Source organism: Salininema proteolyticum (genome assembly GCF_042685645.1).
GTDB lineage: Bacteria > Actinomycetota > Actinomycetes > Mycobacteriales > Micromonosporaceae > Salininema > Salininema proteolyticum.
This window is the reverse complement of the sequence record NZ_JBHUNX010000001.1, coordinates 3228903-3286573: the sequence shown is the minus strand read 5'-3', so window position 1 is coordinate 3286573 and position 57671 is coordinate 3228903. Positions and strand designations below refer to the sequence as shown.

At 68.6% G+C, this 57671-nt stretch carries 44 protein-coding genes and 1 pseudogene (2 of these 45 cut by a window edge); 18 read left to right on the top strand and 27 right to left on the bottom strand.

Annotation, left to right across the window (positions count from 1 at the left end):
• Window positions 1-318: the start of an anthranilate synthase component I gene (locus tag ACFTE1_RS15200; protein WP_380621043.1), read on the bottom strand. The gene continues 1809 nt to the left of window position 1, outside the view; 318 of the gene's 2127 nt are visible here — the first part of the coding sequence; its start codon is at window positions 316-318; its stop codon lies off the left edge, out of view.
• Between the two features lie 1024 nt (window positions 319-1342).
• Here ACFTE1_RS15200 and ileS point away from each other — a divergent pair.
• Window positions 1343-4522, top strand: coding sequence for an isoleucine--tRNA ligase (ileS, locus tag ACFTE1_RS15195; protein WP_380621041.1), 3180 nt, complete (start codon window positions 1343-1345; stop codon window positions 4520-4522).
• 70 nt (window positions 4523-4592) lie between these two features.
• On the opposite strand, the gene ACFTE1_RS15190 is transcribed toward ileS, so the two are convergent.
• The 17 genes from ACFTE1_RS15190 to ACFTE1_RS15110 form a co-directional block, all read right to left on the bottom strand.
• Window positions 4593-5849, bottom strand: coding sequence for a hypothetical protein (locus ACFTE1_RS15190; RefSeq protein ID WP_380621039.1), 1257 nt, complete (start codon window positions 5847-5849; stop codon window positions 4593-4595).
• Window positions 5846-6379: an RNA polymerase sigma factor gene (locus ACFTE1_RS15185; RefSeq protein WP_380621037.1), complete on the bottom strand. Its 534-nt coding sequence runs from the start codon at window positions 6377-6379 to the stop codon at window positions 5846-5848. The genes ACFTE1_RS15190 and ACFTE1_RS15185 overlap by 4 nt, the downstream gene beginning before the upstream one ends.
• 51 nt (window positions 6380-6430) lie before the next feature.
• Complete coding sequence (locus ACFTE1_RS15180) at window positions 6431-7657, bottom strand: hypothetical protein (RefSeq protein ID WP_380621035.1); 1227 nt, start codon at window positions 7655-7657, stop codon at window positions 6431-6433.
• A gap of 139 nt (window positions 7658-7796) precedes the next feature.
• Entirely contained in the window at window positions 7797-8537 is a 741-nt protein-coding gene (locus tag ACFTE1_RS15175) for a sulfite exporter TauE/SafE family protein (RefSeq protein ID WP_380621033.1), read from the bottom strand.
• 165 nt (window positions 8538-8702) lie between these two features.
• Complete coding sequence (locus tag ACFTE1_RS15170) at window positions 8703-9401, bottom strand: TetR/AcrR family transcriptional regulator (protein ID WP_380621031.1); 699 nt, start codon at window positions 9399-9401, stop codon at window positions 8703-8705.
• Window positions 9402-9443: 42 nt separating this feature from the next.
• Window positions 9444-9821 (bottom strand): hypothetical protein, encoded by a 378-nt coding sequence (locus tag ACFTE1_RS15165; RefSeq protein ID WP_380621029.1) that lies wholly within the window; start codon window positions 9819-9821, stop codon window positions 9444-9446.
• Window positions 9818-9949, bottom strand: a complete 132-nt coding sequence (locus tag ACFTE1_RS15160) for a hypothetical protein (RefSeq protein ID WP_380621027.1) — start codon at window positions 9947-9949, stop codon at window positions 9818-9820. The genes ACFTE1_RS15165 and ACFTE1_RS15160 overlap by 4 nt, the downstream gene beginning before the upstream one ends.
• Before the next feature lie 447 nt (window positions 9950-10396).
• Window positions 10397-10837: a hypothetical protein gene (locus ACFTE1_RS15155; protein WP_380621025.1), complete on the bottom strand. Its 441-nt coding sequence runs from the start codon at window positions 10835-10837 to the stop codon at window positions 10397-10399.
• A 551-nt stretch (window positions 10838-11388) separates the two neighbouring features.
• On the bottom strand, window positions 11389-11862 hold the full coding sequence (locus ACFTE1_RS15150) for a hypothetical protein (protein WP_380621023.1): 474 nt from the start codon (window positions 11860-11862) through the stop codon (window positions 11389-11391).
• Window positions 11863-12015: 153 nt separating this feature from the next.
• The gene (locus tag ACFTE1_RS15145) at window positions 12016-12564 is read right to left on the bottom strand and encodes a hypothetical protein (protein WP_380621021.1); all 549 of its coding nucleotides are present in this window, start codon (window positions 12562-12564) and stop codon (window positions 12016-12018) included.
• A 348-nt stretch (window positions 12565-12912) separates the two neighbouring features.
• Window positions 12913-13524, bottom strand: coding sequence for a DUF4865 family protein (locus ACFTE1_RS15140; protein ID WP_380621019.1), 612 nt, complete (start codon window positions 13522-13524; stop codon window positions 12913-12915).
• 311 nt (window positions 13525-13835) lie between these two features.
• Window positions 13836-14528, bottom strand: coding sequence for a hypothetical protein (locus ACFTE1_RS15135; protein ID WP_380621017.1), 693 nt, complete (start codon window positions 14526-14528; stop codon window positions 13836-13838).
• 227 nt (window positions 14529-14755) lie between these two features.
• On the bottom strand, window positions 14756-17911 hold the full coding sequence (locus ACFTE1_RS15130; protein WP_380621015.1) for an ATP-dependent helicase: 3156 nt from the start codon (window positions 17909-17911) through the stop codon (window positions 14756-14758).
• Between the two features lie 65 nt (window positions 17912-17976).
• Window positions 17977-21159 carry a PD-(D/E)XK nuclease family protein gene (locus ACFTE1_RS15125; RefSeq protein WP_380621013.1) on the bottom strand — a complete coding sequence of 1061 codons (3183 nt, stop codon included), beginning with the start codon at window positions 21157-21159 and terminating at the stop codon, window positions 17977-17979.
• A 114-nt stretch (window positions 21160-21273) separates the two neighbouring features.
• Window positions 21274-23082, bottom strand: a complete 1809-nt coding sequence (locus ACFTE1_RS15120) for a glycerophosphoryl diester phosphodiesterase membrane domain-containing protein (protein WP_380621011.1) — start codon at window positions 23080-23082, stop codon at window positions 21274-21276.
• Between the two features lie 93 nt (window positions 23083-23175).
• Window positions 23176-24807 carry an ABC transporter permease gene (locus tag ACFTE1_RS15115; protein ID WP_380621009.1) on the bottom strand — a complete coding sequence of 544 codons (1632 nt, stop codon included), beginning with the start codon at window positions 24805-24807 and terminating at the stop codon, window positions 23176-23178.
• Window positions 24804-25730 (bottom strand): ABC transporter ATP-binding protein, encoded by a 927-nt coding sequence (locus ACFTE1_RS15110; protein ID WP_380621007.1) that lies wholly within the window; start codon window positions 25728-25730, stop codon window positions 24804-24806. The genes ACFTE1_RS15115 and ACFTE1_RS15110 overlap by 4 nt, the downstream gene beginning before the upstream one ends.
• A 61-nt stretch (window positions 25731-25791) precedes the next feature.
• Between ACFTE1_RS15110 and ACFTE1_RS15105 the strand changes: the two genes are divergently transcribed.
• From ACFTE1_RS15105 to tuf, 15 genes and pseudogenes are all read left to right on the top strand, one after another.
• Window positions 25792-26325, top strand: coding sequence for a GbsR/MarR family transcriptional regulator (locus ACFTE1_RS15105; protein ID WP_380621004.1), 534 nt, complete (start codon window positions 25792-25794; stop codon window positions 26323-26325).
• Window positions 26326-26422: 97 nt separating this feature from the next.
• Window positions 26423-26671, top strand: a complete 249-nt coding sequence (gene secE, locus ACFTE1_RS15100; RefSeq protein WP_380621002.1) for a preprotein translocase subunit SecE — start codon at window positions 26423-26425, stop codon at window positions 26669-26671.
• Between the two features lie 442 nt (window positions 26672-27113).
• Complete coding sequence (gene nusG / locus ACFTE1_RS15095) at window positions 27114-27842, top strand: transcription termination/antitermination protein NusG (RefSeq protein ID WP_380621000.1); 729 nt, start codon at window positions 27114-27116, stop codon at window positions 27840-27842.
• Window positions 27843-28123: 281 nt separating this feature from the next.
• The gene (gene rplK / locus ACFTE1_RS15090; RefSeq protein WP_380620998.1) at window positions 28124-28552 is read left to right on the top strand and encodes a 50S ribosomal protein L11; all 429 of its coding nucleotides are present in this window, start codon (window positions 28124-28126) and stop codon (window positions 28550-28552) included.
• Between the two features lie 70 nt (window positions 28553-28622).
• Window positions 28623-29315, top strand: coding sequence for a 50S ribosomal protein L1 (gene rplA, locus ACFTE1_RS15085; RefSeq protein ID WP_380620996.1), 693 nt, complete (start codon window positions 28623-28625; stop codon window positions 29313-29315).
• A gap of 322 nt (window positions 29316-29637) precedes the next feature.
• Window positions 29638-30174, top strand: coding sequence for a 50S ribosomal protein L10 (gene rplJ / locus ACFTE1_RS15080; RefSeq protein ID WP_380620994.1), 537 nt, complete (start codon window positions 29638-29640; stop codon window positions 30172-30174).
• Window positions 30175-30199: 25 nt separating this feature from the next.
• The gene (gene rplL, locus ACFTE1_RS15075; protein ID WP_380620992.1) at window positions 30200-30583 is read left to right on the top strand and encodes a 50S ribosomal protein L7/L12; all 384 of its coding nucleotides are present in this window, start codon (window positions 30200-30202) and stop codon (window positions 30581-30583) included.
• Between the two features lie 794 nt (window positions 30584-31377).
• A pseudogene (rpoB, locus tag ACFTE1_RS15070) lies at window positions 31378-34791 on the top strand (DNA-directed RNA polymerase subunit beta); the annotation flags it as partial.
• 207 nt (window positions 34792-34998) lie between these two features.
• Window positions 34999-38886, top strand: a complete 3888-nt coding sequence (locus ACFTE1_RS15065; RefSeq protein ID WP_380620990.1) for a DNA-directed RNA polymerase subunit beta' — start codon at window positions 34999-35001, stop codon at window positions 38884-38886.
• 89 nt (window positions 38887-38975) lie between these two features.
• On the top strand, window positions 38976-42980 hold the full coding sequence (locus ACFTE1_RS15060; protein WP_380620988.1) for a hypothetical protein: 4005 nt from the start codon (window positions 38976-38978) through the stop codon (window positions 42978-42980).
• A 140-nt stretch (window positions 42981-43120) separates the two neighbouring features.
• Window positions 43121-43531, top strand: a complete 411-nt coding sequence (locus tag ACFTE1_RS15055; RefSeq protein WP_380620986.1) for a hypothetical protein — start codon at window positions 43121-43123, stop codon at window positions 43529-43531.
• A gap of 600 nt (window positions 43532-44131) precedes the next feature.
• A complete protein-coding gene (rpsL, locus tag ACFTE1_RS15050) occupies window positions 44132-44506 on the top strand; it encodes a 30S ribosomal protein S12 (protein WP_380620984.1) in 375 nt (124 codons plus the stop codon).
• A gap of 3 nt (window positions 44507-44509) precedes the next feature.
• Window positions 44510-44980: a 30S ribosomal protein S7 gene (rpsG, locus tag ACFTE1_RS15045; protein WP_380620982.1), complete on the top strand. Its 471-nt coding sequence runs from the start codon at window positions 44510-44512 to the stop codon at window positions 44978-44980.
• A 69-nt stretch (window positions 44981-45049) separates the two neighbouring features.
• Complete coding sequence (fusA, locus tag ACFTE1_RS15040; RefSeq protein ID WP_380621695.1) at window positions 45050-47107, top strand: elongation factor G; 2058 nt, start codon at window positions 45050-45052, stop codon at window positions 47105-47107.
• A 179-nt stretch (window positions 47108-47286) separates the two neighbouring features.
• Window positions 47287-48480, top strand: a complete 1194-nt coding sequence (gene tuf, locus ACFTE1_RS15035; protein ID WP_380620981.1) for an elongation factor Tu — start codon at window positions 47287-47289, stop codon at window positions 48478-48480.
• Window positions 48481-48560: 80 nt separating this feature from the next.
• Here tuf and ACFTE1_RS15030 read toward each other — a convergent pair whose 3' ends face one another.
• A complete protein-coding gene (locus tag ACFTE1_RS15030) occupies window positions 48561-49880 on the bottom strand; it encodes a DUF2254 domain-containing protein (RefSeq protein WP_380620980.1) in 1320 nt (439 codons plus the stop codon).
• Window positions 49881-50053: 173 nt separating this feature from the next.
• Between ACFTE1_RS15030 and ACFTE1_RS15025 the strand changes: the two genes are divergently transcribed.
• Window positions 50054-50410 carry a hypothetical protein gene (locus tag ACFTE1_RS15025; RefSeq protein ID WP_380620978.1) on the top strand — a complete coding sequence of 119 codons (357 nt, stop codon included), beginning with the start codon at window positions 50054-50056 and terminating at the stop codon, window positions 50408-50410.
• A 56-nt stretch (window positions 50411-50466) separates the two neighbouring features.
• On the opposite strand, the gene ACFTE1_RS15020 is transcribed toward ACFTE1_RS15025, so the two are convergent.
• From ACFTE1_RS15020 to ACFTE1_RS15005, 4 genes are read right to left on the bottom strand one after another with little or no spacing between them, the layout of a single operon-like run.
• Window positions 50467-50967 carry a GNAT family N-acetyltransferase gene (locus ACFTE1_RS15020; protein ID WP_380620976.1) on the bottom strand — a complete coding sequence of 167 codons (501 nt, stop codon included), beginning with the start codon at window positions 50965-50967 and terminating at the stop codon, window positions 50467-50469.
• Between the two features lie 9 nt (window positions 50968-50976).
• On the bottom strand, window positions 50977-51969 hold the full coding sequence (locus ACFTE1_RS15015; protein WP_380620974.1) for a hypothetical protein: 993 nt from the start codon (window positions 51967-51969) through the stop codon (window positions 50977-50979).
• Window positions 51966-52316: a GntR family transcriptional regulator gene (locus ACFTE1_RS15010; RefSeq protein ID WP_380620972.1), complete on the bottom strand. Its 351-nt coding sequence runs from the start codon at window positions 52314-52316 to the stop codon at window positions 51966-51968. The genes ACFTE1_RS15015 and ACFTE1_RS15010 overlap by 4 nt, the downstream gene beginning before the upstream one ends.
• A gap of 36 nt (window positions 52317-52352) precedes the next feature.
• Entirely contained in the window at window positions 52353-52898 is a 546-nt protein-coding gene (locus ACFTE1_RS15005) for an ArsR/SmtB family transcription factor (RefSeq protein ID WP_380620970.1), read from the bottom strand.
• Window positions 52899-52988: 90 nt separating this feature from the next.
• On the opposite strand from ACFTE1_RS15005, the gene ACFTE1_RS15000 reads away from it, so the two are divergent.
• Complete coding sequence (locus ACFTE1_RS15000; RefSeq protein ID WP_380620968.1) at window positions 52989-54260, top strand: MFS transporter; 1272 nt, start codon at window positions 52989-52991, stop codon at window positions 54258-54260.
• A gap of 202 nt (window positions 54261-54462) precedes the next feature.
• Here ACFTE1_RS15000 and ACFTE1_RS14995 read toward each other — a convergent pair whose 3' ends face one another.
• The 4 genes from ACFTE1_RS14995 to ACFTE1_RS14980 all read right to left on the bottom strand — a co-directional run.
• On the bottom strand, window positions 54463-55176 hold the full coding sequence (locus ACFTE1_RS14995; protein WP_380620966.1) for an SDR family NAD(P)-dependent oxidoreductase: 714 nt from the start codon (window positions 55174-55176) through the stop codon (window positions 54463-54465).
• 68 nt (window positions 55177-55244) lie between these two features.
• Entirely contained in the window at window positions 55245-55883 is a 639-nt protein-coding gene (locus ACFTE1_RS14990; RefSeq protein ID WP_380620964.1) for a response regulator transcription factor, read from the bottom strand.
• Window positions 55874-57139 carry a sensor histidine kinase gene (locus ACFTE1_RS14985; RefSeq protein ID WP_380620962.1) on the bottom strand — a complete coding sequence of 422 codons (1266 nt, stop codon included), beginning with the start codon at window positions 57137-57139 and terminating at the stop codon, window positions 55874-55876. Before ACFTE1_RS14985 ends, ACFTE1_RS14990 begins: the two co-directional genes overlap by 10 nt.
• A 147-nt stretch (window positions 57140-57286) precedes the next feature.
• On the bottom strand, window positions 57287-57671 hold the final stretch of the coding sequence (locus tag ACFTE1_RS14980) for an alkaline phosphatase PhoX (RefSeq protein ID WP_380620960.1). Its footprint extends 1031 nt past the window's final position; the window shows 385 of its 1416 coding nt (coding positions 1032-1416); the start codon falls outside the window, past its right edge — the gene reads right to left on this strand; it ends in the stop codon at window positions 57287-57289.

The following is a 57671-nucleotide window of genomic DNA, read 5'->3' as shown; positions in this document are numbered from 1 at the left end:
GGTGACGGAGACGGAGCCCTCGGCCGCCTCGGTCGGGGCGACGGCGGCCATGGCCCGTTCGAAGACCGGCAGCAGCACCTCGCCGCGCCCGTTCAACGCGGTGGCGGTGACGCGGCGGCCTTCGACCGACACCTCGATGGCGGGATCGACATAGGCCAGGTGGAAGCGGGAGTAGCGTCCCGGGAACTCCATGCCGGAGGAGAGCACTCCGCCGCGGCGGTTCTCGACCAGGTGGGAGATGTGGGTCAGGTCGTCGTTCTCCAGCGAGGTGGTGGTTCGCGCGACCTGCGCACCGCCCGGAGTGGTGTAGATGGTCATGGCTTCCTTATCGACAGTCGGGTCCTGTACGACCCCCGGGAAGCCGCTCCGGATACGGAGAGAGCGACCGCCCCCGGGCGGTCGCTCTTCACTCTCACGTTCGCACAATGGAGCAGCGCCGCCTCAGCAACGCCACCACCAGCTCGCGAACTTCTTCATGGCGTCGATAGTACACGGTCCGCATCCTGGGAGCGAGTTGCCGTGCGCCGTGTCGCAGCCGAGACGGCGAGGGCGAGCGGGGGAGGACCAGGGGCGGACGACGGGACCGTCGCGGGGCGGCGTCCGCAGCGCGCCGCCGCGCTGGACGGATCGAGGGCGGGGCGGATCCGCCCGGCGAGTCGCGGGCCCCCTCGGTCAAGGCCCGGGCCTATCATGATCGAGGACGGGGGTGGTTCCCCCGTCCTCGTGAACGCCCGTGTTGCCGGCCGAACGGCTTGACAGCCGCCCGGCCGACCGATAATGTGGCGTTGGGTTTATTTTGGGCTCGTTGACTTGAGTATCCGCATGGCGGCCTCGACGTCAACGGGCCTTTTCTCTGTTCTCCCGGCGCACTCGCCGGCGCGCTCCTCCACCCAGTCCAACCGGTCGGGGCGGAGCCGCACCGGGATCTTCACGCCGTCCAAGGCCGCGGACAAGGCGGGAGCCCAGTCGGGACCCTCCATCACATCACCTCCTCTCCATCAAGAGAAGGCGCCGCCCCACGGGTCGCGAGAGCGGTACGGAGAGTATAGGAAAGACCCTCGTTCAAACGGCCGTCGGAAGCGCGCCGCGACCGCGCGGAAAGCCGATTTCGCTCCGGAGCCGGAACGCGCTAGACTCGGAGGAGCACGACGAAGACCCGGCCATCACCGGCGAGTCTCCGGAAGAACGGGCGCGAGCCCCAGTAGACCCGGACGGGACGGCCCGTCACAGCCGGCGAACGAAGCGGACGCGCGTCTGAGCGCGTCAAGCGAGGTGGTACCGCGGGCCGAGGCTCGTCCTCGTGAAGGTGTCGACTAAACACTCACGAGGAGCCACTGGAGAGATGACCTACCCTCATGACGAGTCCGGCAAGGACGCGCGCCCCGAGAACGGCGTGCCCTCCGTGCCCGCGAGCCCGAACCTCCCCGAGGTCGAGAAACGCATCCTCGACTTCTGGAAGAAGGACGACACCTTCCAGGCCTCCATCGACAACCGCGAGGCCGGAGAGCGCGGCGCCAACGAGTTCGTCTTCTACGACGGCCCGCCCTTCGCCAACGGCCTCCCGCACTACGGCCACCTCCTGACCGGGTACGTAAAGGACATCGTCCCCCGCTACCAGACCATGCGCGGCCGCCGCGTCGAGCGCCGCTTCGGCTGGGACACCCACGGGCTGCCCGCCGAGGTCGAGGCCGAGAAGGAGCTGGGCCTCAACTCCAAGGCCGAGATCGAAGAGTACGGCATGGAGAAGTTCAACGAGGTCACCCGCGCCTCGGTCATGAAGTACTCCGGCGAGTGGGTCGACTACGTGACCCGCACCGCCCGCTGGGTCGACTTCGACAACGACTACAAGACCCTCGACCTCCCCTACATGGAGAGCGTCATGTGGGCCTTCAAGTCCCTCTTCGACAAGGGCCTGGTCTACGAGGGCTACAAGGTCCTCTGGTACTGCTGGCGCTGCGAGACCCCGCTGTCGGCCACCGAGACCAAGATGGACGACACCTACCGCCCCCGCCAGGACCCCGCCGTCACCGTCGGCCTGGAGGTCACCACCGAGGGCGAGTTCAAGGACGCCAAACTGCTGGTCTGGACGACCACGCCCTGGACCCTGCCGTCCAACCTCGCCGCCGCCGTCGGCGCCGACATCGACTACGCCCTCGTCGAGTCCGAGGGACTGCGCTACCTCCTGGCCGAAGCCCGACTCGGCGCGTACGCCAAGGAGATCGGCGAGGACCCGACCGTGCTGGGCCGCTACAAGGGATCCGACCTCGTCGGCCTCACCTACCAGCCCCCGTTCAACTTCTTCGAGGGCCGCGAGAACGCCTTCCAGGTGCTGAGCGCGGACTACGTCTCCACCGAGGACGGCACCGGCATCGTCCACATCGCCCCGGCCTTCGGTGAAGAGGACAAGCTCGTCACCGACGCCGCCGGCATCGAACCGGTCGTCCCGGTCGACTCGCAGGGCCGCTTCACCACAGAGGTCCCCGACTACTCCGGACAGCACGTCTTCGACGCCAACAAGGAGATCATCAAGTGGCTCAAGACCACTGAGAAACTCCTCAAACACGACACCTACCAGCACAACTACCCGCACTGCTGGCGCTGCGACTCGCCGCTGATCCAGCGCGCCCTCTCCAGCTGGTTCGTCAACGTCGTCAAGTTCCGCGACCGCATGGTCGAGCTGAACCAGGAGATCGACTGGACCCCCGCGCACGTCCGCGACGGCCAGTTCGGCAAATGGCTCGAAGGCGCCCGCGACTGGAACATCAGCCGCAACCGCTTCTGGGGCTCGCCGATCCCGGTGTGGCGCTCGGACGACCCCGAGTACCCGCGCATCGACGTCTACGGCTCCCTCGAGGAACTCCAACGCGACTTCGGCGTGAAGGTCGACGACCTGCACCGCCCCGGCATCGACAAGCTGACGCGCCCCAACCCGGACGACCCCACGGGCAAGTCCACCATGCGGCGCGTCCCCGAGGTCCTCGACTGCTGGTTCGAGTCCGGATCCATGCCCTTCGCGCAGGTCCACTACCCGTTCGAGAACACCGACTGGTTCGAGAACCACTACCCGGGCGACTTCATCGTCGAGTACACCGCCCAGACGCGCGGCTGGTTCTACACCATGCACGTCCTGGCCACGGCGCTGTTCGACCGCCCGGCGTTCCGCACCGCCATCGTCCACGGCACGCTCCTGGGCGACGACGGACAGAAGATGTCCAAGTCGCTCAAGAACTACCCCGACGTTCGCGAGTCCTTCGAGAAGTACGGCTCCGACGCGGTGCGCTGGTTCCTCGTCTCGTCCCCGGTGCTGCGAGGCGGCGACATGCCCGTCGTCGAACAGGGCTTCCGCGACACCACGCGGCACATCATCCTGCCGCTGTGGAACGTGTGGTACTTCTACACGCTCTACGCCGGAGCCTCGGGCTACGACAAGACGATCGAGCAGTCGCGCGAGATCGCGCTCGCCAGCGAGAACCGGCTGGACCGCTACCTGCTGGCCAAGACCCGCGAACTGGTCGAGGGCATGACCGCCGCGCTCGACGCCTACGACCTCTCCGGAGCGGCCGAGACCTTCCGCCTCTACTTGGAGAGCCTCACCAACTGGTACGTGCGCCGCTCGCGCGACCGGTTCTGGGAGGGCGACGAGGCCGGCTTCGCCACCCTGGCGACCGCCCTCAAGACCGCGCTCGAGGTCGTCTCGCCGATGCTGCCGATGATCGCCGAGGACATCTGGCAGGGCCTGACCGGCGGCCGCTCGGTCCACCTCGTGGACTGGCCGGACGCCTCCGACCTGCCCGCCGACCACGGCCTGGTCGAGGCCATGGACCTCGTCCGCGACGTCGCCTCGGCCGGACTGTCGCTGCGCAAGGCCCGCAAGCTGCGCGTGCGCCTGCCGCTGGCGAAGCTGACCGTCGCCACCAAGGACGCCGACAAGCTCCAACCCTTCACCGACCTGGTCAAGGACGAGGTCAACGTCAAGCTCGTCGAGCTGGACACGAACCTGGAGGACTACTCGACCAAGGACCTCAAGCTCGTCCCGCGGGTCCTCGGGCCGCGCCTGGGCAAGGACGTGCAGCGGGTCATCAAGGCCTCCAAGACCGGCAACTGGACCGCCGAGGGCGGCACGGTCGTCTGCGACGGCGTAGAACTCCAGGAGGGCGAGTACGAGCTCACCCTCGCACCTGTCGCCGCCGACCGGACCCAGTCTCTGGCCGACGGTTCCGGAGTCGTCGTGCTCGACACCGAGCTGACTCCCGAACTGCGGGCCGAGGGCCTCGCCCGCGACGTCGTCCGCGTCGTCCAGCAGGCCCGCAAGGACGCCGACCTGGACGTCACCGACCGCGTCAGCGTCGTGCTCGACGCCCCCGAGCCGGTGCGGGCCGCCATCGAGGCCCACCGCGACTTCGTGCAGGGCGAGACGCTCGCGCTGCAGCTGGAGTACGGCGAGCCGGCCGGGGACGCGACCTCCGGCGAGGCCGGCGACGGCGACGCCGTCCGCGTCTCGGTCGAGAAGGTGGCAGTCTGAACCTGAGAACGCGATAAAGGGGCCCGGCCGAGCCGGGCCCCTTTTCCTATTCCGGGGAGTGAACAGGGGTCTAGTAGTTCTCGTCGGCCTCCAGGACGACCTCTTTCCGGATATTGTTCCCGGTGTCGGGGTCCCAGCCCAGCGAATTGGACCTCTGGGCGCGCATGACCAGATAGGCCGTCGCCGTCCGCTCCCCGACCTCTCCGCCGGGTTCGAGGTCCATGACGTCGCTCGTGTACACCGCGCCGCCCTCCATCTGGAAGACCGAGGCGACCAGGAGCGGCTCGTTGAGGCAGTTGGGCGCCTCCTCCCAGCCGAGCAGTGCCAGACTCTCGCAGGACAGGTAGACGTCGAAGGGCACCGACGGATTGTCCGACAGGTTCTCCGCCTCGACCACGGCCTCCCAACCGTCGAACGACGTGCGCTCCACGGAGATGTCCACCTTCACATCCGCGATGTCGTTGAAGGGGAGTTCGGACGTGTCGACGAGCTCGTCCTCCTCGCCGGGCCGGTACTCCATCACGCGCGTCGACTCCTCGAGCGGGGCGCCGCCGCAACAGCCCTCGGACTCATCGAACGCCAGTCCGAGGCGCTTGTAGCTGCCGCCCAAGGCCCCGATGTCGAAGAGGTCGCCGTAGCCGTCGAGGGAGCCGGCGACCCTCTTCTCAACGGTCCAGCCGTTCTCGGCGTCGCCCTCCACGAGCAGCGCCTGCCGGATGAACTCGGCGTTGTACTCGCAGCCCACCAGAACGGCTTGGGCAGTCTCCGCGCCGGCGGCGAAGACGGTCTTGCTGACCCACACCGACCCCTCGGGGGCGCGGTCGTGGTCGTAGGGGCCTACTCCCGCGGGCGTCCCGTCCTCGAGGACCACGTCCTCCGTCGAGCAGACCGCGTCCACCTCCTCCTGCCGGTCCGTACCCTCCGCGAACGAGGGCAGGTCGATCGTGGTACCGATGAAGTCGTCCACCGTGGGGAGCATGGATCCGGCGTCGGTCTCCGACTCGAGGACGACGCCCTCCTGGGCCGTCTCCGGCACGGTCACGTCTTGGGGCTGCTCCTCGCCGGTGTCGTCTTGGGCCGACTCCGTGGGTTGGACACTGCCGTTGGCCGCATCGCCGGACCCACCGAGCTGCGCCCCGACGCCCCACAGCCCCACCGGGACCGCGGTCGCCACGACGGCCAGCGCCGTCACCGCAGACCGGCGTACCGCCTTGCGGCGCTTGGCCTTACGGCGAACGAGGCGCACCGGCATCGGGTCGGCGTCCATGTCGGCCTCCGTGGCGAGTCGGGAGAACCTCTGCCGCAGTTCGTCTTCGGCGCCACTCATACTTCCTCCTCGGTGATGCGGAGCTTGTCCTGGAGCGCGGCCCGGCCGCGGCTCAGCCACGACCGCACGGTCGACTCGGACACTCCCTCCTGGCGGGCTATCTCAGTGGTCGTCATCTGCGCCAGGTAGTAGAGGATGACGGCCTTCCTGTGCTGCTGGCGGAGGCCCCGGAGGGCGTCGCGAAGGTCGAGCCGGTCGGGCTGGGGCCCTTCCGAGTGCTCGTCCCTCGTCCGGCGCAGGAAACGGCGGATCACCGTCTGCCTGCGATGATGGGAAGTGGCGAGGTTCCAGGCGACGCGCCGCACCCAGGCCAGGGGGTTCTCGTAGTAGCCGACCGTCCGCCATCGGGCGTAGGCGCGGCAAAAGGCCTCGGCGACCAGGTCCTCGGCTTCGGGCAGGTCGCCCACGTAAGCGTAGATCTGACCGATGAGGGAGTGGGCGTGGGCCGTGTAGAACTCGTCGAAGTCCCTCTCTGGCGAGGTGGACGAGCCGGCCGTGGCGGAAGACCGCCGAGCGGTTGAGGTGGACACCGGAATCTCCTTGCGGAACGGGGGGGTCGAGGACGTCGGGCGGGAGCATCGCTAGGAGGCGGCCTCCTCGGCCGTCTCGATCGCATCGAGGATCGCGTCCTGATAATCGAGGTATTCCCTGGTACGGCCCTTGTAATAGTCTATGTCGAACTGCGTGTAGGCCTCGACCATGGCCTCCTTCAGACCCGCCCGGTCATTGCAGTCGGCCCAGGCCGTCGCCATGGCGATCTCCGCCTCCACGACCTCGTCCAGGTTCGACGGAAGGTGCTCCGGCGGCTCGGGATAACTGATCTCGCCCACGTACTCCTCGAAGACGTCCGTGCGGTCGGCGTACACCGCCTCCAGCCAGTACGCCTTGGGGTACAGCTGGGCTCCGTTCACGAACTCCCAGCCCGGGTAGCCCTTTTCGCCCACGCACGAGAAGAACTGCCCGGCCTCGGCGTCCACGGCCTCCGCGACCACCGATTCGCGCTGATCCTGGGCCTCGGAGCTGACACCGTGCTCGAAAACGATGCCGTAGACCTTGCCGCTGCCGAACGTCCAGGCGTTGACCTCTTCCGGTGCGTCGTCGCCGTAGACCGCGTCCAGCATGTCCGCGGTGCAACCGCCCGGCGCGAACGTGTCCGGGTGTTCGGGACCGACGGGCCCGTCCTGCACCATCCAGCCGTACAGGGCCTCGGCGGCCTCCTCACCGTAAAAGCCGGAGTACCAGTCGTACTGGTCCTCGTCGGGCAGGAGCTGGAACTCTTCATTGTCCTGAGGGGCGCTCTCCTCGCCGCCTCCCTCGGACTCCTCTTCGCCCACGTCCTCGAAGCCCCAGGACTTGTACTGTCCGGCCAGGTCCGACCACCGAGGACGGTCGGCGATCCCGGTGTTGACCCAGGCGCCGAACCCGAAGGTCTCGGCCTTCTCCATGGACTGGAAGAACTCGGTCTCATAGTCGCCGTCGGCGATGGTGTCCCGCTCGTGTACACGCGGTTCGGCCAGCTGCCACTCGTCGTGGACGGTGTACCCCTCGCCTTCCATGCAGTCGCGGAGGATCCGCCGCTCCAAAGCCCCCAACTCAACCTCCAAACGGTCGGTCTCGTTGACCATGTCCACGGGGTCGATGTCGGGGACCGGCTCGGACTCGGACTGCTCCGCCGAGTCGTCTCCCACGGGGCCGGCCGCCTCTGACGTCCGGAAATCGCAGCCGGCGACCGCGAGCAGGCCCACCGATAGGCCCGCCACCGCGAGGCGACGAGCCGAAGCGGGACGCGACGCTCCTGTGAATGCCATGCCAAACCCTTTCTGTCGGTAAGCTCGGGCTACACAGGCTTGACGCGGGAAAAGCCCGCGGCGTCTCAGGCGTTTCCGATAATTTCCGCATTGTGGCCGTCATCGCGGTCGGCGTGGAGGACGGGGCGGCCGACGGGACTCAGGTCGAAAAAACACTGGTCAGAATCGATACGGAACTGACGATCAAGAGCCCGAGGACGACCTGGCGGAACCGCGTCGCGTCGAAGCGCTTGAAGAGGCGCTCGCCGACGACGATGCCCGTCGCGAACGCGGGGATGCCTATCAGGAGCGCCTTGCCGACCTCCATGGTCAGGTGCCCCGTCGTCCCGAATCCGACCAGTGAGCCGAGGCTGGTGCAGGAGAAGACGACGGCGAGCGTCGCCCTCTGGACGCGCGGTTCGAGGCCCACGCCCTGCATCGCGGCGACCATGGGCGGGCCGTCGATACCGGTGGAGGCGAAGGAGGCGCCGGAGAAGAGGCTCACGCCCGCGATGACGGGCAGGCCGCCCCTGATCTTGACCTTCGACCAGACCAGCGCGGTGCACGCCAGGACGACCGCCGCGATGGCGATCGTCAGGGTCCGTTCGTTGAGGAGCGTGAGGACCGCGATGCCGATGGGAACGCCGGCCGCAGCGCACAGCACGGCCGTCAAGGTGATCCTGCGGTCGATGTGGCGCCAGTCCTTGGCGGCGATCCAGATGCTCAGCGGAGCCGCCATGATGACGGCCGTCGTCACGGCCGTGACCGGGTCGAGGATGAGCGCCAGCGGCGGCACCGACACGAGCGAGAATCCGAACCCGGCCGACGTCCGGATCACGGAGGCGAGGGCGAGGACCAGGAAGATGAGGACGATCTCCAGCACCGGTGAACTCGTTTCCATAGGGGGAGGCGGAACTCTGAAGACTAGTGGCGCTCGGGGTGACCGTCCAATCACATGTTCATGGACATCCCTCATTACCAGGGGGAACATTAAATATGACAAGTGTCATGTTAGAAATGGAGGTGCGGAACGGGATCCCGAGGCGGTCGCGGTCGGCCGTGCCGGCTAGGGCACCGGGCGGCGGAACAGGAAGTCCCGCATGACGCCCTCGGCCTGTTTCACCAACGGCCGCAGGATCTTGTACTTCGACAACTGCACCGCCCTGGCGACCATGGGGGCCGTCCTCCTGATGAGCCGCACCGTGTCCTCCTGGTCGGGGGAGCGGTCGTGGACCCAGTAGAGGACGATGGCCATCTGGTGCATCCACATGGCGTCCGGGATAACGTCCGCCAACTCGTCGGGCAGCTTGACCTTCGACTCGGCGAGGATGCCGCGCCAGATGCCGATGGCCCGCTCGCGGCTCTCGCGCGACTCGTCGGAGAACGGGCTGAGCGGGCTGTTGGGGTCGGCGGCGAAGCGGAAGAACTGGCCGCCGAACCGGTGGTAGGGCCGGGCGACCTCGACCCAGGCCTTCAGGGCCGCCTCGATCCGCCCGGAGAGGTTCTTCTCCTTCCTGGCGGCCGCTTCGGCCGCCTCGGCGTGGCGGTAGGTGGCCTGTTCGTAGAACCCCTGGATGAGGTGTTCCTTGGAGCTGAAGTAGTAGTAGGCGTTGCCCACCGACACCCCGGCCTCGGAGGCGATGGCGCGCATGGTCGTGCCGTCGTATCCGCGCTCGACGAACAGGTCCAGGGCGGTGGACAGGATGTGCTGCCTGGTGCGCTCGCCTTTGGACGGGGGCGCCTGATCGCTGTCGGAGGACGTCACGGTTCTCGATTCTACTGGGGTGCCGAGGCGCTCCGGTCTTCGTCAGCGGTGTTGGCGGCGAAGGGCGCGGCATAGGAGCTCAACCAGGAGGACGAGCAGGGCGAAAGCTCCCACGAGGACGGCGATGAACGCGGGGAGGGCGAAGACGAGAATGAAGAGTGGCGAGTACGCTCCGGCCGTCAATCCGAAGACCGCGATGACGAAGGCCGTGACGGCGATGGTGAGTGTGAGGAACCACCAGGGAGCGGAGGTCTTGCCCGCTTTGAAGGCCCGGCGGACACGTGTTCCGGCCCGTTCGAAAAGGCCCAGGACGAGGATGTACAGGAGCACCGGCCAGGATTCGAGCGCCGCTCTGGGGAACACCGCCGCGTCGACCGTGAGGACCAGGGCGAACAGGAGGCCTATGAGGACGAAGGTCACGCAGAACCACAGGCGGAGCCGTAGAGGTAGAAGAGGGCGAGTGCTGCGGAGAAGCGGTGAGCGGTGAGGGGCTGGGTGCGGTCAGGAGTGAGGGGCGGGGCGTCGAGCGGGGCGTTGTCGGGTTCCATGGTGTCCTTTCCAGTGCGGGAGTGGAGGCCCGGTCGGAAGGTCCGGGCCTCCACCGCCACTCAGGGGGTGGTGGGGAGAGTGAGGAGGGGGAGGGGTAATGGGTGCCGGTGCTAAGGGCTGGAGGGCTGGAGGGCTGGAGGGCTGGAGGGCTGGAGGGCTGGAGGGCTTGAGGGTCTTTGAGTCTTCGCGTATAAGGGCTAAGAACGTCAGGGCCTTAGGAATTCAGGGGTTCGAGGGTTCCCGGCCTCTCTGCTTCGGAAGTCCGGGGTTCAGGGCGGTCAGAGATGGTCAGAGCTGGTTCAGGACCGGTCAAGGGTCGTGTGGCAATGAGAGGAAGCGGCGCAGGGGTCTCTACCCGCCTCGGGTGCCGGCTCCTCTAATACCCGCCTCGGGCGCCGGCGCCTCTGGCCGGCGCCCGAGGCCCTTCGACCGGGAAGGCTGTCGGCCTATGGCGATTCGTCAGTCTCGACCGCGTTCGTCCTCTGAGGCATCGGCCGGGGCGTGGCGGGCTCCAGGGTCGACAGGCTTCTCGCGTCGACGTGCCCCCGCTTGCGGATGCTGTTGAGAACCCAGACGTTCACGATGTGGAGGACGCCGATCACGAGGAGGACGGCGCCGATCTTTACGGCGACAGTCTCGAAGACGCCGCGCAGCGTCTCCGCCGGGGTGTCGGTCTTGAGCCAGAGCGCGATGAACCCGAGGTTCAGTAGGTAGAAGCCGACTTGGAGAAGTTTGTTGACGGCCGCCGCGAGTTCGTCATTGCCCGCGTACACGTCCTTGATGAAGTGCAGTCCATTGTTGCCCAGGGTGCGGGCTACCCAGATGGTCAGGGGGACGGCGACGAGGAGGTAGGCACTGTATCCGATGACTTGCATATCCGGTGACATGGGCTTTTCCTAGCCTTGTGTGGAAAGTTGAACGTGTTCAACTCTTAGGGAAGACTCTACACCAGTTTTTTGAACGTGTTCAACTATGGTGGGCGGGGCAACAGGGAACCCGGGATGACCGCGAGCCCGGGCAGGAGGGAGAGACCCGGGCGATAAGTGGCCCGGGACAGCAGAAAGGCGGTGGACCGAACGCCTCTCTCAGGAGGCCGTCGGTCCACCGCCGGCGCGGTAGAGTGCAGGTTTTCGGGGGAGTAGGCGACCGTCTGGACAGCGGCGACCTTGTCGCGACGTTCCTGTCACGGCATTCGGGCCGGCGCGTCGGCCACCGTGTTCCTGCGGCGGCATTCTTGCCGCAGTGCCGCCACGGTGACGCCCCTGTCGTGGTTTTCCGGTCGGTAGCTCTCCCGAGGCGATGCTCCGACCGCAGCATTCCGGCCGCTAGCGTTCCGCGCGGTCCTCCGACCGCGCCATTCCGGTCGTTCGCGCTCCAGCGGCGGTGCTTCGGTCGCAGCCCTACGGCCGCAGCCCTTTGGCCGCAGTGGTCCGGGCCGTCACTCCTCCTCGGAGCCGGTGAACGGGCACGACTTCCAGTCGTCGCCCTCCTTGACGAAGGTGATCGTCGCGCCCCCGTCGTCGAGTTTCTTGCGGGTCAGAGGGTCGGTGCCCGATCCCTCGATGGTGACCTCCGCCGTGTCGCCGTCGACGGTCACCTCGGCCACCTTGATGTCGGCCGGGTCGTACTCGGCGCCGCCGCCCTTGCCTTCCAGGTCCTCGGGGGAGAGCTCCTCGTAGCCTTCGAAGCTCTTCTTGAAGGAGTCGACGGCGTCGGCGCAGAGGTGCTCGTCGGCGAAGGAGTGGATGGCGTCGACGTCGGCCTCGGCGATGGCGGCGTCGAGGTTCTCCATGTCGGCGATGATGTCCTCGGCGGCCTCTTGCGCGTCATCCTCGGCGGACGAGCACGCGGCGAGCGCGAGGAGGGCTGCGGCGGCGGTGGCGGCGACGGGGGTGAACCTGGTGGGCTTCATGCGGAGTCCTCGATGGTCTGGGGTGGAACATACGTGCGCAGAATATACCAACGGTCACCGAGGGTGTAAAGGGTTCCGGCGCCGTCCCGGACCGCTCCGCGGTGCGGCCGCTCGCGGGTTGCGGCCGTCGGCCCCGCTCCGGGGCCGGTCGCCCTAGCTGAACATGCCGCAGATCTTCCAACTGCCGTCCTCTTGTTCGAGGACGCCGACGTCGTAGGTCCTGTCGGCGCGCTTTCCGTCCTTCACGGGGTCGTTGTAGAGGATGTGGGTCTCCACGTTGCCCGCTCCGGCGTACGCGTAGGCGTCGAGGATGTGGACCTCCAGTTCGTAGTCGCCGAGTTCGGGGACGCTCTCCAGCGCCTTCTCGCGTTCGGAGTCGGGCATGCCCTCGAACTGGGAGGTGATCTTGTCGACGTCGGCCTGGCACAGGTACGGTTCGGCCGTCGCGGCGGCGGCTTCGGAGTCGTACCGCAGGAGCGAGTTGTTGACGGTTTCGAAGGCCTCGTTGTAGTAGCCCTCGACCAGTTCGGTGGCCTCCTCGGAGTAGTCCTCCCCCTCCTCGGCGGCCTGTTCTTTCTTGTCGCCCTTGTCGTCTCCCGAATCGTCGGAGCTCTTCTCTCCGCAGCCGGCCAGGCCCGCGATTCCGAGGGCGCCGACGGCGGCGAGCCCGATGAGACGGTGGGAAATGTCCGTTTTGTTCATGATGACGAGAACGCTCCAATTTACGAAGGTTTCTTATCGGATTCGGATCATAATCCAGGCCTAGATCACCGCCGCGCGCGGGTCGCCCCTATTCATTGCGTGACAAGGGGACGGCGTGTTGGATAACGCGTCGATATATCGAATAGGAACGATGCGATCACCGTTGGGCGGCGGGTCCCAACTGCGATGACGCATGCGCGCCGGGCTTCACAAAACGACCATTTCGGACTCCCGGGTCCCCGGTCGGCGCGGCCCGGAACCGAATCGCCGTCCCGCAACGCGAGACGGCGCCATCCACATCGAGCCGGACGAGCCCGTCCGAAACCGGGGAGGCTCGCCTCGACCCGCCTACCAGGCCCTGCCTTCCGGCAGACCGTCCAGCCCAGGCTCGGACACGTGCAGTACCTCGTAGCGCTCCGCCGCGGGGTCCTCCGGCGCGTGGGCGTTCCACAGCACGAACTCCACAGCCTCCCACCGGTGCGGATCGACCGCGAGCGCGGCGGTGTGAACCCCCTCGGTCTCGGACAGGCCCTTCAAGTCCCCGCAGGCCAGGCCGATCCAGGCCGACAGGCCCATACCCGTGCCCCGGCGGTCGGAGTCGACGGGAACCTGTCGGACGCGCCGCGTCGCCACCTTCGGGACCTCCGAACGGCTCGGGCCCGCGTGACAGGCCACGCCCGTCCACTGCCGCACCTCGGGACGCCCGAAGTCGCGGATGATGTTCTGGAAACCGCCGCCCCCGAACAGGAACTCGCCCATCGCTCCCGCGTCGTTCCACAGATAGAACGGCGCGTACTGGTTGACCGGCGAACCGCCCTCCCCGCGCTCGCGGATCAGGTAGGCCTTCAATCCGAGGCCGGCCCGGTCGTCCAGGACGTGGCCTCCGGCGGCGACTCTCTCGCGGATGACGCCCATATCGTAGTCGGCGGGCAGCGTCATCTCGTATTGTTTGGCGTACACGGTTGTCGGGCCTCTCTTCGCGAATGCGCCGTCAGCGGGGAGAATGGCCCGGTGACGGCATGGTCGGACGGATCGGTCGAGTCGGCGGTGCGAGCGGGGGAGTACCCGCCCGGGAGGGTCGCCACGATCGCCGAAGCCGCGGTTTCGGGGTCGACGGAGGGAGTCAGGCGACTGCGGTCGACGCCCTCGGCGAGGATAACGGTCAGACGGACGGTCGGCCAACGGGACGTCCTGCCCAGCGGTGCGCGGACACCGGCCTCGGGGACGGAGCGCGTCAGAAGCCCGACTCCGTCAGCGGCCCCCCGCGCCCGTCAGTCCGCTGTGCCGCCGGGGATCAAGGGCACGATCTCGAACAGCTGGGACTCCACTTCTGCGCGGTCTTCTACCTGGCCCGAGACGACCACCTCGTTCACCACATGGTCCTCGGCTGCGAACAGGGCGCGGCAGTACATCAGGCCGTTGGGCTTCAGTTCGGCGCAATCCCCGATCCACTCCTCCGCGGTGAGGCCTTCCGGAGGGTCGAGGGCGGAGATCCGTTCCATGGTGAGGGTCTCGCCCGTGGCGGTGTCCTCGAACTCGTAGGACCCGCATTCCTCCCAGAGGGCCTTGACGTCTTCCAACGCCTTGGCAGGGTCGCCCCGGTAGACGTGGGCCATCTGCCGTACCTGAGTCTTCTCGCGGAAGGCCTGTACGACGGTGCCGACGCGCGCGGAGTCGGTTTCCTCGTCGTACCGGCATTTGTAGAAGGGAGCGTTGGCCTTCTCCCCGAGCATGGGTTCGTAGACGACCTCGTAGCCCTGCAACGGCCCCGAACCCGGCGGGAGCATGTGGCGCTCGCCGATCGCCACGGCGTCGTCCAGGGGCAGTTCCGTCGGCGTCGCAGCCGGCGACGGGGAGGACTCGGAGGGAACGGGATCGGTGGGCGGGTCGTCGGGCTGCCCTTGGCAGGCGGCGAGTGCGAACAGCGACAGGAGGGCGGTCGCCGTCAGAGCCCGGATCCGCATAGAGTTCGTCCTTTCCGCCGGATTGGAGCCATCGTATCCCCGAAGGTCAAGGAACCGGCGGGGCTGAGGGCCGGGCTCGCCGGAGTACAAGCCCTGTGAAGCCTGCGAAACCGGGCTCTCCCGAAAGGCGGATGCCGCGTTTCTTGCGAACCGTGGTCGTCACAGGACGGAGCCTGCGAGGCGGAAGGCGTCCGCCCGATCGGCGAAAAGAAGCACGGTACTACGGCCTAGTCGAAGTCCAACTCCGGCAGAGTCTCCGGACGCACGGTCCGATCGGCCCCCACGTAATAGAATGCCGTGGACACCGAGTCCGGATCCACGCCCTGCAACTTGGCCCAGGCGTGGCGATAGACGGCCAACTGCACGGCCGCACGTGAAGCCTGATCCCCCGACGGCGGCCGCCCCGTCTTCCAGTCCACCACGTCCCAACCGCCGTCGGCGCGCTCGAAGACCGCGTCGATACGACCCCGGACCGGCACCCCGCCGACCGAGACGACGAAGGGCACTTCTTGGGCCGCCAGCTTTCTCGACGCCCACTCGGAGCGCTCGAAGGTCTCCTTGAACCGCTCCAGCTCGGTGTCGGACTCGATGAGGTCGGCGTCCGACGCCCCAGGCAGGTCGAGCGGGTCGAAGAGGCCCTGTTGGCCGTAGAACTCCTCGACCCAGGCGTGGAAGTCCGTGCCGCGCGCCGTCGCCCGACGCTGGATCTGCGGCAGCGGACGGCGCCGGGCGAGGGCGAAACCCCGCTCGTCGGCCCACAGGCCCATCAGCTGCGACGTCGACAGGCGCGTGGGCCGGTCGACCCTGACCAGGCCGGACTCCTGCTCGTCGCGCTCCCGCAACAGGATCTCGGCCTCCTCGGCCCACTGGCGCCCCGGCCCCTCCCCGGGAGGGGAGTCCTCGACCGAGGCGACGAGGAGCGCGCCCTCAGCCACGGCGTCCTGCCGGTCCCCGAGCGGGTCGCGAACCGGCCACGACATCGACCAGGACCGGCCCTCGAAGGGATTCTCCGACGGCTCCTCCGCCCACCGGTCCTCGACGGCCCCGGCCGCCAACGCCTGCGCGAGATACGGAGCGGGCGGGCGCGCCTCCTTGCGGCCCCGCTCGAAGTAATAGCCGCTCATGAAGAGCGTGTGCCGGGCGCGAGTGAGCGCGACGTAGGCGAGGCGGCACTCCTCGTCCTGGCCGGCCTCCTTGTCGCCCTTCTTATAGGCGGCGACGGCCTTCTTGAGGTCGGACGCCGAGCCCGCGTCGTCGATGAAGAGGGCGGGCAGGTAGCCCTCGTCGCCCCGGAGCGGATAGGGCAGCCGGGCGGGATCGGTGGGCCAGTTGTCCGACCGCGGCTTGCCGGGGAAGAGGTCGCGGGAGAGCCCTGGAACGGCCACCACGTCCCACTCCAGCCCCTTGGCGGCGTGGACGGTGAGAATCTGGACCGCGCCCTTCTCCGTCTCGGCGCTCTCCACCGCGTAACCCCGCTCCTTCTCGTTGAGAGCGTCCAAGTACGACACGAACCCGGGCAGGGAGGCGGTCTCATTGCGGTAGTCGTACTCGGCGGCCAGGGCCGTGAACTCGTCGAGGTGCTCGAGCGTCCCGCGGTGCAGGAGGGTCTCCACCTCGAGCCCGGTGACCGCGATCGCGTCCGAGACGAGGTCGGGAAGCGACTGGTGCAGGCGCTTGCGCAGCCACTCGAGCTCGTACTGGAACCGCGCCAGACGCTCGAGGAACGCCGGAGAATACCGCTCGGGGCCGCCCGGGTCGGCGACCGCGTCGGCCAGGAGGGGATCGAGCTCCTCCGCACCGCCGAACCGCGCCGCCTGGGGCTCGTAGCCCTGCACCTCCCGGTGGATCTCCCGCGCCCTGTCCCACAGCGCCTTGACGTCACGGGCCCCCACCCGCCACCGCGGTCCCGTCAGCAGGCGGAGGAGCGAGGGCCCGTCGGCCGGATTCGCCACCACCCGAAGCAGCGACGTCGCCTCCAACACCTCGGGGTAGTGGAGAAGCCCGAGCGACCCGATCACCTTGACCGGCAGCCGCGCGGCCTCCAGCGCCTCCTGCAGGGCCGGGATCTGCTTGCGCGCGCGGACCAGAACGGCGGCCGTCGCCTCGGGCGTCCAGACGGCCTTGAGCCGCTCGGCGGTCCACGCGGCCTCGTCCTCGGCCGTGGCGTGGTACGACGCCCGCACGGAACCGGAACCCCCGACCCCTGCGTGCAGCGGGGGAATCCGCGGAACCGACTCGCGCCCGTGGGACTTCCCCTCCCGCAGCTCGCGGGACACCTCGTTGGCCACCGCCAGGACCTCGGCCCTGTTGCGCCACGAGGCCGTCAGGTGAACGGTGGGGGCGGGAGAACCGTCGGCCGCCGGGAACCGGGCCGGGAACTGCGAGAGCGCACCCGCCGAGGCACCGCGCCACGAGTAGATCGACTGGATCGGATCGCCCACCGCCGTGACGGGATGGCCGCCCCCGAACAACCGGTTGAGCAGAGTCGTCTGCGACACCGACGTGTCCTGGTACTCGTCCAGCAGCACCACGTGCCAGCGGTCCCGCTCGGCCGCGACCACATCGGGGAAAGCCGCGACCAGCTCGTTGGCGTACGCCAGCTGGTCGGCGAAGTCGATGACGCCGTGCTCCCGCTTGACCCCCGACCAGGCCTCGACCAGGCCCAGCAGCTGCCGGCGCCGCTCCGCCAGAGCCTCCATCGACCGCGAGACCTCATTGCCGCGCTTGCCGACCCGCTCGGCGACGTCCTCGTGGAAGGAGTCGTCCCAGCGGCGCAGCGCCTCTGGCGAAGCGAGGTGCTCGGACATCTCCCCGGCCAACTGGAGGAATTTCTCCGTGACGCCGGAAACGGTCAGGTCGAAGGAGGAGAGGCTCTCCGTCCAGTTCTGGACGAGGTCGTAGGCCAGCTGCCACCGCGCGGCGTCGGTGACCACCCGCGGCGACGACTCCAACCCCAGCCGCATGCCGTGCTCGGCGACCAGGTTCCCCGCGTAGGCGTTGTAAGTGGACACGACCGGCTCGCCCTTGAGCTTCTGCAGCTCCGGAATGGACTCGGTCAGACGGGAGAGACGGGTGCGGATCTTGCGGGAGAGCTCGGAGGCGGCCTTGCGGGTGAACGTCAGACCCAGGATGTTCTCCGGCCGGACGACCCCGTTGGCCACCAGCCAGACGACCCGGTCGGACATGGTCGTCGTCTTGCCCGAGCCGGCCCCCGCCACGACGAGCATCGGCGCCGGGGCCGCCTCGATGACGCTGCGCTGCTCCTCGGTAGGGGAGACCGCGTCCTCCTTGTCGAGGCGATTGGCGATGCCCAGGGCCGAGTAGCGCGGGGCCGCCGCGGCGTCCGCGTCCGGCCCGCCGTTCGAGTCCGCCCTGCGCTCCACCTTCGCCCTGCCTTCCATCCTCGCGCCGACCGGCGCGCTCGCCCGGTCCTCCGTGCTCTCCCCGGTCAATCCGTCACCCGCTTCCCCTCGCCCCACAAAGGGCAGCAGTTCTTCACCGAACAGGTCCGGCACTGCCCGCCGTCGTCCCGCCGAGCCTCGAACTCGGTGCCCGCCATGCGGTCGGCACTCTCGTCGAGCAGGTTCCGCGCCCAGTCGGGATCGGCGGCCTCTGACAGGGGATTCTGCAGCACGACCTTGGCGCCCTTGTTCTTCGACGTCGGATAGACGAGCTCCGCCCCGCCGGGAACGGAGCCCTCCGCCATATCGGCCGAGGCGATGGCGAACTGATAGGAGGCCATCTGGGGATTCGCCTGGGCCTCCTCGGCCGTCGGAGCGTGCTTGCCGGTCTTGATGTCGACGACGATGAGACGCCCCTCCCCGTCGCGCTCCAGCCGGTCGATCGAACCCCGGAGGACCACCTCGACCTCGCTCGGGCCCAAAGGAACGGCGAGCTCGAAGCCGCGCTCGACGCCGACGAGCTCGCGCTTGTCCCTCGCCCACCAGTCGACGAACTTCTCCGCCGCCCCGTCCATCGCGGCGCGGTCCTGCTCCCGCTTCCACTCCGCCTCGTGCGGCAGCTCGTCGAAGTGCTCGGCGATGACCCCGCGCATGGCCTCCAGACGCTCGCCGGCGGGAACGTCCGCGGCCCGCTCGGCGGCGGCGTGGAAGAGCGTCCCCACGAAGCGGTGGATCGGGTCGCCGAACTCCCCGCCATGAGACTGAAGCACCCACTTCAACGGGCACTGCTGGATCTGCTCGACCTTCGACGGCGAGACGTTCAGCCTGTCGCCGGCCTGGTAGAGGGCGTCGGTAGTGGTCAGATCGGCCGTGCCCCACCAGGAACCGGGATCGGCGCCCACCACCTCCCGCTCGGCCAGGCGGCGCAGGACGGCGGCGGCATCGCGCCTGTGCGGGCTCTCGGGATCGGTGACGGCACGCCGCAAAGACGCGGTCAGGCCGGGAAGCGTGAGGCGCCGCTCGCCCCCGCGCGCGGGAACAGGCTCCACGCCCATCTCGTCGAGGAAGCGGCTCGGCTGCTCGTCCTCGGAGTCCACGGCGGAGAGCAGGAGAGTCGTCCGGGCCCGCGAGGCGGCCACGAGGAACAGGCGGCGCTCCTCGGCCAACAGCTCCGAGAGCGTGTCCACGTCCTCCCGGCCGTCCAGCAGCTCCACCAGAGACTCGGCGCCCAGAAGCGAACCGCGCGGACGCAGATTGGGCCACTCGCCCTCCTGGAGCCGCACGACGGCCACGACGTCCCAGAACCGGCCGTGAGAGCCGTGGACCGTCGTCAGCGTGACCGCCTCCGACAACTCGGCGCGCTGCGACAGCGAGTCGCCGGGAATCTGCTGGGAGAGAATGTGGTCGGCGAAGATGTCCACCCCGACCCCCGGCTGCTTCTCCTCGAAGTCCGCCGCCAGGTCCATCAGCGCGATCGCCGCGTCCAGCTCCGCGTCGGCGCGCGGCGCCCGCCTGTCGCCCGAGAGCGCACGCGAGGCCAACCGGTCGGCCAGCCCCGACTCCTCCCAGACCCGCCACAGCGTCGCGGCCACACCCGTCTCCTCGGACGCGGCCACCAGCAGGCGAGCCACCCGCTCCGCCGGGGCGTGCCACGGCTCGTCGGGCGGATCCACCACCACCGCACGCGGATCGGACAGATAGGCCGCCAAAAGGTCCCGCTTGGCGCGGAACTCCTCCGAACCGGCGAACGACCGCCGGATGTGGCGCTTGAGGCGCCGGATCCCGTACGGGTCGCCCGAACCGAAGGGGGACAGCAGGAGCGCTTGAGCCTCGTCCTCGCCGAGCCAGTCCGCCCCGCCCGACTCCCACCGGGAGGACAGCGCCGCCAGGCGCAGCAGGTCGCGAACGGTCGCATAGGACGCCAGCGGAAGGTCGTCCGAGGCCTGCCGGGTGGGAATCCCGTTGTGCTGCAGGACGCGGCGCAGCTCGGGCAGGTCCGAGGCCGACTTGGCGACCACGGCCATCTCCTCCCACGGCACCCCGTCCAAGAGGTGCGCCCGCCGCAGGCGCCCGGCCAGGTGCCCCGCCTCGCGCGTCCGGCCCGCGGCGGTGACCGCCTCGACGACGCCCTTGCCCTCGCGCACCGGAACGCGGTGCCGCAGGCGGTGCGAGCCCGCCATGTGCGTCCGGGCGAAGCGGTCGACGGCGTACGTCAGCTCCACGTCGGAGGAGTACGAGGCCTCGAGTCTCCGCTCGCGCACGCCGCCCAGGCGGCCCAAGAACTCCTCGACCCGGCGCATCGCCTCGGCCAGGCCGCCCTGGAAGCCGAAGACCGCCTCGTCGGCGTTGCCCGCCACGACCGCCCGGCAGCCCGGACGGGCCAGCTCGCGCAGCAGCGCCGCGCCGGTCGCGGTGAAGTCCTGGAAGTCATCCACCAGCACCAGCTCGAAGGGGTCGGTCTCCACCGCCCCGGCGCGCAACAGGTGCAGCGCCACCCGGCCCAGCTCGGCCGAGTCGTACACCTCCAGCACCGACGCCGACTGCACGGCGAGAGTGTCGCGGTAACGCTCGACGACCCGGGAGGCGGACGTCCACAAGGGCCTGTCATACCGGCGCCCCAACTCCGCCAGCCGGGGCCCGGACACGCCCCGCTCGACGCACCGCAGGATGAGGTCGCGCAACTGCGCGGTGAAGGCATACGTGCCCGCCGCCTCCGCGACCTCCGCCGGCCAACCGAAATCCTCATGGGACAGCAGCGACCGGATCAGCGAGTCCGACTCCGGACCCGTCAGCAGGCGCGGTACCGGACGGCCCTCGTCGGCCGCCCGCCGCTTCACCACCGCGTGGGCGAGAGCGGGAACCGTGAAGACCTGGACCTCCCCGGCCGTCAGCGGAGCGGTGCCGGCGTTGATCCGCTCCCGGAGCCGGCCGGTGTCGCGCCGGTTGAGGCCCAGCACGAGGATCCGGCTCGGGTCCGTGCCGGAGGCGACGGCCTCGACGGCACAGCGCACCAGGGTCTCCGTCTTGCCCGTCCCCGCGCCGCCGGAGAGCGCGAGCACGGCGGGGCGCTCGCCCTCGGAAGAGTCCGCGCGGGCACGCGAACAGTGGTCCAGGGCCTCCGCCTGGACCGCGTCCGGGCGGAAGGACGCCTCGCCTCCGCGCGGGACCAGTTCCGCGCGCGGCGGGTGCGCCCCGGCTCCGGTGGTTCTGCTCCGCGGCTCGTTCGACACGACTATATGAGAACACAGGGGTGGGACAATGCGGTCCACTGTGCGCGCGAATGGTGCCCTCGCGGTCCCGGGAGCGCACTCCGAAATTGCGTCCGATAAAGCGCTCCGCCGCGATCACAGGAGTCTGGCCAGGCGGAACGCGCGGTATCCGTAGTCCGTGAGGGCATTTCCCTCTTCGTCCGAACTCCGGATGGAAACGGCGCCCTCCACCGAGTCGGTGATGATCCCGTCCACATTCCGGTCCAGGTAGTCGCGAGCGGTCCCCAGGTCGTTCACCGTCCAGACGAAGAGCCGCTGCGACTTCTCGTGGGCGAGCACGAGCATGGAGTCGTCGTAGGACCAGTCCTCGACGGCGATCGCGTCGGTGTCGGCCCGGGGCAGGCTGCCGAGCTGGAATCCGACGACGAAGGCGGTGTCGCGGTCCGGATCGAGGGACTCGATCTCCTCGATGAGGGGCTGGTCCAGGGACTGGACCCAGTGGCGGCGGGCGGGGTCGAGGCGCTCCAGCTCGGCGGTCACCCTCTCGGTGAACCCCGGGGACTCGTGCCCGTTGGGTTTGACCTCGATCAGCAGCGTCGTCCCGAGCTCGTCGGCGCGCGCGACGAACTCCTCCAGGGTCGGGATCCGCGCGGTATAGCCGTTCTGCCGCAGGGTCAGGTCCCGCAACCGGGGAGTCGTCATCTCGTAGACCTTCGCGTCGACGCCGGCCAGCCGCTTGAGGTCGGTGTCGTGCATGACCACCAGACCGCCGTCGGCGGCCTCCTGGATGTCCAGCTCCACCATGTCGGCCCCGGCCCCGGCGGCGGCCTCCAGCGCCTCGACGCTGTTCTCCACGGCCTCCCGCGTGTAGCCGCGGTGGGCGATGATCTCCGTGTCCCCGGGCCCGGCGCTGATCTGGGCCGCCCCGACCGCCCCGGCGGCCCGCGGCAGCTGGAAGGCCACCGCCAGCACGGCGATGGTCACGGCGCCGGCCCGGGTCGTCCTGCGGGCCTGTTCTCTGGGGCGCAGCCTGATCGGCATGCGGGTGAGCACGCGGTGGAACGCGGTGACGAAGAGCGTCACCGCGACGGCCAGCAGTCCGGCCACGACGAAGCGCGCGGCCTGGAGGAAGGTGAGGGTCAGCCCGGTGGCGGTGGAGGCCCCGCCCGTGACCGCCTGCTCCAGCCCGACGGGGACGAAACCTCCGACGGCCACGACCGCCAGCACCGTGCTCGCCGCCAGTCCGGCTCCGACGAGCGCCAGCATGACCCACCCCTGTATCGTGCGCCGGGTCAGGCGCACGCTGTCGCGCATGGACCCGTAGACGGTGTCCGGGGTGGCGGCCAGGAAGCTGAAGGTGAAGACCAGCCGCAGCGCGAGGTAGGCGATGAGGGCCATCGTGCCCCAGTACAGGACGGTGCCGCCGGCGGTCTTCTGCAGCTCGTCGCTGACGAAGCGGGGCACCGTGATCGACGAGGTGAGGTCCGAGGCGACCCCGATGTGGGAGAGGGGCAGGACGAGGACCATGTACAGCAGCAGCAGCGGGCCCTGGCGGCCGTAGAGTTTCGGCAGGCGCCCCCACACGGCGCGCAGGACGCCCCGGACGGTGACGGCGCGGGCCTCGAAGTACATGTGGGCCATTGTGGCCAGGAGCGCCAGCTCCAGGAATATGAAGGAGATACCGGCGAGGGTGAAGAGCAGGAGCGCCCCGGTGGCCAGGGGGTTGGAGAGGATCGCGGGGATGCTGGTGCCGTTGACGCCGTCGATGCCGGCCCGCCCGAGCACCAGCCGCAGCAGCGCCGAGAGCAGGGGCATGGCGATCCAGAAGAGGAAGCCCTGGGTGAGCAGCAGGGCCGTCAGCCACGCCCAGAAATGGCGGCCGAAGGCCGTCACCGACCACCGCAGCGCCTCCGACGCCGCCTCTACGCCGCGCGGTACCGCCATTGCCGCCTCCCACCGGATAGGGGAAGGGCCGGACCGCCGAAGGCGGCCCGGCCCTGTTAACTCCTCACAGCGTGACATGGCGGTGTTCCGGTGTCAGGAGAACTGCAGGTTCCTGCGACGTGCGCCGAGGTAGCCGATCACGGTGAGCGCCACCGCGACCAGTGTCAGCACGGCCAGCGGCGCCCATGTGACCTCCTCGGCCGGGTAGCTCGGGACGTGGTGGATCGGCGAGAGGCCGAGCAGCCACTCCGGCGCGTCCAGCAGCGGCCCGAAGTAGTCGAGCACGAAGATCAGCAGGAGCGGGAGCCAGCGCAGGAAGCCCAGGCTCGGGGCCCACGCGTACAGCGCGTAGGCCAGGGCCGTGACGATCCAGACTGCCGGCAGGTGGATGAGGGAGCCGGTGAAGAGCTTCTCGAACCACTGGTCCTCGCCGGACGTGGAGGCGGCCATGGCCCCGACCGAGAGTCCGAACACGACCACGGCCACGGTCCCGATCAGCTGCGCGACGACGTAGTGGACGCCGGGCCACTGCGCTCGGGAGACGGGCAGGGAGGCGAGCACCTCGCCGCCGCCCTCGGTCTCCTCCTTGCGGGCCCGGCCCACGGCCATGATGCCGAAGATCATCGCCGCCACGGAGCCGACCAAAAGGATCGCCAGGGCGAAGCCGTCGAGCGGATCGCTCTGCCCCTGGGAGAGGACCTCCCGCTGCGTCTCCGACATGCTGTCGATGAAGCTCTGCGCGTCGCCCCAGATCGATCCGTAGGCCGAGGCCAGCAGCACCATCGTCACCGCGGCGCCGATCGCCAGTCCCCGGTTGAGGCGGAAGGCCAGGGCGCGCACGGACTTCAGCGAGGCCTTGGCCTCGGCGCGTCCCTTGCGCTGGGCGATCATGCCCTGTCCGAAGTCGCGCTTCGCCACCAGGGCGAAGGCCACGGCGAACAGCACGACGGCGACGGCCGCCGAGACGGCCAGCGGCCACCATTGCTGCTCGCCGGTGCCCACGTAGGTCGCCTCGCTCCAGCCCAGCGGGGAGGCCCAAAGGGCCGCCCCCTCGTTCGCGTTGCCGGACATGACCAGCAGGAACGAGAGCCCGAGCGCGGCGAAGGCCAGTCCGCGGGAGGTGGAGGCGAAGCTCCCCAGCTGGGCGGCCACGGCGGTGACGGCCGCGAAGACGAGGCCGCACGCCCCGACGGAGGCGCCGAAGAGGAGGGCCTGCCCGGCGCTGACGCCCTCGACGGGCATCAGGACCAGCGCCATGGCGGCCGCCATGAGGGCGGAGACCAGGACGCTGACGATGACGGCGGAGAAGAGGTCGCTGCGTCGCCCGACGGGCTGGCTGCGGACCACTTCGAGCCGCGAGGTCTCCTCGTCGGCGCGGGTGAGCCGCACGACCAGGAGGATCATCATGACCGCGAAGACGCCGGCCACCCACAGCAGGGAGTTGTGGACGATCATCGCCGCGGCGGTGTAGTCCTCGACGTATGTCCTCGGACCGGTCATGGCCAGCCCCGCCGCAGAGTCCAGCGACGCGGCGTAGGCGTCGCGCCCGGCCTGGTCGGGGTAGAGGTCCAGCAGGGCCGGACCGATCATGCCCATGAAGCCGACCAGGCCCAGGAACCAGAACACCAGGTACAGGCGGAGCCTGCGCAGGTGGAAGCGGAGCATCGGGCCGGTTCCGGCGAGTGTGCCGGAGGCCCGGGCGCCGACTGCGGTGTCAGTGGTCATCGCGCCTCTCCATTGCCGTTGGTGACGCCCTTGGCGGTCAGCTCGTCGTCGTAGTAGCGGAGGAACATCTCCTCCAGCGACGGAGGCTCGACCGTGAGGTTCTCGAGGCCGGCCTCGGAGAGGGCCGCCATGACGGGGGTCAGGGCCTGCGGGTCGACCTTGGCGCTGAGCCTGCCGTCCTCGACCGTGAGCTCGTGGACTCCCTCCAGGGAGTCCAGGCCGTTCACCGGCCCGGCCAGGCCGGCGCGGACCTCGGTGCGGGTCAGGTGGCGCAGCTGGGCCAGGGTGCCGGACTCGACGATCCGCCCCTTGCGGATGATGGACACGTGGTCGCACAGCTGCTCGACCTCGCTCATGATGTGGCTGGAGAGCAGCACGGTCGTGCCCTGGGCCGCCGCCTCGCGGACGCACTCGGTGAACACGGCCGCCATGAGCGGGTCGAGTCCGCTGGTGGGCTCGTCGAGGAGGAGCAGGTCGACCTTCGAGGCGAAGGCCGCGATGAGGGAGACCTTCTGCCGGTTGCCCTTCGAGTAGGACTTGGCCTTCTTCCGCGGGTCGAGGTCGAAGCGCTCGACCAGTTCGTCGCGCCGGGCCTTGTCCAGGCCGCCGCGTAGGCGGCCGAGCAGGTCGATGGTCTCCCCGCCGGTGAGCCCGGGCCAGAGGCTGACGTCGCCGGGCACGTAGGCGAGGCGGCGGTGCAGATCGGGGGCCTTGGCCCAGGGGTCCTGGCCGAAGAGGCTCGCGGAGCCGCCGTCGGACCTGAGCATGCCGAGCAGCACGCGGATGGTGGTGGACTTCCCGGCTCCGTTGGGGCCGAGGAATCCGTGGGTCTGACCTTCGGTCACGGTCAGGGACAGGTCGTCGAGCGCGGTCACGTGTCCGAATCGCTTGACGAGGTCGTTGGTTTCAATGACGGGAGCCATGACCTGATACTATCATAGTTTTCATAAAACTGTGAAATGTATGATGGCCGCAGGAGGTCGCATGGAGAGAACGGAACAGGCCGGGTTGCTGGACTTTGTGGAGCGTTTCGCCCAGATACTCGCCGACTCGGGAATGCAGAAGATGACGGCGCGCGTCTTCTCCTACATCCTCATCGAGGACGCCACGACCTACACCGCCGCCGAGCTCTCGGAAGGGCTCGGCGTCAGCCGCGCGGCCATCTCGGGCGCCGTCCGCGACCTCGTCAACGGCGGCCTCATCGCCAAGTCCCGCCGCGCCGACACCCGCGCCGACGTCTACGCCATCGACGAAGATGACGTCTGGGGCAGGATCATGTTCTCCCGCACCCCGCTGATCGACCGCTACCGCGAGGTCGCGCTGGAAGGGGCCGCGAACCTCCCCTCCGGGCCGGGGCGCGAGCGGATGCTGCTGACGGCCGAGTTCATGGAGTTCACCATCCACGAGTTCGAGGGCATGCGCGAACGCTGGAACGACTTCCGGCGCCGACGCCGCGAACAGACCGTCGGCGAGCCGGGCGGGGAGGCGGAAGAGGAGGCCACCGCCGGGAACGCCTGACGCTCGGCGGCGCGCGTCACGGCGGGTTCCGCACCTCCCCGGAGGTCCGGTATATTGAGGGTGCAACCCGTCAGAGACCCGCACACGGAGGACCCCAGTGGCCGACGACACCGGTAAGAAGACCACGGGCAAGAAGTCGCCCAAGAACGCCAAGCGCAAGGGCGGACTCGGCCTGTTCTTCCGCCAGGTCATCGAACAGCTCCGCAAGGTCGTCTACCCCACCAAGAAGCAGCTGGTCACCTACTCGATCGTGGTGCTGATCTTCGTGCTGTTCATGATGGCCTACATCGGCGGACTCGACTGGGTGTTCCGCGAGGGGATCCAGCGCGCCTTCGGCGCCGAGTAGATGATTGCTTCCTGTCGGTGGTGACCGCGGAATCGCGCCCCAGCACGCCGTCTCCGCCCTTTCGGGTGGTCGGACGTCCGCCGGGACGCCTCGACCGCGCGAAAGAACGGATCCGACGCACTGGGACACGATTCCGCTCCTTGCGTAGGACACCGGATCGCCGCCGACGCTCCGCGCGGCGCCGATGAGAAACACTCGTCTAGGACCCCGGCCGAACACCGCACCGACCTCTCGGCCCGCCTCGCGGGCCGTAATCTTCACTACTCCGCATTGCGCTGGGCGCCTGCCGTCTCGCGGTGGGGGCGCTCTCCGGTTACCCTGGAATCGGACGCCGCATCGGCCGTCCTCCTGGAATTTTCCCGAAACAGAACCTACGCTGTAGGGGAGCCGCCCGCGAACGCGGGAGACCCTACTGCACACCGAGTTGGAATGCGAGTAAGACGTGTCGGAGTTCGACGAAGCCCTGAAGAAAGACGCCGAGGCCGCCGCCGCGGCTGCCGCCGCCGAGGACGCCGACTCCGCCCGTGAAGAGGCCGAGGCCGAAGAGCCCGAAAAGCCGGAGGTCGACCCGGCAGAGGCGCTGCGCTCCAAGTACCGCTTCGCGCCCGGCGAGTGGTACGTGCTGCACTCCTACGCCGGCTTCGAGAACCGCGTCCGCTCCAACCTGGAGAGCCGCACCCAGTCCTTCGACATGGAGGACTACATCTACGAGATCCAGGTGCCGACCCACACCGAGGTCGAGATCAAGAACGGCAAGCGCTCAAAGGTCGAGGCCAAGGTCTTCCCGTCCTACGTCCTGGTGCGCATGGAGATGACCCCCGAGTCCTACTCCGTCGTCCGCCAGACCCCCGGCGTGACCGGCTTCGTGGGCGTCGTCGACCGCACCGACCGCCCCAGCCCGCTGTCCCTCGAAGAGGTGATCAAGTGGCTGCTGCCGCGCGAGGAGAAGGCCGAGGCGACCGGCGAGGAGTCCGCCGAGGAGTCCGCTCCGGAGGTCAAGGTCGACTTCGCCGAGGGCGAGTCCGTGACCGTGGTGGACGGCGCCTTCGCCTCCATGCCGGCCACCATCTCCGAGATCAACGCCGAGAGCCAGAAGCTCAAGGTCCTCGTCTCCATCTTCGGCCGCGAGACGCCGGTCGAGCTCAACTTCAACCAGGTCGCGAAGCTGTAGCGCGCGGCCTGGACGCGGACGGAGCGCACGCCGGACGGTTCTGAGCCGAACCGGACGCGCCGCCTCCGGCCCCGAGACTCGAAGGCCCGGCGGACCGCCGCCGGGCCTTTCCCGTGTCCGCGGGATGTAACGGGTGGCATAAAGCACCGGGAGCGCCGTACCGGCGCGGCCGCCGTCCGAGTAGGCTGGAGAGGTTGCACCCCGCCTAGCTACGGTGCTGCTCTCTTGCGGCCCCGCGGGTGCGACATCGAGAAATCTACTACCCAGGAGATAGATACACGATGGCTCCCAACAAAAAGGCCGTTGTGACGTTCAAGCTCGAACTCACGGGTGGACAGGCGACCCCGGCGCCGCCGGTCGGTCCCGCCCTGGGTCAGCACGGCGTCAACATCGTCGAGTTCACCAAGGCCTACAACGCCGCCACCGAGAACCAGCGGGGCGAGATCGTCCCGGCCGAGATCACCGTCTACGAGGACCGTTCCTTCACGTTCGTCCTCAAGACCCCGCCGGCCGCCAAGCTGCTGCTCAAGGCCGCGGGCGTCCAGAAGGGATCCGGAGAGCCGCACCGCGAGAAGGTCGGCAAGGTCTCGATGGACCAGGTCAAGGAGATCGCCGAGAAGAAGATGCCCGACCTGAACGCCAACGACATCGACGCCGCCGCGAAGATCGTCGCCGGCACCGCCCGCTCCATGGGCATCAACGTCGAGTAGAACGACACAGACCTGACAGCCAGTGGGAGGGTGGCGCTCGCCCCCACCACGACATCTCAAGGATGATTCGATGAAGCGCGGAAAGAAGTTCAACGACCTCGCCAAGAAGGTCGACCGTTCGCGGCTGTACACGCCTGAAGAGGCCGTGCAGCTCGCCAAGGAAACCAACCCGGCCAAGTTCGACGCCACCGTCGAGGTCGCCCTGCGGCTCGGGGTCGACCCCCGCCAGGCCGACCAGCTGGTGCGCGGCACCGTCTCCCTGCCCAACGGCACGGGCAAGACCGTCCGCGTCATCGCCTTCGCCGAGGGCCCGGCCGCCGAGGCGGCCACCGAGGCCGGCGCCGACGAGGTCGGCTCCGACGAGCTGATCAAGCGGATTCAGGAGGGCTGGCTCGACTTCGACGCCGCCGTCGCCACTCCGGACCAGATGGCCAAGATCGGCCGTATCGCGCGCATCCTGGGGCCGCGCGGTCTCATGCCGAACCCGAAGACGGGCACCGTCACGCCGGACGTGGCCAAGGCCGTCAAGGAGATCAAGGGCGGAAAGATCACCTTCCGCGTCGACAAGCACGCGAACCTGCACTTCGTCATCGGCAAGACCGGCTTCACCGCCGAGCAGCTGACGGAGAACTACGCCGCGGCCGTCGACGAGATCGTGCGTCTCAAGCCCTCGAGCTCGAAGGGCGTCTACGTCAAGAAGTCGACGGTGACCACCACGATGGGTCCGGGAATCCCCGTCGAGACGCCGAAGATGAAGGCCTAGCCGAAGCCTTAAGCGTCACACTGTGATCTGGCCCGGGACGGAGACCCGTCCCGGGCCTTTCCGCGTCCGCACTGCTATGCTTGAATCGTTTTCCACAACCCGAAGACCGCAGGCTGCCGGAAACGGCGTAAACGGGCCCTCCAGAGGAGGGGCGAACCCGGCCCGCGCAGGGCGATTGAAAAGCAATTCATGGTGAATTCCGCGCTCCCGCGCGCTCCCATCTTTTGTATTCGACGCCCGTTGAGGCGTCATTTTTTATGTCGCCTCCTAACGGTTGGGGAAGGCCGAGCCATCTCCACTAGGCCGAAGAAAGGAGGGAAACATGGCTGAACGGGAATACCCGGCGGAAAAGCTTTCCGCCATCTCCGAGCTGACCGACGACTTCTCGAACGCCGGCGCCGCCGTGCTCACCGAGTACCGCGGACTGTCCGTCGACGAGATCCAGGAGCTCCGTCGTTCCCTCGGCGCGGGCGTGAAGTACCGCGTCGCCAAGAACACCCTTGCCAAGCGCGCTGCCAACGCCGCGGGCGTGAGCGAGCTTGACGACCTGTTCACGGGTCCGACCGCCATCGCCTTCGTCGAGGGCGAGCCGGTCGAGGCCGCGAAGGCCCTGCGTGATTTCTCCAAGGATCACGAGGCGCTGGTCATCAAGGGCGGAGTCATGGACGGCGAAGCGCTGTCCGTCGACGAGATCAAGAAGCTTGCCGACCTGGAAAGCCGCGAGGTCCTCCTCGCGAAGCTGGCCGGCGCGCTCAAGGGCGGGCAGCAGAAGGCCGCGAGCCTTTTCAACGCCCCGCTCTCGCAGGTCGCCCGTCTGGGCGCCGCCCTGCAGGACAAGAAACAAGCTGCCGGCGAGTAGTCGCCGATAATCGAAAGGAATCACCATGGCTAAGCTTTCCACCGAAGAGCTGCTCGAGCAGTTCGAGGGCATGACCCTGCTGGAGCTCTCCGAGTTCGTCAAGGCCTTCGAGGACAAGTTCGACGTCACCGCCGCCGCCCCCGTCGCGGTCGCCGCCGCCGGCGCCGCCGCCGGTGGAGCCGAGGAGGCCGAGGAGAAGACCGACTTCGACGTCGTCCTCGAGGCCGCCGGCGACTCCAAGATCAAGGTCATCAAGGAGGTCCGCGGACTGACCGGTCTCGGCCTCAAGGAGGCCAAGGAGCTCGTCGAGGGCGCCCCGAAGGCCGTTCTCGAGGCCGCCAAGAAGGAAGACGCCGAGAAGGCCAAGGAGGCCCTCGAGGGCGCCGGCGCCTCGGTCTCCCTCAAGTAAGGGACACCACGCGAAACTTCCACGGGTTTCCTGCGGGGCCGCTTGCGGTCTCGTAGGGTGAGGACCCGTCAGGGCTCTCCCAGTCCTCATGTGTCTGAGGCCGGGGGCCGCGCTTCGGCGCGGTCCCCGGTTTTTCGTCGTTCTAGAGCACTTCCATTGCGCCCCATGGGGAGGGGTCGGCGAGATTCAGAGGAATCTCATACCGGTGGACGACGGGCTTGACGTGCGGGTACCTCATGCGTCACACTAGGTCTTGCTTGAAGGGCTCCTTCTTGTGGGAGTCGGACGGAGGCGGTGACGCGATGTCATACCTCTGGGTTAAACTTCTGGCAAACAGGTCGTGCAACCGGCCCGTCCGACGCACCATGGTGTGTCAGGGCAGTCCGTCGCCTCGGTCTGCAGCGCAACCACCACGGCGTCCCGCCGCACAGCGCTCCCCGCGACACGGTCGCGGCATGGCGCGCCTCACTAACGTCAGGGTTTGACGCCTCTGATATTCTCATATACACTATTAATTTGCGCTGCCCTGTTCATGTCGCATTTGTGTGCAGGGACACAGACTGAACTCTCCGACGGACCATGATCAGGGCCGATCTGCCACGGTCGGCACGACGGTGGACCCATCGGAGAGCTTATAAGGCCGGCCATCCACCAGTCAGCAATCTAGTAGTCGATGAGTGAACCGACTCACCAAGGGCTGTTCCGGGTGCCGCATTCCTTCCGTCTCGTTCCTGCGACACAGTGACCCGCAGTGCACCGGCCGTCATCCGCATCTGTCCTCGGAAGGACGTATCTTGGCAGCTTCCCGCACTGGCAAGACCAGCTCTAGGAGTAAGCACGCACCGCGCCGAACATCGTTCGGCAGGATTGAGGAAATCCTCGAAGTGCCCGACCTGCTGGCGCTTCAAACGCACTCGTTCGACTGGCTCGTCGGCAACGAGGCGTACCGTTCCCGCTATGGAGCGGACGCCCCGTGCGGCCTGGACGAGATCCTGGAGGAGATCAGCCCGATCGAGGACTTCTCGGGGGCCATGTCGCTCTCCTTCTCCAACCCTCGTTTCGACGAGGTCAAGGCTTCGATCGAAGAGTGCCGCGAGAAGGATCTCACCTACTGCGCGCCTCTGTTCGTCACCGCAGAATTCATCAACAACACCACCGGCGAGATCAAGAGCCAGACGGTCTTCATGGGCGACTTCCCCATGATGACCCCGAAGGGCACCTTCATCATCAACGGCACCGAGCGTGTCGTCGTGAGCCAGTTGGTCCGTTCCCCGGGCGTCTACTTCGACAAGCACCCGGACAAGACCTCCGACCGCGACCTCACCAACGCCAAGGTCATCCCCGGCCGCGGCGCCTGGCTCGAGTTCGACATCGACAAGCGTGAGACCGTCGGCGTCCGCGTCGACCGCAAGCGCCGCCAGGCCGTCAGCGTCCTGCTGAAGGCCCTGGGCTGGGACAACGACAAGATCCGCGAGCGCTTCGGCTGGTCCGAGCTCATGATGGCGACCCTCGAGAAGGACACCATCAACTCGCAGGACGAGGCCCTGCTCGACATCTACCGCAAGCTGCGTCCCGGCGAGCCGCCGACCAAGGACAACGCCCAGGCGCTGCTGGAGAACCTGTTCTTCAACGAGAAGCGCTACGACCTGGCCAAGGTCGGCCGCTACAAGGTCAACAAGAAGTTCGAGCTGGAGACGCCGATCGAGGTCGGCACCCTCACCGAGGACGACCTGGCCGCCACGCTGGAGTACATGCTCCGCCTGCACCAGGGCGAGTCCGGCTTCGACGCCGACGACATCGACCACTTCGGCAACCGCCGCGTGCGCACCGTCGGCGAGCTGATCCAGAACCAGATCCGCGTCGGCTTCTCCCGCATGGAGCGCGTCGTGCGCGAGCGCATGACCACCCAGGACGTCGAGGCCATCACGCCGCAGACGCTCATCAACATCCGCCCGGTCGTGGCCGCGATCAAGGAGTTCTTCGGAACCTCCCAGCTGTCGCAGTTCATGGACCAGGTCAACCCGGTCGCGGGTATGACCCACCGCCGTCGCCTCTCGGCGCTCGGCCCGGGCGGCCTGTCGCGCGACCGCGCGGCGATGGACGTCCGAGACGTCCACCAGTCGCACTACGGCCGCATGTGCCCGATCGAGACGCCGGAAGGCCCGAACATCGGCCTCATCGGCTGTATGTCGACCTATGCGCGCGTCAACCCGTTCGGTTTCCTCGAGACGCCCTACCGCAAGGTGGAGGACGGCAAGGTCACCGAGCAGATCGACTACCTGACCGCCGATGAGGAAGACCGCTTCACCATCGCCCAGGCCAACGCCCGGACCAACCCCGACGGAACCTTCGTCGAGGAGACCGTCCTGGCCCGAGGCCGTCGCGGCGAGGCGGAGATGACCCCGCCGAAGCAGGTCGACTACCAGGACGTCTCGCCGCGCCAGATGACCTCGGTCGCCACCGCGCTGGTGCCGTTCCTCGAGCACGACGACGCCAACCGCGCCCTCATGGGCGCGAACATGCAGCGTCAGGCGGTGCCGCTGATCAAGCCGGAGTCCCCGATCGTGGGCACCGGCATGGAGTACCGCGCGGCGGTCGACGCCGGCGACGTGGTCACGGCCGAGGCCGACGGAGTGGTCGAGGAGGCCAGCGCCGACTACATCACCATCGTCCAGGACGACGGGATGCGCCGCACCTACCTGCTGCACAAGTTCCGCCGCTCCAACGCCGGCTCCTGCATCAACCAGGTGCCGCTGGTCCGCGAGGGCGAGCGCGTCGAGCACGGCCAGCCGATCGCCGACGGCCCGTCCACCGACAAGGGCGAGATGGCCCTGGGCAAGAACCTGATGGTCGCCTTCACCTCCTGGCACGGCCAGAACTTCGAAGACGCCATCGTCCTGTCCAGCCGCCTGGTCGAGGAGGACGTCCTGACGTCCATCCACATCGACGAGCACGAGGTGGACGCCCGCGACACCAAGCTGGGCCCGGAAGAGATCACCCGCGACATTCCCAACGTGTCCGAGGAGATGCTCTCCGACCTCGACGAGCGCGGCATCATCCGCATCGGGGCCGAGGTCCACGACGGTGACATCCTGGTCGGAAAGGTCACGCCGAAGGGCGAGACCGAGCTGACCCCCGAGGAGCGCCTGCTGCGCGCCATCTTCGGCGAGAAGGCCCGCGAGGTCCGCGACACCTCCCTGAAGGTGCCGCACGGCGAGTCGGGAACCGTCATCGGGGTGCGCACGTTCGCCCGCGAAGAGGGCGACGAGCTGTCCCCGGGCGTCAACGACCTGGTCCGCGTGTACATCGCGCAGAAGCGCAAGATCGGCGTCGGCGACAAGCTCGCCGGCCGCCACGGCAACAAGGGCGTCATCTCCAAGGTCGTCCCGCAGGAGGACATGCCCTTCCTCGCCGACGGCACGCCGGTCGACATCCTGCTCAACCCGCTCGGTGTCCCCGGCCGTATGAACATCGGCCAGGTGCTGGAGGTCCACCTGGGCTGGGCCGCCAAGGCCGGTTGGAAGCTCGAGGGCTTCGACGAGCTCTGGCAGCAGCAGCTGAAGGAGATCGGGGCCGACGAGCACCCGGCGGGCGTTCCGGTGGGGACCCCGGTCTTCGACGGGACCAATCCGGACGAGGTCCAGGGCATCCTGGCCAACACGCTGCCGAACCGCGACGGCGAGCGCCTGGTGGCCCCGACGGGCAAGGCGCAGCTGTTCGACGGCCGCACCGGCGAGCCCTTCCCGGACCCGATCAGCGTGGGCTACATGTACATCCTGAAGCTCAACCACATGGTCGACGACAAGATCCACGCCCGTTCCACGGGTCCGTACTCCATGATCACCCAGCAGCCGCTGGGCGGTAAGGCCCAGTTCGGCGGACAGCGCTTCGGTGAGATGGAGTGCTGGGCCATGCAGGCCTACGGCGCGGCCTACGCGCTGCAGGAACTGCTGACCATAAAGTCCGACGACGTGACCGGCCGAGTCAAGGTGTACGAGGCCATCGTCAAGGGCGAGAACGTCCCCGAACCGGGCATTCCCGAGTCCTTCAAGGTCCTGCTCAAGGAGCTCCAGTCGCTGTGCCTGAACGTCGAGGTCCTCTCGGCCGACGGCTCGGTCATCCAGATGACCGAGAGCGACGACGAGGTCTTCCGGGCGGCCGAGGAGCTGGGCATCGACCTGTCCCACGACGAGCCGGCCAGCGCCGACTTCGACTCCGGCCCCAAGGGCGGGGGCGGCTCCGCGCTGGGCGAGGTCCTCGGAGACGCCGGCCTGGGCAACCTGGCCGGCGGCGGACTCGGGGACATCCTCGGAGACAACCGCTAGCAATCGGCGTCGAGTGGCGGCGGAGCGATCCGCCGCCACCCCGCATGCGAACTGATTGACCGTTTGACGTTTTATAAGGGGAAGAGTTTAGTGCTCGACGTCAATTTCTTTGACAGGTTGAAGATCGGTCTGGCGACCGCGGAGGACATCCGCCAGTGGTCCCACGGCGAGGTGAAGAAGCCGGAGACGATCAACTACCGCACTCTGAAGCCGGAGAAGGACGGCCTCTTCTGCGAGAAGATCTTCGGCCCCACCCGCGACTGGGAATGCTACTGCGGCAAGTACAAGCGGATCCGCTACAAGGGCATCATCTGTGAGCGCTGCGGTGTCGAGGTGACGCGCTCCAAGGTCCGCCGCGAGCGCATGGGCCACATCGAGCTGGCCGCTCCCGTCACCCACATCTGGTACTTCAAGGGCGTCCCGTCGCGCCTGGGCTACCTGCTCGACCTGGCGCCGAAGGACCTGGAGAAGATCATCTACTTCGCCGCCTTCGTCATCACCTCGGTCGACGAGGAGGCCCGCCAGCGCGACCTGCCGACCCTCGAGAACGAGATCGTCGCCGAGAAGCGCACCATGGAGACCCAGCGCGACGAGGCCATCGCCAACCGCGGAGCCCAGCTCGAGGCCGACCTGGCCGAGCTGGAGTCCGAGGGCGCCCGCTCCGACGTCCGCCGCAAGGCCAAGGACGCCGGCGAGCGCGAGATGCGCCAGATCCGCGACAAGGCCCAGCGGGAGATCGACCGCCTCGACGAGGTCATGGACATGTTCCGCAAGCTCGAGGTCCGCCAGCTGGTCGGCGACGACATGCTCTACCGCGAGCTGGAACTGCGCTTCGGCGAGTACTTCACCGGAGGCATGGGCGCCGAGGCCATCAAGAGCCTGCTGGACCACCTGGACCTGGACGCCGAGGCCGAGAACCTGCGCGAGGTCATCGCCACCGGCAAGGGCCAGAAGAAGCTGCGCGCGCTCAAGCGCCTCAAGGTCGTGGCCGCGTTCCAGTCCACCGGCAACTCGCCGATGGGCATGGTCCTCGACTGCGTCCCGGTCATCCCGCCGGAACTGCGCCCGATGGTGCAGCTCGACGGCGGCCGTTTCGCGACGGCCGACCTGAACGACCTCTACCGCCGCGTCATCAACCGCAACAACCGCCTCAAGAGGCTGATCGACCTCGGCGCGCCCGAGATCATCGTCGCCAACGAGAAGCGGATGCTGCAGGAGTCGGTGGACGCCCTGTTCGACAACGGCCGCCGCGGCCGTCCGGTCACCGGACCGGGCAACCGCCCGCTCAAGTCGCTGTCCGACATGCTCAAGGGCAAGCAGGGCCGCTTCCGCCAGAACCTGCTGGGCAAGCGAGTCGACTACTCCGGCCGTTCGGTCATCGTGGTCGGCCCGGGCCTCAAGCTGCACCAGTGCGGTCTGCCCAAGCAGATGGCGCTGGAGCTGTTCAAGCCGTTCGTGATGAAGCGCCTGGTCGACCTGAACCACGCGCAGAACATCAAGAGCGCCAAGCGGATGGTCGAGAGGGCCCGACCGGTCGTGTGGGACGTCCTCGAAGAGGTCATCACCGAGCACCCGGTCCTGCTGAACCGTGCGCCCACGCTGCACCGCCTGGGTATCCAGGCCTTCGAACCGCAGCTGGTCGAGGGTAAGGCCATCCAGCTCCACCCGCTCGTCTGCACCGCGTTCAACGCGGACTTCGACGGCGACCAGATGGCCGTGCACGTGCCGCTGTCCGCCGAGGCCCAGGCCGAGGCCCGCATCCTGATGCTGGCGTCGAACAACATCCTGAAGCCCTCGGACGGCAAGCCGGTGGCCCTGCCCACGCAGGACCAGATCATCGGGCTGTACTACCTGACGCACCGGGACGAGAACCGCCGCGGCTCCGGCCGCGCCTTCTCCTCCGTATCGGAGGCCATCATGGCCTACGACCGGGGCGAGCTGGAGATCCAGTCTCCCGTCAAGATCCGGATCACCCAGCTTCCCGGCGTCGACAACGGCGCCGCGGAGGAGTGGGAGCAGCCGCAGGACTGGCAGCCGGGCCTCCCGGCTGTCGTGGAGACCACCCTCGGGCGGATCTTCTTCAACGACTGCCTGCCGCCGAACTTCCGGTTCATCAACTTCGAGATCCGCAAGGGCCAGCTCTCGGACATCATCTACGACCTGGCCGAGCACTACTCGAAGGTCGAGCTGGGAGCCTGCCTGGACGCGCTCAAGGCCGCCGGCTTCAAGTGGGCCGGATGGTCGGGCGTCACGATCGGCATCGCCGACGTCGTCCCGCCCGCCCACAAGGACGAGATCCTGGGCCGGTACGACGAGGACGCGTCGAAGATCGACAAGCAGTACAACCGCGGTCTGATGACCGCGGAGGAGCGCCGCGGCGAGCTGACGGAGATCTGGACGAAGGCGACCGCCGAGGTCATGGAGGACCTCGACAAGACCCTTCAGCAGGACAACCCGCTGTGGCAGATGATCAACTCGGGTGCTCGCGGTAACATGCTGCAGCTGCGCCAGATCGCGGGCATCCGCGGACTGGTGGCCAACCCGAAGGGCGAGATCATCCCGACGCCCATCAAGTCCTCGCTCCGCGAGGGCCTGACCGTCCTGGAGTACTTCATCTCCACGCACGGTTCGCGTAAGGGACTGGCGGACACCGCCCTGCGTACCGCCGACTCGGGTTACCTGACCCGCCGTCTGGTGGACGTCTCGCAGGACGTCATCATCCGCGAGGAGAGCTGCGGCACCGACCGCGGGCTCGACTTCGAGATCGCCTTCGAGGTGGACGGCAAGCTCGTCCCCGCCGAGATCAACGAGTCGTCCGTCGACGCCCGCACCCTCCTGGAGGACGCGGTCGGCACCGACGGCGAGGTCGCCTGCGCGGCCGGCACCGCGGTCACCAACGACCGCATCGCCGAGATGATCGCCGCCGGCGTGGTCAAGGTGAAGGTCCGCTCGGTCCTCACCTGCGAGTCGCGCCAGGGCGTCTGCGCCGCGTGCTACGGCCGCTCCATGCCGACCGGCACCAAGGTCGACCTGGGCGAGGCCGTCGGCATCATCGCCGCGCAGTCCATCGGTGAGCCGGGAACCCAGCTGACGATGCGCACCTTCCACACCGGTGGTGTGGCGGGAGACGACATCACGCAGGGTCTGCCGCGTGTCGCCGAGGTCTTCGAGGCCCGCGTCCCGAAGGGCAAGGCGCCCATCGCCGAGTCCGCGGGAACGGTCCGCATCGAGGACGCGGAGAAGAGCCGCAAGATCGTGATCACGCCGGACGACGGCGGCGAGGAGATCGTCGTCGACAAGGTCCCGCGCCGTCTCCGCCTGCGCTACCAGGACGGCGACCACGTGGGCGTCGGCGAGAAGCTGGTCGAGGGAACCATCGACCCGCACGAGCTGCTGCGCGTGCTCGGGCCCCGCAAGGTGCAGCGCCACCTGGTGGAGGAAGTCCAGAACGTGTACCGCTCGCAGGGCGTGCAGATCCACGACAAGCACATCGAGATCATCGTGCGCCAGATGATCAAGCGCATCACGATCATCGACTCCGGGACCTCCGAGTTCCTGCCCGGCTCCCTCGTGGACCGCCAGGAGTTCAACGAGATCAACAAGGAGCTGATCTCCGGCGGCGGCGAGCCCGCCTCCGGACGTCCGCAGCTGATGGGCATCACCAAGGCCTCGCTGGCCACGGAGTCCTGGCTGTCGGCCGCCTCCTTCCAGGAGACGACCCGCGTGCTCACCGAGGCCGCGATCTCCGGCAAGTCGGACTCGCTCATGGGTCTGAAGGAGAACGTCATCCTCGGTAAGCTCATCCCGGCCGGTACGGGCCTGTCGCAGTACAGGAACGTCTCGATCGAGCCGTCCGCCGAGGCCAAGGCCGCGGTGTACAGCCTCGGAGGGTACGAGGACGCGACCACGCCGACCTTCTCCTACGGGGGAGGGGCGGCCGTGAGCCTCGAGGACTCCTACGACCTCGGGACTTACTGAGCGCCATAAACAGTGCTGAATGAAGGCGGCGGCCCTTGCGGGCCGCCGCCTTCGTGTCGTTCTGGCACGCCTTCGGTACGATCTCCGGCATGAACGGCACTGCGGCATTCCTCGATGAGATCGCGCCCCTCTCCCCGGGAGAGCGCTACCGGCGTCTGGCATCGGAGGCGAAGCGCCTCGGGGCCGACGGACGGCTCGGGGAACTGGCCGGACACGGCCTGTTCGGCGCGCAGACGGCGCTCTTCGCGGCGGCGAGGGCGGGCGAGCGGGAGTTTCTGGGACGGCTCATCGGCCACGGCGACGCGACGGTGGCCGCCTATGCCGGCGCCCTGGCGGTGCGGTGCGGCCCGCTGTCCGACGAGGATCGCCGCCGGGTCCTGGAGGCGGCCAAGACGGTGCGGATTCGCGTCTACCGGGAGGTGCGGCGCCAGCAGAGGAGCGGGACGGCCGAACGGATACTTCCGGCGGTCCGCGAGCACTTCGGCGACGCGGAGGCGGTCAGGCTGTTGCCGGCGTGCGGTGGAGAGACCGTGGCCCGGTTGCTGCCCGAGATGGGCTATGCGGTCGTGAACTGGAAGTCCCTGGCGCGGCGGCACCCGGGAGCGTTCACGGAGTACGCGCGGAACGCGCTTGCCGAGAGGCCGGAGTCGGCCCGCAAGTCGTGGTGGGAGCGCCACGCCGCGGGCATCGAGGTCGCGGGACAGGCCGACCCCGCCTCCTGGCTGGACCTCTCCCTGGAGAACCGCTGGAGTTCGGCGTCGACCCCGGGCAGGAGGTGCGTCCCCCGCTGGCTCGCCCTGGACCCAGAGAAGACGTGGACCCTCCTCCACTCGCGGGAGCGGGGGAACCGTCTTTACCACTTCGGAGTTCCCCGCTCGATCGGAAGGGCCCTGGAAAGGGAGCCGGCGGAGGCGATCGCCGGTCTCGCGGCGGACGGCCACGGTTTCTGGCCCTTCCGGAAGCTGGTCTTCTCACTGAGCCCCCGCAAGAGGCGGGAAGTCCTGGAGGCCATGGGGCCGGAACGCGCGCGGTCGGTCTTCACCGAACTGCTCGAAGAGCTGCCCAGGGACTACCGGATCGGCGAGGCGAGGAGACGGCTCCAGAGCCGCTCGGCCGAACAGAGCCGGGATTACCGGATGCTCCTGTACACGGCGCTGCCGTGGGCCGAGTCCCGGGAGACGCTGTTGGAGGGTGTCGGAAGGCCCAACGCGGCGCAGAGGGCCGAGGGCTACCGGCACCTGGTGGGCGCCGCGGTCATGGACGGCGGTCCCGACGTGCTCGGGGAGGTCCTCTCCCATGCGAAGAGGGCCGTGGCGGATCAGGACCAGGTGCGGTCCGCCGTCCTGGAGACGTTGGCCCGGGTGCCGGCCGCGGCCTGGCGCGAGGAGCACGTGGAGCGGTTGCGGGAGCTGCTGGAGACGGCCCTCCGCTCCCCTTGGCGCACCGGCGAGACGGACAGAGCCGTCATCGATCTGGCCGTCCGGTTGCGGGACGCGGGCTTCGGCGAGTTCGCCATGGAGGTCTTCGAGAGCATCGCCCGCCTGGGCGATGTGGAGGAGGTGCGGCGCGGACTCGCCATGCTGTCGAGGGACGAGGCCGTGGAGCTCGCGCTTCGGAGCATGGCGGTGCTGCGCGACCAAGTGTCCCTGGGGCGGACCAGGTTGCTGCGGAGGTTCGCCCGTCGGCTCGGACGCGACGCGCACCGGGTGGCCGGCTTCGAGGAATTGCTGGCCGAGGTCGTGTTCGGTGACGACGCGGTCGCGGCGCAGAAGACCGTGGAGCTGTGGCTAGGTTCGGGGCCGGACCGGTCGGGGCGCCTCGGGCTCCTGGAAGGGACCGGGCTGCTGCCGGTTCCGGGAGTCTTCGCACGAGTCGCTAGGCACCGTCCGGACATGGTGGCGCGGTGGTTGGAGCGGGGAGACGCCACGACGACGGGCGAGGCGTCGGTCCTGATGCGCCCCTTGGGCATCGCAGTGACCAGGAAGTGGCCTCCGAGGCTGCGGGCGGCGTTCCTGGACCAGCTCGGCGGACTGGTCGCGGACGAACGGCGCGACGACCGGGAGCGGGCCCGGGGTTTGAGGGCCATGGCCCGGTTTCCGGAGCTGGACCTCGCCCGGGTGAGCCCCCACCTCGACGACCCCGGACTGGTGGGAGCGACGGCACTGCTCACGCTCGGGAACGTTCGGGACGATGCGGCCTGGAACCTGCTGATCGACCGGTCCGGCGGGGACGATCTGGGGCTGGCGGCCCTGGCGCTGGGCGAACGCGGACGTCGGATGCGCCCGGACCTGCTCACCCGGCGCCTGAAGGACCTGACCGGGACCCATTCCCTGGAGAGGCTGGCGGTGGGCCTGTGGATCGGGCAGGGGCTCGAGGTCGACGGCGACCGGCTGCGCGAGCGGTGGGGCGCCGACCTCTCGGTCGGGCTGCGGGCGGAGATCGTCGCCCAGCTGATCGACCACCGCTTGGAACATCCCGCGGCCGGAGCGATCCTGGCCGACTCGGTCCGGTTCGGGCCGGACGTGTGCGAATCCGTTCTGCGCCTTGAACCGCACGGGGTCCCGGCGGCGCTCAAGGAGACCGTCGCGGGTGCGGCCGTGGACGCCTGCGGTTCCGGCGATCCCGACTTGGCCGAGGAGGGGATGGACTCCCTCAGGGCATGGGCGTCCACGGAGCCCGCGGCGGTCGAGGCCCTGGCGCGGATGGTCACGGGTATGGTCGGCGCCGCTCCGTGGCAGCGGGCCGCCGCGGCGCTGTCGAGGCTCGCGGGGGAGGGCACGGGGCTCGACCGCCTGGCCCGGGTGATCCGGCTGCTGCGGACGGTGGAGGAGCCCGAGGCGGAGGAGAACCGGGACCTGCCGGCGCGGCAGAGACTGTCCGCCCTGTGCAACTGGCTCATGCTGAACGCGGCGGGCAACCGGGAGGCACTGTGGACCGCGGCCGCGGAGATGCCCGGGCACCTGGCCCTGAAACTGCGCGCGCAGACCCTGGCCTGGGACTCGAGCCCCGAGGAGCTCGCCGGGTTCGCCGCGGGGCTCTCCCACACCCTGGAGGCCCGCGCCGCGGCCGACCGGTTCGCGCGGCGGATCTGGCAGGAGGGCGGCGAGCACGTCCCCAGCTTCCTGGAGAGCCTGGTGGACACCGGCGACGGCAGGGCGGCGCTGGTCGCGGCCTTCGTGCTCGACCAGGTCGGAGGCTCGCACCTGCCGTGGACGGAGCGCACGAGGTCCTTGGTGAAGGCGTTGCGGCGGCACGGGGACCCCGAGGTCCGCTATGTCGCCGCCGACGTCTGGACAGCGGGCGAGTTAGGGGTTCTCCAGCATGATCATGTTGGACCAGTCCGTGTGCTGGAAGGCCAGGCCGAAGACGTAGGACTCGACGGCCTCGTCGGGGGCGGGGTTCTGGATCGATCCGACCGACAGGACGAGGAAGCGTCCCTGGCGGGTCATCTTGTTGTGGAAGGCATCGGCTCCGGAGAAGTCGCCGCCGGTGCAGTCGGCGAAGCGCCAGTCGGTGCCCTCCCCGTGGCGGGACGCGACGGACTCGTAGGCCTTCTCGGCCATGACGGCGGTGTCCTCCTCGTCGAACTCGACGATCCACACGCAGGCGGCGGAGGCGAAATCGGCGTGGTGGAACCGGGCCTCCACCGAGCGGGCGCAGTCGTCGAAGGCGTCGGCGTATTTCGCGTTCTCCACCGCGAGGGTGCAGTTCTCCTGGTCGGATACGCCGTCGAAAATCAGCTCGCCGGTCTTCTCGGACCCGTCGGACTTGAGGGTGTAGGTGACCTCCGCGCCCGTCTCGGTCTCCTCGAAGAAGTCCTCCGCCCGGTAAGAGGGCCCGTCCTCGGAGTCCGAGCCGAGGTCGGGGACGGCGGAGCCGAGGTCGTCGAACGACCAGCCGGAGAGGGTATTCCAGCCCATGAAGAGGCCGCCGGCGGCGACGAGGGCGAGGACGACCAGGACGGCCGGCGTGGCCTTGGAACCCTTGGTGTTGGGGGTGACGGGCGGGGGAGCGGCGGGCTGGTCGGGCATGAGCGGGCGTCTTTCCGGGATCGGAGGCGGGACGGACCCATTGTACGGTGCGGGCGCGTATGAGCTTTCTGTGAAGAAATTATGATCCGTCGATCTACGGTGAGGGTGTCAGCGAGTCTGAGTCTCCCCGGTGAGGAGGCGGCGGAGCGCAGGGGTAAGTGCGCTTCGCCGTCTTTTCCGCGTCTGTGGATATCATGGGCGTTGTGGATGAAGACAAGTGGCGAGCGCTGGCTCCCGAGGACGACAGGCCCCGGGTGAGCGTGGCAGCGCCCGAGTCCCCCGGCCGCCACGCGGCCGACCCCGAGCCGGTCCCCAGCACCAAGATCCGCACCGCGGGCACCCTCTCCCACGCGGCTCTGCTCCTGTCTCCGCTGCTGGGTGGCTTCTTCCTCGCCCTGATGGCCCTCGAGCTGGCGAAGCAGGGCGAACGCGAGGTCGGCGAGTCGGAGGGATTCCTGCTCGGCGCGGGACAGATCCCTCACATCAGGCGCCGCGCGAAGACTGCGTTGGGCATCACCGCCGTCGCGGCCGCCGTGGCGCTGAGCGTCCTGGTCCTGGTACTGCTGCGGGTCTGGCTCGGCGGCGGGGCGGAATACGGCGACAACACCGTCTGAACAGGCGGTCTCCGCAATGCCGGACCGTCGCGGGCGGTTCCGGGCCCGAGGGCTCCGGAAGGGCGTTCGGGCAGATGAGTCGTGGTGCCGTTCATGCACAACCCGCTTGGGGACGGGGCGGGAAATGAGGTAAGATGGCAGCGGCTCGGGTAGGTCCGCACGGCGGTCGACCCGGTGTGATAGGGCCTACGGCCCGCTCCCGGAGCAGTTCTCCCGCACGTCGGACCGGATAAACTGCCTGAGCTATTCCCTTGTGCTTGGACACCGCGAACGTGCGGCATGACGGCCCTGTCTACTCCGGCAGCTCGGTCCTCGTGAGTGCCAGGCCAGGTTGCGTGCCTGCCTCCCGAAAGGGGGACGCCATCGGCACGCACGCCGCCGCCATGTGGCCCGGTATGGGCCATGCGGCCGTAAGACCGCGGGACTCCATCGAGATGGACGCGTCTGCCCCCAGGGCTTCGACCGGAGAGACGCGACACGTCCGAGCGCGGCGGCGGGAAGCGACGGCGAGAGCCGAGTGAGATGGCGGCGTCCGAGAGGGCGTAGGAACGTAACCGATTCCGCGGGAGACCGCGGACTGTTGAAAGGGATTAAGGCTTCATGCCGACAATTCAACAGCTGGTTCGCAAAGGTCGTCAGACCAAGGCCAGCAAGAACAAGACACCCGCGCTGAAGGGCAGCCCCCAGGCGCGCGGCGTGTGCACCCGTGTGTACACCACCACTCCGAAGAAGCCGAACTCGGCCATGCGCAAGGTCGCCCGTGTTCGCCTCATGAACGGCACCGAGGTCACCGCCTACATTCCCGGCGTCGGCCACAACCTGCAGGAGCACTCCATCGTCCTGGTTCGCGGCGGCCGTGTCCGCGACCTGCCGGGTGTTCGCTACAAGATCATCCGCGGCGCGCTGGACACCCAGGGTGTCCGCGACCGCAAGCAGGCCCGTAGCCGTTACGGTGCGAAGAAGGAGAAGAAGTAACCTATGCCACGCAAAGGTCCCGCTCCGCGTCGCGTCCTGGCGGCCGACCCGGTGTACAACTCGGTGCTCGTCACCCAGCTGATCAACAAGGTCCTCAAGGACGGCAAGCGCCGTCTCGCCGAGAGCATCGTCTACGAGGCTCTCGAGGCCACCCGCACCAAGACCGACGCCGACCCGGTGTCGACCCTCAAGAAGGCGCTCGACAACGTCAAGCCCACGCTCGAGGTCCGCTCCCGCCGCGTCGGCGGCGCCACCTACCAGGTCCCGGTCGAGGTCCGCCCGCAGCGCGCGACCACGCTCGGACTGCGCTGGCTGGTCGGCTTCTCCCGCGACCGCCGTGAGAAGACCATGGTGGAGCGCCTCACCAACGAGATCCTCGACGCCTCCAACGGCCTCGGCGCCGCTGTCAAGAAGCGCGAGGACACCCACAAGATGGCCGACTCCAACAAAGCCTTCGCCCACTACCGCTGGTAGTGAGACCAGGAGAGAACAGTGGCTAAAAAGAACAACGCCGGGCTTGAGAAGCTCCGCAACATCGGCATCATGGCGCACATCGACGCCGGCAAGACCACCACGACCGAGCGCATCCTGTACTACACGGGCGTGTCGCACAAGATCGGTGAGGTCCACGACGGCGCCGCGACCATGGACTGGATGGAGCAGGAGCAGGAGCGCGGCATCACGATTACGTCCGCCGCGACCAAGTGCTCGTGGGACGGCCACACCATCCAGATCATCGACACGCCCGGCCACGTCGACTTCACCGTCGAGGTGGAGCGCTCCCTGCGCGTGCTGGACTCCTCGATCGCCGTCTACGACGGTGTCGCCGGAGTCGAGCCGCAGACGGAGAACGTGTGGCGCCAGGCCGACAAGTACGGCGTTCCGCGCATGTGCTTCGTCAACAAGCTGGACCGCACCGGTGCGAACTTCTACCGCTGCGTCGAGATGATGGAGGAGCGCCTGGCGTCCTCCAACCCGGTCCCGATCCAGCTGCCGATCGGCACCGAGTCCGACTTCATCGGCATCGTCGACCTGGTCGAGATGAACGCCAAGGTCTGGCGCGGTGAGACCGGCCTGGGCGAGGCCTACGAGACCGAGGAGATCCCCGCGGAGGAGGCCGACAAGGCCGCCGAGTACCGCGAGAAGCTTCTGGAGTCGCTGTCCGACCTGGACGACGACTTCGCCATGAAGTTCCTCGAGGGCGAGGAGATCACCACCGCGGACATCAAGATGGCCATCCGAGTGGCGACCATCAACAACAAGATGAACCCGGTGCTGTGCGGCACGGCCTTCAAGAACAAGGGCGTGCAGCCCCTGCTCGACGCCGTCATCGACTACCTGCCCTCCCCGCTGGACATTCCGGCGATCCAGGGCACGAAGCTCGACAACGAGACCACCGACGAGCGCCACGCGGACATCAACGAGCCGTTCTCCGCTCTGGCCTTCAAGATCCAGACGGACAAGCACCTCGGCCGCCTGACCTACGCGCGCGTCTACTCCGGTCGCATCGACACGGGCACCCAGGTGATGAACTCGACCAAGTCGAAGAAGGAGCGCATCGGTAAGATCTACCAGATGCACGCCAACAAGCGTGAGGAGCGCACCTTCGCCGAGGCGGGCGACATCATCGCCGTCCAGGGCCTGAAGGGCACGACCACGGGCGACACGCTCTGCGACGCGAACGAGCAGATCATCCTCGAGTCGATGATCTTCCCCGAGCCGGTCATCGACGTGGCCATCGAGCCCAAGTCGAAGGCCGACCAGGACAAGCTCGCGACCGCGATCCAGCGCCTGGCCGAAGAGGACCCGACGTTCCGCGTCCAGACCGACGAGGAGACCGGTCAGACGGTCATCTCCGGCATGGGCGAGCTCCACCTGGACATCCTGGTGGACCGCATGAAGCGCGAGTTCAACGTCGAGGCCAACATCGGCAAGCCGCAGGTGGCCTACCGCGAGACGATCACCAAGCGCGTCGAGAAGGTCGAGTACCTGCACAAGAAGCAGTCCGGTGGTTCGGGACAGTTCGCCCGCGTCATCGTGAACGTCGAGCCGATGGAGATGGAGACCAACGAGTCCGACGTCTTCGCGTTCGACGACAAGATCACCGGTGGACGTATTCCCCGCGAGTACATCCCCGCCGTGAAGCAGGGCGCCGAGGCCGCCATGCCGGAGGGCATCCTGGCGGGCTACCCGCTGGTCGGCCTCAAGCTGGAGCTGATCGACGGTCAGTACCACGACGTCGACTCCTCGGAGATGGCGTTCAAGATCGCCGGCCGCAACGTCCTCAAGGAGGCGGCTCAGCGCGCCAAGCCCACCATCATGGAGCCCATGATGGCTGTCGAGGTCATCACCCCGGAGGAGTCCATGGGTGACGTCATCGGCGACATCAACTCCCGTCGCGGTCTCGTCCAGGAGATGGGCGAGCGGGGCAACGACCGTACGGTCAAGGCCCTGGTGCCGCTGTCGGAAATGTTCGGCTACGTCGGAGACCTCCGGTCGAAGACGGCCGGCCGCGCGAACTACTCGATGCAGTTCGACAGCTATGCCGAAGTCCCGGCGAACGTCGCTAAGGAAATCATCGCCAAGGCGACAGGCGAGTAGGATTGCGCGGTGGCGGCCCACGTCATCGCGTAATCTGACAGGCGTGGGGCGGGCTCGTCCGTCCGGCGCCGCGTCTGAACCGTTGCGATTCCAGGTCCGCACTCCCGCAACGGAGTTGCGGCCCGACAGCGACGGGCAAAGTAAGTCAAACCAGATTTAACTAGTCCACAGGAGGACAAGTGGCTAAGGAAAAGTTCGAGCGGAACAAGCCGCACATCAACATCGGCACGCTCGGTCACGTCGACCACGGCAAGACCACGCTGACGGCCGCCATCACCAAGGTCCTGCACGACAAGCACCCGGACCTGAACCCCTACACGCCGTTCGACGAGATCGACAACGCGCCTGAGGAGAAGCAGCGCGGTATCACGATCTCCATCTCGCACGTCGAGTACCAGACCGAGGGCCGTCACTACGCTCACGTCGACTGCCCCGGTCACGCCGACTACATCAAGAACATGATCACCGGTGCCGCTCAGATGGACGGCGCCATCCTGGTCGTGTCCGCCGCCGACGGCCCGATGCCGCAGACCCGCGAGCACGTGCTGCTGGCCCGCCAGGTGGGCGTCCCCTACATCGTCGTGGCCCTGAACAAGGCCGACATGGTCGACGATGAGGAGATCCTCGAGCTGGTCGAGATGGAGGTCCGCGAGCTGCTGAGCGAGCAGGAGTTCCCGGGCGACGACGCCCCGGTCATCCAGGTTTCCGCTCTGAAGGCCCTCGAGGGCGACGAGAAGTGGGGCAACGCCGTTGCCGAGCTCATGTCCGCCGTCGACGAGTCCATCCCGGAGCCGGAGCGTGAGATCGACAAGGAATTCCTCATGCCCGTCGAGGACGTCTTCACGATCACTGGTCGTGGAACCGTCGTCACCGGTCGTGTGGAGCGCGGCGTTCTGAAGCCGAACGAGGACGTCGAGATCACCGGCATCACCGAGAAGCCGATCAACACCAAGGTCACCGCGATCGAGATGTTCCGCAAGACCCTGGACGACGCCCGCGCCGGAGAGAACGTCGGACTGCTGCTCCGCGGCACCAAGCGCGAGGAGGTGGAGCGCGGCCAGGTCGTCGTCCGTCCGGGCACCACCACCCCGCACACCGAGTTCGAGGGCGAGGTGTACATCCTCAACAAGGACGAGGGTGGCCGCCACACCCCGTTCTTCAACAACTACCGTCCGCAGTTCTACTTCCGTACGACTGACGTGACCGGTGTTGTGACCCTGCCCGAGGGCAAGGAAATGGTCATGCCCGGCGACAACACCTCCATGAAGGTCGAGCTGATCCAGCCCGTCGCCATGGACGAGGGCCTGCTCTTCGCGATCCGCGAGGGTGGCCGCACCGTCGGCTCGGGCCGCGTCACCAAGGTCATCAAGTAATCGCGATGATCTGAGGGCGTGAGTCCTAGAACGCGGAAAGGCCCGCTGGAACTCCGGTTCCGGCGGGCCTTTCCGCGTCTTCAGCCGATGCCCTGTCGGTCGGGTTCGAGGGCGAACCGGGCGTCCGCGGGGTTGGGGACGGCGGCGGCGACGTCGGCCCGCAACTGGTCGAGGTGCCGGTGGAGGGGGTCCCGGCGGTCGTCGGGGACGATGCCGGCGAGGTCGGTGAGGGCCGCGGAGAGGCGGCGGGTCACCTGCGGAGAGTCCGCGCCGTAGGAGCGGATCTCGGTGAAGGCGAGGTCGACCAGGGACGTCCAGGTGGAGTGCCGGGTCAGCAGGCGGATCTCGCCCTTCTTGTCGGAGAAGGCGGTCTGCTCGAAGGGCGCGTGGCACAGGTGCCCGAGGAGCTCCTGGAGGCGGTCGATGACCTGGACGGCAGTGGTCGGGTCGTTGACGCCGGGGGAGAGGGCCTTACAGGCGATATCGGCCAGCTGGCGCAGGCCGAAGGCGACGTCCTGGTACAGGGACCTGTCGGCGCCCACGGACAGGCACTTGGCGAGCAGGTGCGGGCGGAAGTCACCGCCGGTGACGCGGGCGATCGGCGTGCCGGTCGTGATGAAGTCGCCGGGCCGGGGGATCAGCCTTATGAGCACTCCGTGCCGCCGCGCGTAGCGGACGAGGCGGACGATGTCGACGTCCTGGAGCGCGCCGGACTTTCCGTCGTGGGTGAGCACCAGCGGCTCGTGCTCCGGCTCGGGCAGGCCGGGGGCCAGTTCGCCCCCGCGGGAGGTTCGGCTCAGGTAGCGCATGGTCTTCAGGGTGTCGCGGGAGATCACGTCTACGACCTCGGAGAGGCGCAGCAGGCTGATGGTCGAGTCGACGTAGATGATGAAGAGGAAGAGGCTGGCGAAGACGAGCAGGATGGCCGTCAGCGAGCCGAAGAAGGGGACCGTGGTCAGTTCCGACCCCTCCTGGTAGTCGGCGAACTCGAGGGAGATCAGCATGGAGTAGACGAAGGTCCCGAGGAAGATCGAGAGGGTCGCCTTGGTGATGCGGGAGCGCACGTAGAGCAGCAGGACCCGCTGGGAGAAGGAGTTCGCGGCCATCTGCAGGGCGACGAGGGATATGGAGAAGACCACGCCGACGAAGGTGAGCATGGCGGAGGAGACGGTGTTGACCATCGCGGAGGCCGGCCTGGTGAGGACGGCGAGGTCGGTGAGGAGCGGTTCGAGGCTGGCCTCCCGGAACAGCCGGCTGAGCAGGTCGTCGGCCCACCAGGCGGCCACGGCGAGCGCCGCGGACGCGACGATGGCCAGTCCGGGCAGCACGACGAAGGAGTTGCGCAGGTGTTCGCGCATGGTCGAGAGCCGGCGATGCCGGTAGGCGGGTATGACCTTCACCCGGCCATTGTCGGGGAAGTCCGGGCGGTGTGGGGCGGTTTCGTCCGGAGTCGTCCGTTGTGCTCCGGTGAACCCCGGAACCGGGGGTCTGTCGGGAGAACGCGAGCCTTCGGCATACTGGGTGTGCATGGTGGCGGGGCCGGCCCGCCGTCCCCCGACCGAAAAGAGGACCCATGGGCGAGATCTTGCAGGTGGCGATCCCGTTCGGCGCCGTGGCGATGCTTGCGACGGCCATCGTCAGGCGCGGCTGGAAGCGTTTCACCTCCAGCGCGATCTTCGAGGACCTGGAGGCGAGCTTCTTCTGGGCCGCCATGTTCGGTCTGATCGCCGGCGCGGTCTTCCATCCCCAGACTGTGGAGAGCCTGAGCTCGGTGCTCTGGTACGGACTGTTCCAGCCGGCCCTCCTGGCCGCGTTCGGGACCTTCGCGTTCTCGGACGGGAAGGGGATCCGCACGTGGGCCGGGATGGTCTTCGGGGCCGTGGCGCTCGTCCTGGGGCTGCTGGTCGGCTGGAACGCCGGGGCGTTCTAGATGAGCATTTCCCATCGGTGCCGCGCGGCGGGTCGGCGGCGATGGGAAACGGTCATCTAGGCCGTCGGCCGGTCCAGGGCGAAGGCGATCAGCCGGATCCCGGGGACGGGGGTCCAGTCCCGCTCGGGGACCCTGTCGAAGCCGAGCTTGGTGTAGATCCGGTGGGCGGTGCGCATAGCGTCCAGGGAGGACAGTGCGATGCCCTGCGCGCCGAGCTCAGCGAAGGCGAGGTCCACGACGGCTCGGGCGAGACGGGTCCCCACGCCTCTCCCGCCGGCCTCGGGATCGACGGCGAGGGCCCGGATCTCCGCTTCGGCCGGTCCGGCGATCTCGGACTCGGCCGATCCCGGAGGGGTGAGGGCGATGCCGCCGAGGACCCTGTCGTTCTCGACGGCGACGAGGACCGGTCCCGTCGCGGCCCGGGAGGCCACGTCGCGGAGGTAGTCGGCGTAGCCGTCCCCTTCGGCGAGGTATCCGGCGCTCTCGTAGGCGGCTACGGTGACCTCGCCGAGGGGGTGGTACTCGTGAGATCGTATCGGTCGGATGGTGATGGACATGCTTCGATCCTAGCTCCGGGGTGCGACGTCCCGGAGAAGCGTGTTGACGACCGCGGCGGCGCGCCCGGCGTCGTCGACCGAGATGGTCAGCTGTGGCTTTCTCTTGCGCCGCAGTACGAGGCATTCCCCGTTGCGGAACATGACCGCGAGTCCGCCGGGGTAGGAGCGCCAGCCCCACCCGCCCACCTCTGAACCGGTGCGCGTCTGCACGGAGGCCTCTTCGATCTCGGAGAGCGGGGTCCGCACGGAGGGCCATGCGAAGGGGCCGAAGGAGACGCGGACGCCGTCGCGCCCGACGCTGACGGTCAGCGACAGGAGTAGCGCCGCCGCCAGGCAGCCGATGACGGCGACGGCCAGGGAGATCCAGGTCGACACGGTGCGGTCGGCGACGAGGAGGCCGGACAGCGCAGTCACGGCGGCCGCGGCGGCCAGGAGCCAGCGCAGGGCGGGATTGCTGAGGCTGCCGGTCCAAGCCAGCCGGGTGCCGGGAGGCACGTCCAGGGGCTCGGCCGGGGTGTTCGCCTCCGGTGCCTGGTCCGGTCCGCGCCGTCCGATGAGGAATCCGAGTGCTCCGAACGCTATGGCGAAGGCGCCGAGCCACATCATCGGCAGGGCCGGCGAACCCGCGTCCTGCCACGAGGCGGCGCCCTGGTTGGCGTGCGCCGTGCCGATCGCGGCCCCGGCCATGATCCCGTTCCATACCCCGGCGAAGGAGGCGAGTGCGGACCGGGTCGAGCGGCGGGACAGGTCGTTCGCCATGCCCTTCAAGCCGAACGCCAGGAGGAGGTTCCCGGCGGCGACGGCGGCGGTGACCCCGAGGAAGAAGGCGGCGGGCGCCGCCGAGGAGTCGGGGGTCGTGCCGGACCAGTGGACGGCGATCTCGGCGGGGTAGGGGGCGAGGTAGAAGTACGCGCCCCACAGGAGGACGAGGGAGGCGGCGGTGGCGGCGGCCAGGAAGCGGAGTACGGCCGGCCGGGTGGTGAGAGTGCCCGTGGAGTTCACGATGGGCGCCTTTCGATGAGCCGGGCGAGGTCGGCCGCGCTGTAGCCGAGCCGGCGCCCTTCGGACAGGAGTCTGTCGATGAGGTCGTCGAGGGTGCTCTGGGGCCGCGCCGTCCCCGTGACGTGCACGCCTCGGCCTCTCCGGAATTCGAGGAGGCCCTCGTCCCGCAGGCCTCGCAGGGCCCGCAGCACCGTGTTGGGGTTGATGTCCAGTTGGGCGGCCAGTTCCTTGGCGGGGGGCAGCCGGTCGCCCGGGGTGAGGTCGCCGTCCTGGACGGCGCGTCGGACCGCCCGCGCCACCTGTTCGTGGAGCGGCGCGGCGTCTGTCGGGTCGATGGAGATCAACATGATGCTAATGACACTAGCATCATTATCTCGATAGTGCTACCGCTCCGACTCGTGCGCCGCGAAGTAGACGCCGTACTCGCGCGTGCCGGACCCGGTGTCCTCCTCGGCGATGTACTCCTCGAACAGGGCCTGGACCCGGTCGAAGAACTCGCGTCTCCGCTTCTCGTTCAGGCGGACGGTGAAGCGCGTGGAGTTGGCCATGCCGCCGGAGGCCTCCGACTCGGCGACGAAGGCGTCCCGCATGGCCTTCGAGGTCTCGGGGTAGGTGTCGGGTCCGTAGTCCAGCTCCCAGGTGACGCCGGTGGCCAGGTAGGGGATCTCGCGCGCGCCGCGTTTGCCGGTGCGCGGCTCCTGGGGGACGAGGAAGCCGACGTCGACGAGCTTGCGGACGTGGTGCAGCGCGGTCCCGGTGTTCATCTCCAGGCGCGCGGCGATCTCCTTGTTGGTGAGGGGGTTGCGCAGGCACAGCCGCAGGATGCGCAGCCGGACCTCGGAGGCGACGGCCTTGGCCTGCTCCTTGGTGGCCTGGCGCCGTGGCGACTGGTTGGACTCGGGGTTTCCGCCGGTGCTGTCTGTGCTCATCTTTCCAGGTTAACAACCGATTGAAAAAAGTCAACTGATTGGGACCGAAAGTCATTGATTATTCCCAACTGGTTGGCTAGCCTCAATCACATGGTCGATTTCTCCCGTCGCGGCGCCCTCGCCAACCCCGACTTCCGCCGCCTCTACCTCTCCAGCGCCGTGAGCTTTCTGGCCTTCGAGCTCATGGTCTTCGTCTTCCCCCTCGTCGCGCTCCTCACCCTGGACGCGACCGCCTTCGAAATGGGCCTCCTCGTCGCCCTGGAGAAGGCCGCCTTCCTCCTCATCGGACTTCCCACCGGCGTGTGGGTGGACCGCATGCGCCGCCGCCCCATCCTGATCGGCGCCGATCTCCTCCGCGGCGCCCTCCTCCTGTCCGTTCCCGCCGCCTGGGCCCTCGACGCCCTGACCATCTGGCAGCTCTACGCGGTGGCCCTCCTCCTGGGCGCCTGCACCGTCTTCTACGACGTGGCCTACAACAGCTTCGTTCCCGGCATCGTGGGCAAGGACCAGCTGATGGACGCCAACGGGCGGCTTGAGGCCCTGCGCTCCGGCATCACGCTCGCCGCCCCGGGCGCCGGCGGCAACCTCGTCGGTTGGCTGGGAGCCCCCGTCGCCCTCGTCGCCAGCGGGGCCGGCATCGCGGCCTCCGCCGGATGGGTGGCCCGGATCAAGGCCGTCGAGAACCCCGTCCCCCGAGACGGCAAAGGCATGTGGGAACAGGTCAAGGAGGGCTTCGGCTTCATCTGGAAGGAGAGGGTCATCCGGGGGACCGCCGTCTGCACCGGCCTGGCCAACCTCTTCTACAGCGCCTTCATCGCCATCTCGACGCTCTACCTCGTCCGCGACCTGGGACTGTCGGTGACCACGGTCGGCTACCTGGGCATCGTCGGGGGACTGGGCGGCGTCTTCGGCGGCGCCATGAGCCGCCGCTGCGCCCGCCTCTTCGGCTTCGGCAAGTCGATCTACCTGGGCACGGTCGGCGCCTCGGCCGCCGTCGGACTGGTCGGCTTCGCCCGGCCGGGAACCCCCGCCGCGATCCCGATCGTCGGCGCCGGCATGTTCCTCATGACCTTCTTCGTGGTCGTCTACAACGTCAACCAGCTCAGCTACCGCCAGCGCATGACGCCCTCGCGCATTCTCGGCCGCATGACCGCCTCGGTGCGGACCCTGGCCTGGGGCAGCATGCCGACCGGCTCGCTGATCGGCGGGCTCGTCGGGGAGGCCTACGGAGCCAGGGCCGTCGTCTGGACGGCCGCGATCGGAGCGCTCCTGGCCGTCGTCCCCCTCCTGACCACCCCGCTGTGGGGTATGAGAACGATGCCCGAACCGGCGGAGGAGGTGGTCCCCGCGACGAGACAGTGATTTCCGGTTGAGGGCAGGGGCCGCCTCCGTGGGCCCCTGCCTTTCTCGCGCCCTAGTCCTGACCGGCCGCCCACATGACGATGCCGGGCAGCAGGAAGATCACGGCGACGATGAACAGGATCGGGAAGACGAGTGCGGCGATGAGGAACAGGGTTCGTTTCGCGGTCATGCGCACACGGTAGCCTCCGCCGTCCACCGCGCCCTAGTAGTGGATGTAGGAACCGCCGTTGACGGCGATGGTCTGACCGGTGATGAGGCCGGCGCCCTCCGACGCGAGGAACACGGCCGTCGCGGCGATGTGGGCGGGCTCGCCCGCCTTCTTCAACAGCGTCTCCTCGATCAGCCGGTCGTGGTGGGGCGCCCTGCCTCCCTCGAAGAACTCCGTGTCCATGATGTACCCTGGAGCGATCGTGTTGGCGGTGATCCCCTCTGGGCCGCCCTTGCGCGCCACCCCGGTCGACCAGCCGATGACGCCGGCCTTGGCCGCCCCGTAGAGCCCGTTGCCGCGCTGCGCGGCCAGGGAGCTGAGGTTGACGACGCGCCCGCCCGGCCGCGCCAGGTTCTCCCACAGCGCCTCGGTCAGGAGGACCGCCGAGGTCAGGTTCAAGTCGATCATCCGGCGGACGCCCTCGGCGCCCTTCGGGTCGTACTCGTCGTCGATCAGGCCCCCGGCATTGTTGACCAGCACGTCGACCGTCCCGTCCGTCAGGGATCCGGCGACGGCCCCGACTCCCTCGGGAGTGGTCAGGTCGGCCGGGACGCAGTCGACAGCCGTGCCCGGCAGCTCGGCGGCGACCTCCGCGAGCTTCTCCTCGCGGCGCCCCACGAGCGTGAGGCTGTCGCCCCTCTCGGCGAAGGCGTGGGCGATGGCGCGGCCGATACCGGTTCCGCCGCCGGTGACTACGGTGTGAGCCATGGTGGGACCTTTCTACAGAGCGTGCGCCGACATCATAGGCGCGCCGCCCTCCCGCGTCAAAACCGTTCTCACGCTTTGAGGAAGGCCAGCACCGCCTTGACCCGGCGGTGCTGGTCGCCCGCCGCGGTGAGACCGAGCTTGGTGAAGATGTTGCGGATGTGCTTCTCCACCGCGCCGTCGGAGACGAACAGCTTGGCGGCGATCGCCTTGTTGGCGTAGCCCTCCGCCATCAGCCCCAGGACCTCGCGCTCGCGCACGGTGAGGTCCTCGAGGGGCTCGCGGCGGCGCGTCATGAGCTGGGAGATGACCTGCGGGTCGAAGACGGTGCCGCCGACGGCGACCCGTTCGAGGGCGTCCATGAAGTCGTCGGCGGAGATGACCCGCTCCTTGAGCAGGTACCCCACGCCTCCCTTGGACCCGGCGACCAGGTCCTGGGCGTAGGAGAGCTCGACGTACTGGGAGAGGATGAGCACGGGGGCGCCCGGGGTGCTCTCGCGGATCTCGAGGGCGGCGCGCAGGCCCTCGTCGACGAAGGACGGCGGCATGCGCACGTCGATGATGGACACGTCGGGGCGGTGCGCCGCGACCGCCTCCACGAGGGAGGCGGCGTCGGCGGTCTCGGCCACGACCTCGTGGCCGAACTCCTCCAGGAGTTTGACGATGCCGGTGCGGATGAGCACGGCGTCGTCGGCGATGACTATGCGCATGGAACCTCGGCGACTACGACGGTGGGACCCCCCTCGGGGGAGTCGACGGACAGTTGGCCCTCCACCGACTTTACCCTCTCGGCGAGGCCCGCCAGACCGTGTCCCTTGGAGAGGTTCGCTCCACCGATCCCGTTGTCGGTCACGCACACCGCCATGGTCGTCGCGTCGTCCCGGACGACGACGGAGATCTGGGTGGCTCGGGAGTGCTTGGCGGCGTTGGCCAGCGACTCGGCGATGACGAAGTACACGGTGTTCTCCACCTGGCTGGGGTAACGGCCCGCGATGTCGGCGTCGACGGCCACGGGGATCATCGAGCGGGCCGCCAGGGCCTCGATCGCCGAGGGCAGGCCGCGGTCGGCGAGGACCGGCGGGGCGATGCCGCGGGAGAGGCTGCGCAGTTCGTCGATGGTCAACCGGGTCTGGTCGATGGCGGTGTCCAGGGTCTCGCGGGCGGCCTCGGGGTCGCGGTCCATCTGGCGCTTGACCCGGGCCAGCTCCATGCCGAGGTTGACCAGCTGCTGCTGCGGCCCGTCGTGGATGTCGCGCTCGATGCGGCGCAGGGCCTCCGACTCGGCCGACTGGGCGGCGGCGCGGGACTCGGAGAGGTCGCTGATGCGCTGGGTGAAGTGCGCGGTGGCGTTGAGCATGCCCTGGGCCATGGAGCCCTGGATGAGGGCGGTGGTCCGCATGACGTAGGGCAGGGTCAGGGCGAAGACGAGGCCGCCGGCGACGGCGACGGCCGACTGGGCGAGGTAGCTGTCGCCGAGGCCGAGGAACCGGGAGGCGTAGGCGATGCCCTGCTCGTCGACCGCGCCGGTGGTCGCCACGATGATCCAGTCGTAGGCCGGCCACAGGAGCGCGGCGACGGTGACGGACCACCAGACGACGGTGATGACGAAGCCGAAGATGGCCAGGGGCAGGTTGATGATCGCCCACAGGACGTTGAGCCAGGACTGGGCGTCGAAGATCGGCTGGACCATGCGGCGCAGGGGCCCGGCGCCCTCCGGCGGGCGGGAGTAGGAGATCCGCGGGGTGGGCCGGGTGAAGGCGGGGGCGCCGAGGGACAGCTCGGCGATGCGGAAACCGCGCGAGGCCAGCAGCCCGGCGGCCAGGACGGGCACGCCGATCCAGATGATGGCGGTGGCGACTCCGACGACGGTGAGGACGAGGAGGGTGATGAAGGCGGCCAGGGACACGGGGAACGAGGCCAGGTTGTAGACGCTGTCCCGGCGCAGTCGCCGCATTGTGCTTTCCATGTCCTCAACCTTAGGGTCGGGCGCTCTCGCAGGCCATGCGGTACACCGGTTTCTCCGTGGTGGGGATAGCCCCACCACGGGGGCGTCGGGCGGTGCGCGGCGGGGGAAGCAGCAAGCCCGCCGCGCACCTCGGGCCGGGAGCGCGGGTCAGAGGACGCCGTCCTCCCACGGTCCCCAGATCGCGATCGTGCGTCCGGGGGTGCCGGGGTTCGCGGGGTCGCCGGAGGTGGATCCCTGCAGGTTGGCGAAGAGGATCTCCCCGTCGGGGGAGAACGTCGCCCCGCACCACTCGTCGTCGCCGGGGTCGACGCAGAAGGGGAAGGCCGTCCCGTCCTGGGTGATGCCGCGCAGGGCGGGCTTGGAGCGGGAGGTGTCCTCGCAGACGATCAGGTTGCCCGAGGGGGTGACGGTGATGTTGTCGGGGAAGGACAGGGTCTTGGCGTTCGGGGACTCGAAGACGAGCGTGAGCGTGTCGCCGTCCTCGCCCGGGCGGTACTCCCAGACCTGGCCCTCGCCGGCGTCGCCGCCGTTG

Bases quoted from the DNA above. Each gene is read 5' to 3' on its own strand.
- ileS (WP_380621041.1), top strand. From the start codon at position 1,343: ATGACCTACCCTCATGACGAGTCCGGCAAGGACGCGCGCCCCGAGAAC.
- ACFTE1_RS15190 (WP_380621039.1), bottom strand. From the start codon at position 5,849: ATGAGTGGCGCCGAAGACGAACTGCGGCAGAGGTTCTCCCGACTCGCC.
- ACFTE1_RS15180 (WP_380621035.1), bottom strand. From the start codon at position 7,657: ATGGCATTCACAGGAGCGTCGCGTCCCGCTTCGGCTCGTCGCCTCGCG.
- ACFTE1_RS15175 (WP_380621033.1), bottom strand. From the start codon at position 8,537: ATGGAAACGAGTTCACCGGTGCTGGAGATCGTCCTCATCTTCCTGGTC.
- ACFTE1_RS15160 (WP_380621027.1), bottom strand. From the start codon at position 9,949: ATGGAACCCGACAACGCCCCGCTCGACGCCCCGCCCCTCACTCCTGAC.
- ACFTE1_RS15155 (WP_380621025.1), bottom strand. From the start codon at position 10,837: ATGTCACCGGATATGCAAGTCATCGGATACAGTGCCTACCTCCTCGTC.
- ACFTE1_RS15150 (WP_380621023.1), bottom strand. From the start codon at position 11,862: ATGAAGCCCACCAGGTTCACCCCCGTCGCCGCCACCGCCGCCGCAGCC.
- ACFTE1_RS15145 (WP_380621021.1), bottom strand. From the start codon at position 12,564: ATGAACAAAACGGACATTTCCCACCGTCTCATCGGGCTCGCCGCCGTC.
- ACFTE1_RS15135 (WP_380621017.1), bottom strand. From the start codon at position 14,528: ATGCGGATCCGGGCTCTGACGGCGACCGCCCTCCTGTCGCTGTTCGCA.
- ACFTE1_RS15120 (WP_380621011.1), bottom strand. From the start codon at position 23,082: ATGGCGGTACCGCGCGGCGTAGAGGCGGCGTCGGAGGCGCTGCGGTGG.
- ACFTE1_RS15115 (WP_380621009.1), bottom strand. From the start codon at position 24,807: ATGACCACTGACACCGCAGTCGGCGCCCGGGCCTCCGGCACACTCGCC.
- ACFTE1_RS15110 (WP_380621007.1), bottom strand. From the start codon at position 25,730: ATGGCTCCCGTCATTGAAACCAACGACCTCGTCAAGCGATTCGGACAC.
- ACFTE1_RS15105 (WP_380621004.1), top strand. From the start codon at position 25,792: ATGGAGAGAACGGAACAGGCCGGGTTGCTGGACTTTGTGGAGCGTTTC.
- rplK (WP_380620998.1), top strand. From the start codon at position 28,124: ATGGCTCCCAACAAAAAGGCCGTTGTGACGTTCAAGCTCGAACTCACG.
- rplA (WP_380620996.1), top strand. From the start codon at position 28,623: ATGAAGCGCGGAAAGAAGTTCAACGACCTCGCCAAGAAGGTCGACCGT.
- rplJ (WP_380620994.1), top strand. From the start codon at position 29,638: ATGGCTGAACGGGAATACCCGGCGGAAAAGCTTTCCGCCATCTCCGAG.
- rplL (WP_380620992.1), top strand. From the start codon at position 30,200: ATGGCTAAGCTTTCCACCGAAGAGCTGCTCGAGCAGTTCGAGGGCATG.
- ACFTE1_RS15060 (WP_380620988.1), top strand. From the start codon at position 38,976: ATGAACGGCACTGCGGCATTCCTCGATGAGATCGCGCCCCTCTCCCCG.
- rpsL (WP_380620984.1), top strand. From the start codon at position 44,132: ATGCCGACAATTCAACAGCTGGTTCGCAAAGGTCGTCAGACCAAGGCC.
- rpsG (WP_380620982.1), top strand. From the start codon at position 44,510: ATGCCACGCAAAGGTCCCGCTCCGCGTCGCGTCCTGGCGGCCGACCCG.
- fusA (WP_380621695.1), top strand. From the start codon at position 45,050: ATGGCGCACATCGACGCCGGCAAGACCACCACGACCGAGCGCATCCTG.
- ACFTE1_RS15025 (WP_380620978.1), top strand. From the start codon at position 50,054: ATGGGCGAGATCTTGCAGGTGGCGATCCCGTTCGGCGCCGTGGCGATG.
- ACFTE1_RS15020 (WP_380620976.1), bottom strand. From the start codon at position 50,967: ATGTCCATCACCATCCGACCGATACGATCTCACGAGTACCACCCCCTC.
- ACFTE1_RS15010 (WP_380620972.1), bottom strand. From the start codon at position 52,316: ATGTTGATCTCCATCGACCCGACAGACGCCGCGCCGCTCCACGAACAG.
- ACFTE1_RS15005 (WP_380620970.1), bottom strand. From the start codon at position 52,898: ATGAGCACAGACAGCACCGGCGGAAACCCCGAGTCCAACCAGTCGCCA.
- ACFTE1_RS15000 (WP_380620968.1), top strand. From the start codon at position 52,989: ATGGTCGATTTCTCCCGTCGCGGCGCCCTCGCCAACCCCGACTTCCGC.
- ACFTE1_RS14995 (WP_380620966.1), bottom strand. From the start codon at position 55,176: ATGGCTCACACCGTAGTCACCGGCGGCGGAACCGGTATCGGCCGCGCC.
- ACFTE1_RS14990 (WP_380620964.1), bottom strand. From the start codon at position 55,883: ATGCGCATAGTCATCGCCGACGACGCCGTGCTCATCCGCACCGGCATC.
- ACFTE1_RS14985 (WP_380620962.1), bottom strand. From the start codon at position 57,139: ATGGAAAGCACAATGCGGCGACTGCGCCGGGACAGCGTCTACAACCTG.